Source organism: Bacillus sp. YH3-2-B2 (assembly GCF_053663335.1).
In genome coordinates, this window is the sequence record NZ_JBSJQE010000004.1 from 57,672 (window position 1) to 115,342 (window position 57,671).

57 protein-coding genes and 1 other annotated feature (2 of these 58 cut by a window edge) are annotated in these 57,671 nt (G+C 48.3%); of the genes, 43 read left to right on the top strand and 14 right to left on the bottom strand.

The genetic code is table 11. The features are described 5' to 3' along the window. The 7 genes from ACWJJX_RS15000 to trhO all read left to right on the top strand — a co-directional run. Positions 1–381, top strand: partial view of an iron-containing alcohol dehydrogenase family protein gene (locus ACWJJX_RS15000; RefSeq protein WP_454023089.1) — the final stretch only. It extends 690 nt beyond the left edge of the window; 381 of the gene's 1,071 nt are visible here — the last part of the coding sequence; the start codon falls outside the window, past its left edge; its stop codon occupies positions 379–381. 81 nt (positions 382–462) lie between these two features. After that, on the top strand, positions 463–1,617 hold the full coding sequence (gene purT, locus ACWJJX_RS15005) for a phosphoribosylglycinamide formyltransferase 2 (protein ID WP_017419324.1): 1,155 nt from the start codon (positions 463–465) through the stop codon (positions 1,615–1,617). Between the two features lie 476 nt (positions 1,618–2,093). After that, positions 2,094–2,627, top strand: coding sequence for a CDP-diacylglycerol--serine O-phosphatidyltransferase (pssA, locus tag ACWJJX_RS15010; RefSeq protein WP_003156712.1), 534 nt, complete (start codon positions 2,094–2,096; stop codon positions 2,625–2,627). Then, complete coding sequence (locus ACWJJX_RS15015) at positions 2,618–3,106, top strand: DedA family protein (RefSeq protein WP_003156711.1); 489 nt, start codon at positions 2,618–2,620, stop codon at positions 3,104–3,106. The genes pssA and ACWJJX_RS15015 overlap by 10 nt, the downstream gene beginning before the upstream one ends. Beyond that, the gene (locus ACWJJX_RS15020; protein WP_017419326.1) at positions 3,099–3,914 is read left to right on the top strand and encodes a phosphatidylserine decarboxylase; all 816 of its coding nucleotides are present in this window, start codon (positions 3,099–3,101) and stop codon (positions 3,912–3,914) included. The genes ACWJJX_RS15015 and ACWJJX_RS15020 overlap by 8 nt, the downstream gene beginning before the upstream one ends. Positions 3,915–3,956: 42 nt before the next feature. Continuing rightward, a complete protein-coding gene (locus ACWJJX_RS15025; RefSeq protein ID WP_003156709.1) occupies positions 3,957–4,232 on the top strand; it encodes a hypothetical protein in 276 nt (91 codons plus the stop codon). 106 nt (positions 4,233–4,338) lie between these two features. Further along, positions 4,339–5,307 (top strand): oxygen-dependent tRNA uridine(34) hydroxylase TrhO, encoded by a 969-nt coding sequence (gene trhO, locus ACWJJX_RS15030; RefSeq protein ID WP_003156708.1) that lies wholly within the window; start codon positions 4,339–4,341, stop codon positions 5,305–5,307. 36 nt (positions 5,308–5,343) lie between these two features. On the opposite strand, the gene gltP is transcribed toward trhO, so the two are convergent. Then, on the bottom strand, positions 5,344–6,594 hold the full coding sequence (gene gltP, locus ACWJJX_RS15035) for a glutamate-aspartate/proton symporter GltP (RefSeq protein ID WP_024084845.1): 1,251 nt from the start codon (positions 6,592–6,594) through the stop codon (positions 5,344–5,346). A gap of 370 nt (positions 6,595–6,964) precedes the next feature. Between gltP and ACWJJX_RS15040 the strand changes: the two genes are divergently transcribed. Beyond that, on the top strand, positions 6,965–8,032 hold the full coding sequence (locus ACWJJX_RS15040) for a branched-chain amino acid aminotransferase (protein ID WP_025853807.1): 1,068 nt from the start codon (positions 6,965–6,967) through the stop codon (positions 8,030–8,032). Positions 8,033–8,072: 40 nt separating this feature from the next. Here the strand turns inward: ACWJJX_RS15040 and ACWJJX_RS15045 are convergent, their stop codons facing one another. The 4 genes from ACWJJX_RS15045 to ACWJJX_RS15060 all read right to left on the bottom strand — a co-directional run bounded on the left by ACWJJX_RS15045 (position 8,073) and on the right by ACWJJX_RS15060 (position 13,097). Further along, on the bottom strand, positions 8,073–9,476 hold the full coding sequence (locus ACWJJX_RS15045; protein WP_161985653.1) for an amino acid permease: 1,404 nt from the start codon (positions 9,474–9,476) through the stop codon (positions 8,073–8,075). A 113-nt stretch (positions 9,477–9,589) separates the two neighbouring features. After that, entirely contained in the window at positions 9,590–10,537 is a 948-nt protein-coding gene (gene mmuM / locus ACWJJX_RS15050) for a homocysteine S-methyltransferase (protein WP_454023090.1), read from the bottom strand. A 115-nt stretch (positions 10,538–10,652) separates the two neighbouring features. Next, entirely contained in the window at positions 10,653–12,089 is a 1,437-nt protein-coding gene (locus ACWJJX_RS15055) for an alanine/glycine:cation symporter family protein (RefSeq protein ID WP_003156699.1), read from the bottom strand. 24 nt (positions 12,090–12,113) lie between these two features. Further along, on the bottom strand, positions 12,114–13,097 hold the full coding sequence (locus ACWJJX_RS15060; protein ID WP_003156697.1) for a glutaminase: 984 nt from the start codon (positions 13,095–13,097) through the stop codon (positions 12,114–12,116). A gap of 243 nt (positions 13,098–13,340) precedes the next feature. Here ACWJJX_RS15060 and ACWJJX_RS15065 point away from each other — a divergent pair, with 243 nt between their 5' ends. From ACWJJX_RS15065 to ACWJJX_RS15080, 4 genes are all read left to right on the top strand, one after another. Continuing rightward, complete coding sequence (locus ACWJJX_RS15065; RefSeq protein WP_077721743.1) at positions 13,341–14,633, top strand: sensor histidine kinase; 1,293 nt, start codon at positions 13,341–13,343, stop codon at positions 14,631–14,633. 1 nt (position 14,634) lies between these two features. Then, positions 14,635–15,582: a DNA-binding domain-containing protein gene (locus ACWJJX_RS15070; protein WP_043866801.1), complete on the top strand. Its 948-nt coding sequence runs from the start codon at positions 14,635–14,637 to the stop codon at positions 15,580–15,582. A 296-nt stretch (positions 15,583–15,878) separates the two neighbouring features. Continuing rightward, the gene (locus ACWJJX_RS15075) at positions 15,879–16,799 is read left to right on the top strand and encodes a macrolide 2'-phosphotransferase (RefSeq protein WP_070081315.1); all 921 of its coding nucleotides are present in this window, start codon (positions 15,879–15,881) and stop codon (positions 16,797–16,799) included. 48 nt (positions 16,800–16,847) lie between these two features. Next, positions 16,848–17,098: a binding site (T-box leader), on the top strand. 88 nt (positions 17,099–17,186) lie between these two features. Continuing rightward, entirely contained in the window at positions 17,187–17,351 is a 165-nt protein-coding gene (locus ACWJJX_RS15080) for a tryptophan RNA-binding attenuator protein inhibitory protein (protein WP_015388747.1), read from the top strand. Positions 17,352–17,430: 79 nt separating this feature from the next. On the opposite strand, the gene ACWJJX_RS15085 is transcribed toward ACWJJX_RS15080, so the two are convergent. After that, on the bottom strand, positions 17,431–18,324 hold the full coding sequence (locus ACWJJX_RS15085; protein WP_058906537.1) for a cation diffusion facilitator family transporter: 894 nt from the start codon (positions 18,322–18,324) through the stop codon (positions 17,431–17,433). Positions 18,325–18,721: 397 nt separating this feature from the next. Here ACWJJX_RS15085 and ACWJJX_RS15090 point away from each other — a divergent pair, with 397 nt between their 5' ends. From ACWJJX_RS15090 to ACWJJX_RS15105, 4 genes are all read left to right on the top strand, one after another. Then, positions 18,722–19,342 carry a nitroreductase family protein gene (locus ACWJJX_RS15090; protein WP_070081316.1) on the top strand — a complete coding sequence of 207 codons (621 nt, stop codon included), beginning with the start codon at positions 18,722–18,724 and terminating at the stop codon, positions 19,340–19,342. Between the two features lie 24 nt (positions 19,343–19,366). Further along, positions 19,367–20,305, top strand: coding sequence for a ring-cleaving dioxygenase (locus tag ACWJJX_RS15095; RefSeq protein ID WP_044053421.1), 939 nt, complete (start codon positions 19,367–19,369; stop codon positions 20,303–20,305). 135 nt (positions 20,306–20,440) lie between these two features. Then, positions 20,441–20,830 (top strand): DoxX family protein, encoded by a 390-nt coding sequence (locus ACWJJX_RS15100; RefSeq protein ID WP_003156689.1) that lies wholly within the window; start codon positions 20,441–20,443, stop codon positions 20,828–20,830. A 179-nt stretch (positions 20,831–21,009) separates the two neighbouring features. Next, on the top strand, positions 21,010–21,348 hold the full coding sequence (locus ACWJJX_RS15105; RefSeq protein WP_070081317.1) for a thioredoxin family protein: 339 nt from the start codon (positions 21,010–21,012) through the stop codon (positions 21,346–21,348). A gap of 339 nt (positions 21,349–21,687) precedes the next feature. Here ACWJJX_RS15105 and ACWJJX_RS15110 read toward each other — a convergent pair whose 3' ends face one another. Continuing rightward, positions 21,688–22,071 (bottom strand): DUF2512 family protein, encoded by a 384-nt coding sequence (locus ACWJJX_RS15110; RefSeq protein ID WP_003156684.1) that lies wholly within the window; start codon positions 22,069–22,071, stop codon positions 21,688–21,690. 153 nt (positions 22,072–22,224) lie between these two features. On the opposite strand from ACWJJX_RS15110, the gene ACWJJX_RS15115 reads away from it, so the two are divergent. The 4 genes from ACWJJX_RS15115 (at position 22,225) to tatC (ending at position 25,665) form a co-directional block, all read left to right on the top strand. Beyond that, a complete protein-coding gene (locus ACWJJX_RS15115; RefSeq protein ID WP_003156683.1) occupies positions 22,225–22,653 on the top strand; it encodes a cell wall hydrolase in 429 nt (142 codons plus the stop codon). Between the two features lie 263 nt (positions 22,654–22,916). Next, positions 22,917–24,668: an alkaline phosphatase D family protein gene (locus ACWJJX_RS15120; RefSeq protein ID WP_146283851.1), complete on the top strand. Its 1,752-nt coding sequence runs from the start codon at positions 22,917–22,919 to the stop codon at positions 24,666–24,668. A 12-nt stretch (positions 24,669–24,680) separates the two neighbouring features. Continuing rightward, positions 24,681–24,878 (top strand): twin-arginine translocase TatA/TatE family subunit, encoded by a 198-nt coding sequence (locus ACWJJX_RS15125; protein WP_003156681.1) that lies wholly within the window; start codon positions 24,681–24,683, stop codon positions 24,876–24,878. A 61-nt stretch (positions 24,879–24,939) separates the two neighbouring features. Next, on the top strand, positions 24,940–25,665 hold the full coding sequence (gene tatC / locus ACWJJX_RS15130; protein WP_454023091.1) for a twin-arginine translocase subunit TatC: 726 nt from the start codon (positions 24,940–24,942) through the stop codon (positions 25,663–25,665). On the opposite strand, the gene pcp is transcribed toward tatC, so the two are convergent. Then, a complete protein-coding gene (pcp, locus tag ACWJJX_RS15135; protein WP_101562663.1) occupies positions 25,662–26,309 on the bottom strand; it encodes a pyroglutamyl-peptidase I in 648 nt (215 codons plus the stop codon). The two genes, tatC and pcp, sit on opposite strands and share 4 nt — an antisense overlap. Positions 26,310–26,380: 71 nt before the next feature. On the opposite strand from pcp, the gene ACWJJX_RS15140 reads away from it, so the two are divergent. After that, on the top strand, positions 26,381–27,508 hold the full coding sequence (locus ACWJJX_RS15140) for an aminotransferase class V-fold PLP-dependent enzyme (protein ID WP_204530242.1): 1,128 nt from the start codon (positions 26,381–26,383) through the stop codon (positions 27,506–27,508). Positions 27,509–27,543: 35 nt separating this feature from the next. On the opposite strand, the gene lmr(B) is transcribed toward ACWJJX_RS15140, so the two are convergent. Beyond that, positions 27,544–28,983, bottom strand: a complete 1,440-nt coding sequence (gene lmr(B) / locus ACWJJX_RS15145; RefSeq protein ID WP_070081322.1) for a lincomycin efflux MFS transporter Lmr(B) — start codon at positions 28,981–28,983, stop codon at positions 27,544–27,546. Positions 28,984–29,019: 36 nt separating this feature from the next. After that, positions 29,020–29,586, bottom strand: coding sequence for a TetR/AcrR family transcriptional regulator (locus ACWJJX_RS15150; protein ID WP_070081323.1), 567 nt, complete (start codon positions 29,584–29,586; stop codon positions 29,020–29,022). 178 nt (positions 29,587–29,764) lie between these two features. Between ACWJJX_RS15150 and ACWJJX_RS15155 the strand changes: the two genes are divergently transcribed. The 4 genes from ACWJJX_RS15155 to ACWJJX_RS15170 all read left to right on the top strand — a co-directional run bounded on the left by ACWJJX_RS15155 (position 29,765) and on the right by ACWJJX_RS15170 (position 33,991). Next, positions 29,765–30,880, top strand: a complete 1,116-nt coding sequence (locus ACWJJX_RS15155; protein WP_454023092.1) for a type II asparaginase — start codon at positions 29,765–29,767, stop codon at positions 30,878–30,880. Positions 30,881–31,076: 196 nt separating this feature from the next. Continuing rightward, positions 31,077–31,721, top strand: coding sequence for an esterase/lipase family protein (locus tag ACWJJX_RS15160; protein WP_070081325.1), 645 nt, complete (start codon positions 31,077–31,079; stop codon positions 31,719–31,721). Positions 31,722–31,857: 136 nt separating this feature from the next. Continuing rightward, on the top strand, positions 31,858–32,928 hold the full coding sequence (locus ACWJJX_RS15165) for a helix-turn-helix domain-containing protein (RefSeq protein WP_003156670.1): 1,071 nt from the start codon (positions 31,858–31,860) through the stop codon (positions 32,926–32,928). A gap of 130 nt (positions 32,929–33,058) precedes the next feature. Beyond that, positions 33,059–33,991, top strand: coding sequence for an aldo/keto reductase (locus tag ACWJJX_RS15170; protein WP_154303211.1), 933 nt, complete (start codon positions 33,059–33,061; stop codon positions 33,989–33,991). A 43-nt stretch (positions 33,992–34,034) separates the two neighbouring features. On the opposite strand, the gene ACWJJX_RS15175 is transcribed toward ACWJJX_RS15170, so the two are convergent. Further along, the gene (locus tag ACWJJX_RS15175; RefSeq protein ID WP_014304282.1) at positions 34,035–35,030 is read right to left on the bottom strand and encodes a DUF5105 domain-containing protein; all 996 of its coding nucleotides are present in this window, start codon (positions 35,028–35,030) and stop codon (positions 34,035–34,037) included. Positions 35,031–35,158: 128 nt separating this feature from the next. On the opposite strand from ACWJJX_RS15175, the gene ACWJJX_RS15180 reads away from it, so the two are divergent. Together ACWJJX_RS15180 and ACWJJX_RS15185 are read left to right on the top strand one after the other, a co-directional pair. After that, entirely contained in the window at positions 35,159–36,559 is a 1,401-nt protein-coding gene (locus ACWJJX_RS15180; RefSeq protein WP_454023093.1) for a YcdB/YcdC domain-containing protein, read from the top strand. Between the two features lie 200 nt (positions 36,560–36,759). Next, positions 36,760–38,118 carry a YcdB/YcdC domain-containing protein gene (locus ACWJJX_RS15185; RefSeq protein WP_069013089.1) on the top strand — a complete coding sequence of 453 codons (1,359 nt, stop codon included), beginning with the start codon at positions 36,760–36,762 and terminating at the stop codon, positions 38,116–38,118. Here ACWJJX_RS15185 and ACWJJX_RS15190 read toward each other — a convergent pair. After that, positions 38,115–38,618: a M15 family metallopeptidase gene (locus tag ACWJJX_RS15190; protein ID WP_060563028.1), complete on the bottom strand. Its 504-nt coding sequence runs from the start codon at positions 38,616–38,618 to the stop codon at positions 38,115–38,117. The genes ACWJJX_RS15185 and ACWJJX_RS15190 overlap by 4 nt on opposite strands. Positions 38,619–38,727: 109 nt before the next feature. On the opposite strand from ACWJJX_RS15190, the gene ACWJJX_RS15195 reads away from it, so the two are divergent. From ACWJJX_RS15195 to ACWJJX_RS15220, 6 genes are all read left to right on the top strand, one after another. Next, positions 38,728–39,849, top strand: coding sequence for a response regulator aspartate phosphatase (locus ACWJJX_RS15195; RefSeq protein WP_003156660.1), 1,122 nt, complete (start codon positions 38,728–38,730; stop codon positions 39,847–39,849). Positions 39,850–39,964: 115 nt separating this feature from the next. Next, on the top strand, positions 39,965–40,744 hold the full coding sequence (locus ACWJJX_RS15200) for a glucose 1-dehydrogenase (RefSeq protein WP_454023094.1): 780 nt from the start codon (positions 39,965–39,967) through the stop codon (positions 40,742–40,744). Positions 40,745–40,826: 82 nt separating this feature from the next. Further along, positions 40,827–42,506 carry a glycoside hydrolase family 13 protein gene (locus ACWJJX_RS15205; protein WP_208558007.1) on the top strand — a complete coding sequence of 560 codons (1,680 nt, stop codon included), beginning with the start codon at positions 40,827–40,829 and terminating at the stop codon, positions 42,504–42,506. Positions 42,507–42,696: 190 nt separating this feature from the next. Then, complete coding sequence (locus ACWJJX_RS15210) at positions 42,697–43,656, top strand: metal ABC transporter substrate-binding protein (RefSeq protein WP_003156656.1); 960 nt, start codon at positions 42,697–42,699, stop codon at positions 43,654–43,656. A 54-nt stretch (positions 43,657–43,710) separates the two neighbouring features. Beyond that, positions 43,711–44,406 carry a metal ABC transporter ATP-binding protein gene (locus ACWJJX_RS15215; protein WP_003156655.1) on the top strand — a complete coding sequence of 232 codons (696 nt, stop codon included), beginning with the start codon at positions 43,711–43,713 and terminating at the stop codon, positions 44,404–44,406. Beyond that, positions 44,364–45,203, top strand: a complete 840-nt coding sequence (locus ACWJJX_RS15220) for a metal ABC transporter permease (RefSeq protein WP_003156653.1) — start codon at positions 44,364–44,366, stop codon at positions 45,201–45,203. The genes ACWJJX_RS15215 and ACWJJX_RS15220 overlap by 43 nt, the downstream gene beginning before the upstream one ends. Positions 45,204–45,247: 44 nt before the next feature. Here ACWJJX_RS15220 and ACWJJX_RS15225 read toward each other — a convergent pair whose 3' ends face one another. Further along, entirely contained in the window at positions 45,248–46,243 is a 996-nt protein-coding gene (locus ACWJJX_RS15225; protein WP_454023095.1) for an LLM class flavin-dependent oxidoreductase, read from the bottom strand. 275 nt (positions 46,244–46,518) lie between these two features. On the opposite strand from ACWJJX_RS15225, the gene ACWJJX_RS15230 reads away from it, so the two are divergent. The 10 genes from ACWJJX_RS15230 to ACWJJX_RS15275 all read left to right on the top strand — a co-directional run bounded on the left by ACWJJX_RS15230 (position 46,519) and on the right by ACWJJX_RS15275 (position 56,620). Continuing rightward, positions 46,519–47,115 carry a TerD family protein gene (locus ACWJJX_RS15230; protein ID WP_077721758.1) on the top strand — a complete coding sequence of 199 codons (597 nt, stop codon included), beginning with the start codon at positions 46,519–46,521 and terminating at the stop codon, positions 47,113–47,115. Between the two features lie 23 nt (positions 47,116–47,138). Next, positions 47,139–47,720: a TerD family protein gene (locus ACWJJX_RS15235; RefSeq protein ID WP_003156648.1), complete on the top strand. Its 582-nt coding sequence runs from the start codon at positions 47,139–47,141 to the stop codon at positions 47,718–47,720. 33 nt (positions 47,721–47,753) lie between these two features. Further along, positions 47,754–48,332 (top strand): TerD family protein, encoded by a 579-nt coding sequence (locus ACWJJX_RS15240; RefSeq protein WP_003156645.1) that lies wholly within the window; start codon positions 47,754–47,756, stop codon positions 48,330–48,332. A 38-nt stretch (positions 48,333–48,370) separates the two neighbouring features. Then, positions 48,371–49,144, top strand: a complete 774-nt coding sequence (locus tag ACWJJX_RS15245) for a TerC family protein (RefSeq protein ID WP_003156644.1) — start codon at positions 48,371–48,373, stop codon at positions 49,142–49,144. 72 nt (positions 49,145–49,216) lie between these two features. After that, complete coding sequence (locus ACWJJX_RS15250) at positions 49,217–50,839, top strand: YceG family protein (protein ID WP_454023096.1); 1,623 nt, start codon at positions 49,217–49,219, stop codon at positions 50,837–50,839. Positions 50,840–50,845: 6 nt separating this feature from the next. Then, the gene (locus ACWJJX_RS15255; protein ID WP_003156642.1) at positions 50,846–51,934 is read left to right on the top strand and encodes a toxic anion resistance protein; all 1,089 of its coding nucleotides are present in this window, start codon (positions 50,846–50,848) and stop codon (positions 51,932–51,934) included. 114 nt (positions 51,935–52,048) lie between these two features. Continuing rightward, a complete protein-coding gene (locus ACWJJX_RS15260) occupies positions 52,049–53,251 on the top strand; it encodes an MFS transporter (protein ID WP_172614424.1) in 1,203 nt (400 codons plus the stop codon). A 382-nt stretch (positions 53,252–53,633) separates the two neighbouring features. Next, positions 53,634–54,890 carry a glycine/proline betaine ABC transporter ATP-binding protein OpuAA gene (opuAA, locus tag ACWJJX_RS15265; protein WP_069448531.1) on the top strand — a complete coding sequence of 419 codons (1,257 nt, stop codon included), beginning with the start codon at positions 53,634–53,636 and terminating at the stop codon, positions 54,888–54,890. Continuing rightward, on the top strand, positions 54,891–55,739 hold the full coding sequence (gene opuAB / locus ACWJJX_RS15270) for a glycine/proline betaine ABC transporter permease subunit OpuAB (RefSeq protein ID WP_003156639.1): 849 nt from the start codon (positions 54,891–54,893) through the stop codon (positions 55,737–55,739). Then, positions 55,739–56,620, top strand: coding sequence for a glycine betaine ABC transporter substrate-binding protein (locus tag ACWJJX_RS15275; protein ID WP_007409051.1), 882 nt, complete (start codon positions 55,739–55,741; stop codon positions 56,618–56,620). The genes opuAB and ACWJJX_RS15275 overlap by 1 nt, the downstream gene beginning before the upstream one ends. Positions 56,621–56,655: 35 nt before the next feature. On the opposite strand, the gene ACWJJX_RS15280 is transcribed toward ACWJJX_RS15275, so the two are convergent. Further along, positions 56,656–57,671, bottom strand: partial view of a M20 peptidase aminoacylase family protein gene (locus ACWJJX_RS15280; RefSeq protein ID WP_146283839.1) — the 3' portion only. 106 nt of this gene lie beyond the right edge of the window; the window shows 1,016 of its 1,122 coding nt (coding positions 107–1,122); its start codon lies beyond the right edge, outside the window; its stop codon occupies positions 56,656–56,658.

Sequence of the window (57,671 nt, forward strand, 5' to 3'; positions counted from 1 at the left end):
ATGCTTGCGGGAACGGTCGGCGGGTATGGCGGCCGTTTGTGCAGGATGGCAGGGGCGCATGCGGTCCACAACGGCCTCAGTTTTCTTCAGGAGACACATCAGGTGCTGCACGGCCAGAAGGTTGCTTACGTCATATTGGTGCAGCTCGCGCTTGAGAATCGGAGACATGAGATTGAAGAGCTGCTTCCGTTTTACCGCCGGCTCGGTTTCCCCGTCAGTCTCTGTGATCTCGGCATTCTTGACAACCATGAGGAAGCAAAGCGCCGCATCGCTTCTCACGCCTGCCGGGCGGAAGAATCGCTATGCTTAATGGGGCAATATTGCGAGAAGGACGTGTCAGCGGCGATTGAATCGCTCGAATCAGCACAAAAGACAGGATAGAGCTTGTAATCTGTCTTGTCTTTATTTTTTGAATATTTCCGTTATAATGAGTGGGGTATAGAAAGGGAGGGGCCAAAGGACATGTATCAGGCGAAGAAGATGTTGTTATTAGGATCAGGCGAGCTGGGGAAAGAAGTCGTCATTGAAGCGCAGCGGCTCGGGGTTGTCACTATAGCCGTTGACAGCTATGAGCATGCTCCCGCCATGCAGGCCGCGCACAAAAGCTATGTGATTGATATGCTTGATAAAGCGCAGGTCAGAGAAGTCATTGAGAAAGAAAAACCGGACTTGATCGTGCCGGAAGTGGAAGCCATTGCGACGGATGAGCTGCTGAAGCTTGAGGAAGAAGGGTTTCACGTCATTCCGAATGCGCGTGCGGCAAAGCTGACGATGGACCGTGAAGGCATCAGACGGCTTGCGGCAGAGACGCTTCATCTTCCGACTGCCGGCTATGAATTCGCGAATACATATGAAGAATTTAAAGAAGCGGCAGAAACAATCGGCTTTCCGTGCGTGGTAAAGCCGCTGATGAGCTCTTCCGGAAAAGGGCAAAGCGTGTGCCGCTCGGCTTCCGGGCTGAAAAGCTGCTGGGACATGGCAATGGAAGGCGGCCGGGTGAAAAACGGCCGGGTCATCGTTGAGGAATTCATTCCATTTGAGTCAGAAATCACTCTTCTGACAGTGCGCGCGGCGAACGGTACGTCCTTTTGCGCGCCGATCGGACATGAACAAAAAGACGGTGACTATATTGAATCATGGCAGCCTCATCATATGACGGAACAGCAGATTGAAGAGGCGAAACACATTGCGAAAAGCATAACGGATGAGCTCGGCGGATACGGTTTGTTCGGGGTGGAGCTTTTCCTTACTGAAGATAAAGTATATTTCAGCGAGGTGTCTCCCCGTCCGCATGATACGGGGCTCGTTACGCTTGTGACGCAAAATTTGTCAGAGTTTGCGCTGCATGTCCGCGCGATATTGGGATTCCCGATTCCGGAAATCACTCAGCTGTCGCCGGGGGCAAGCCGTCCGCTGAAGGCGCCAAAAGAGCTTGCTGATTATGCGGTTGAAGGTTTGGAGAAAGCTTTGGCGGTAAAAAGCACTCAGGTCCGCGTATTCGGTAAACCCGTCACGAAAGTCGGACGCCGTATGGCGGTTGCGCTTTCTGCAGCCGAGACCGTTGAAGAGGCCAGAGAAAGAGCGGCCGAAGCACTCAGTCATTTATCAATTACATAAAATGATCTTAAAAGGCGTTTTACCGTAATGGTAAGGCGCCTTTTTTGTTTGGACAGACTATATACTGGAAAACGGGGTTGTGAGATAATGTATGAGGCCGTTTTGTGCCGGCTTTTTAATTCTTGAAACTTTTTATGTCCGCAATCGTTATATGTAATGTTCTCATTTCCCGGAGAAGGAAATAACAATACATCATACGGCTTTTCATTCATCAAGAACGGACAATCCGGATCGCAGCATGAAATATTTAAGCAGGGTAATCCGGAATAGAGGAAACCATGATTGCTTACCTTAATATGAACGGCGAAAAAACAAAAATCACCAGATTAGATTGTTCAAATAACACCAAATGCTGTATAATAAAAGAATTTGAATGATAGCATTGAAAGAATTTCATTTTATGTTTCCTTAAAATGTATTCTTTATGCATACGCAGTCCGATTTGATATGGTTTTAATTGGAGGTTTGTGTAAACTGTGAATTATATACCTAGTATGATTACAATTGGAAATTTCATTTGCGGGCTCTTATCGATTCATTCCCTTTTGTATCATAATATACACTCTGCGGTGATCTTTATATTCACCGGGATGTTTCTTGATTTTTTTGACGGTTTGGCCGCCCGTAAGCTGAACGCGGTATCGGAGATGGGAAGAGAGCTTGACTCTTTTGCTGATCTCGTGACGTTCGGCGTAGCGCCGTCCATGCTCGCTTACAGTGTTTCACTATATACGCTTCCGTTCATCGGAATTTTAATCGCGCTTTCCTACAGCATCTGCGGGATGATCCGTCTTTCCAGATTTAATATTGAACAAAGCAAGCTGCCGACGTTTATCGGGATGCCGATTCCGTTTGCGGGTATGTGTCTTGTCATTTTGAGCTTTATCAATAACGCTTTTCTTCTGGGGGCGGGAACGATCGCGCTCGGTTATTTAATGGTCAGCAACATTAAATTTCCGCACTTTAAAAAACAGGCGCCTGAAAACCTGGAGAGCAGAAGATGGAATTAGTTCAGCAATTAATATCCGATTACGGATATATCGCGATTTTTCTTATGCTGACACTCGGTATTATCGGATTGCCTATTCCGGATGAAGTCATGATGACGCTTGTGGGCTACTTCGCTCATTTAAACGTGCTGAATTACGGGCTCTCCATTCTGATCAGCTTTATCGGAGCGCTCCTTGGGATGATTATCAGCTACTTCATCGGCAGAAAAGCCGGCCGCCCGTTTATTAATAAGTTCGGGAAATGGGTCGGCCTGAAGGAAAAGAGGATGGAGAAAGTAGACAGGTGGATGAAGAAGTACGGGCCGTACACCATTATTTTAGGCTATTTCATCCCCGGCATCAGACACGTGACCTGCTACTTTTCCGGAATCGGCAGAATGGAATTCAAAACCTACTTATGCTTCGCCGCCATCGGAGCGTTTTTATGGTGTTTTATTTTTATTACTATAGGAAAATTCATAGGAGTAATCAATGTTTAATACTGCCGCTAAAGTTCTTTACCGTTCATTGATTGAACTGACTAATAATCGATTGACGTCTTATCTCATTAAAAACTTCTGTGAATCGAAACTGAGCAAGCCGATGATTCCGCTGTTTTCCAAACACTATCGCATTAACTGGAATGAAACGGAACGCACGGCTTCTGACTTTGATTCACTGGCGTCATTTTTCATTCGTGATATTAATTTGAATCTCCGCCCCGTGGCAAAAGAGAAGAACGCCATCGTCAGCCCGGTGGACGGCGTCGTTCAGACGGTGGGCATGATTAATCCCAATCAAACTTTCATGGTAAAAGGGAAGGATTATTCGTTCGCTGAACTGACGGGGTTTAAAAGCGCCGATCACAAGTATAACGGCGGGTGTTTTGCCGTTCTTTACCTGAGCCCGAGACATTACCACCGCTTCCATTCTCCCGTCAGCTGCACGTATCAAAAGCTGGCCGAGCTGGGGAAACGCTCCTATCCCGTTAATACGATGGGGTTAAAGTACGGGAAAGATGTGCTCTCAAAAAATTACCGTTATGTGTACGAGCTGACCCGTGCTGATCAGCAGATGCTCATGATTCCGGTAGGTGCGATGAATATTAACTCGATCGTTCAGACAAACACCGGAAACCGGCTTGAGACGGGGGAAGAGCTGGGCTATTTTTCATTTGGATCGACCGTTATTTTAGTATTCGAGAAAGGTATGTTTACCCCTTCGGATAACCTGACTGAAGGCCGTGAATTACAGGTCGGTCAGATCATCGGTTATGCGGAGTCACAGGAGGAGGCGTCCGCTTTATAAAAGCTGCTCCTCTTTTTTATATGGTGTAAGGAAGTGAACATTATGGAAGAAAAGGATTTGGGAAAGCTGATCGAACAGTACCGGCATACAGGCGATCAGCAAATTCTTGAAGCGGTGCGGGATGCATGCCGGCCTGTCGTTGAGGCGCTCATCTCAGAACTGGCTGAAGACAGCGCCGATCTTCTGCGGGCAAAAGGCCGTGACCGTTTTCCGTTTATTATCGGCAAGTATCAGACCGCGGCCGGCCTTTCGCTTGAGACCTTTTTGCGCAATACGTATCGGTTTTATTTTCAGCAGGTTTTAAAAGGCGAAGCGTGACTGGAAGAAAGAGTACGGACGGAAATGTTCATCTTTCGCCCGTTTTCCTGTATGATATAGTATAGTGTGCGTGATCATTAATATAATTGAACAGGGTGTATAAATCATGGAAAAACAATATAGAGTTTTACTTTATTATAAATATGTAAAGATTGATGAGCCTGAAGAGTTCACGGCTCAGCATTTGAAGTTTTGTAAGGAGCTCGGTCTGTTAGGCCGTATTTTGATTTCTGAGGAAGGCATTAACGGCACGGTGTCCGGAACGGTTGAACAGACGGAACAATACATGAATGCGCTGAAAGCTGATCCGCGTTTTGCCGACATGCCGATCAAAATTGACGAGGCTGACGGCCATGCATTCCGCAAAATGTTTGTGCGCCATAAAAAAGAGCTGGTGACGCTTCGTCTCGAAGATGATGTTGATCCGAATGTCACGACGGGCAAGCATTTGAAACCGAAAGACTTTTATGAGCAAATGCAGGATCCTGACACGATCGTGATCGACGCCAGAAACGACTATGAGTATGATCTCGGTCATTTCCGCGGAGCGGTCAGACCTGATATTGAGGCGTTCCGTGAGCTGCCGGACTGGATTGAAGAACACAAAGACATGCTTGAAGGCAAAAAAATCCTCACGTACTGCACAGGCGGCGTACGCTGTGAGAAATTTTCCGGCTGGCTGCTGAAGCAGGGCTTTGAAGACGTGTCCCAGCTTGACGGCGGTATCGTCACTTACGGTAAAGATCCTGAAGTGCAAGGGCAGCTGTGGGACGGACAGTGCTATGTGTTTGACGAAAGAATCAGCGTACCGGTCAACCGCGTAGAGCACGTTATCATCGGAAAAGATTATTTCACGGGCGAGCCGTGCGAGCGTTATGTGAACTGCGCAAATCCGGCATGTAATAAAAAAATGATCTGCACACCTGAGAATGAATACAAATACATGCGCAGCTGCAGTCACGAATGCCGTACGAACGAACGCAACATGTATGTGAAAGAGCACGAAATGACTCAGGAAGAAATCAATGAACGCCTTGCTTTGATTGAAAAAGAGGATCATGCGGCGATTGATTAATAGAAAAGACCACCAATGAGGTGGTCTTTTTTGTGTTTACATACTTTCTGTCCGTGCGGTCTGGTCTGCCGTGACAGGTCCTTTATATTTGAAAGCTTTTTCCCATTTGGATACGACGATGCAGGCGACCGCATGGCCGGGCACGTTGACACCGGTTCGCGCCATGTCCATGACGCGGTCGACACCGGCAATGATGGCGACGCCTTCCGCGGGGAGACCGACCGCATTCGCTGTCGCCAGAAGCACGACGAGTGAGCCTGACGGGACGGCGGCAATGCCTTTGCTTGTCATGACGAGCACAAGCATCATCAGAAGCTGCTGAGAAAGCGGCATCTCCACATGAAACGCCTGCGCCAGGAAAATACAGGACACCGATAAATAGAGGCTGGAGCCGTCACAGTTCAGCGATAAACCTGACGGAACCACAAAGGAGACGACCCGCTTCGGGCAGCCATATTTCTCCATCCGATCCATCAGCTGAGGCAGAATGGTTTCTGTGCTTGTCGTGGAAAAAGCAATCAAAAACAGATCCCAAATCATTTTCAGCACTTCAAAGTACTTGATTTTAAAGATAAGCCCCACGATCGGAAACAGAACAAAAAGTATCAGGAACAGCCCGAGAAACACAGTGCCGATCAGCTTCAGCATCGGGAGCAAAAGCGCGATTCCGAATTGCCCGACGGAGGCGGCCATCAGGGCGAGAACGCCGATCGGAGCGGTGACCATCACCATCTGCGTCAGCTTGAACATAATATTTGCCGTGGATTCAAAGAAATTCATGACAGGTGCGGAGGCTTTGCCGATGCCGGCTGCGGCAACACCGAATAGGATCGCGAAAAAAATGACGGCGAGTAGATCATTTTTCGCCATAACGTCAATGATGTTAACGGGGATAATATCAAGAAGCATTTGTTTCAGGTCGACTACTTTTTCCGTATAGCCGGAAAGCTCGTGAATGTCTTTTTTAGCAAGATGAGAGAGGTTAAGTCCGACTCCCGGCTTCAGCACGTTTGCCAATAACAGACCGAGCGCCAGAACGAGCGTCGTAATCACTTCAAACCAAATAATCGTTTTGATGCCGAGACTGCCCATTTTTTTCATACTGCCGCTGCCGGCGGCTCCGATAACAATGGTCGAAAACACGATCGGCACGACAATCATTTTAATCAGGCGGATAAATCCGTCTCCGACGGGCCGCAGCGCCATCCCGAAATCCGGGAAGAAATGGCCGATCAATGCTCCGATGGCTAAAGCGATCAAAATCTGGAATGCGATAAATTTTTTCAAGCGAATCCCCCTTTTACTTGCGCATTTCTTACGTAATTCGTGAAGCAGGCGGCAACCACCTTCCTCTCCGCCATAAATTTGTCACATTATTGACTGTGCGAAAGGAAGGATTGCTTTACATTATGTAAGCGCAATCATTGAATATGACAGAAAGTCCGCATTGGAAAAAAAGAAGGAGCATAAAAATAAAGAAAGATTTCTGCTGAAAATATTAAAAATTTTGATAATTATCCTCTTATAAGTGGTATATTTGATATGATATGGTCAACTGCATTCTCATATATCTGTGCATACAAGATTCGGGACAGAAAAAACATGCAGCCCAGAAAAGACTGAAAATTTAAACAATTAGAAGAAAGGTGTGCTTTTGTTGAATCAACTGATTGAAAGACGTAAGGTCACAGCTAGAAAAGAAAAACCGGATTCCGCTTCATTGGGATTTGGCAAGTACTTCACAGATTACATGTTTGTCATGGATTACGAAGAGGAGAGAGGGTGGCATGATCCGAGAATCACACCTTATGAACCGGTCCATCTGGATCCTTCCGCATCGGTTTTCCATTACGGGCAGGCCGTATTTGAAGGGCTGAAGGCTTACAGGTCAGAAGACGGACGGGTGTTGATGTTCCGTCCTGACCAAAATATAAAACGGCTGAATAAATCGTTACGGCGGATGAGCATGCCGCCTCTTGACGAGAAGCTGGCGCTGGAAGCATTGATACAATTGGTTGAGCTGGAGCAGGAATGGATACCGATAGAAAAAGGAACCTCTTTATATATCCGTCCGTTTGTGATTGCGACTGAGCCTTCTTTAGGTGTCCGGCCTTCAAAGCGTTACAAGTTCATGGTTGTTCTGACGCCGGTCGGTTCGTATTACGGCGATCAGCTGAAACCGATCCGCATTTATGTGGAGGATGAGTATGTGCGTGCCGTCACCGGCGGAGTGGGCGACGTCAAAACGTCCGGAAATTATGCGGCCAGCTTACAGGCTCAGCGGAAAGCCGAAGAACTGGGGTACGATCAGGTGCTTTGGCTCGACGGGGTGGAAAAGAAATATGCCGAAGAGGTAGGGAGTATGAATATCTTTTTCATCATAAACGGAGAGGCCGTAACGCCGGCGTTAAACGGAAGCATTCTCGGGGGCATCACACGCGCATCTGTGATAGAGCTGTTAAAAAGCTGGGGCATCCGTGTCAGGGAAGAACAGGTCGCCATTGATGACATCTATGAGGCTGCAATGAGAGGCGAGGTGTCAGAAGTATTCGGTACGGGAACCGCGGCCGTCATCTCGCCGGTCGGCGCGCTGCACATTCACGGAGAAACGATTGAGCTGAATAACGGTTTGATCGGTGAAGTGTCAGAAAAGCTCTATGAAACGATTGCCGGCATCCAAGTCGGGAAGGTGCGGGATTCGTTCAGATGGGTTGTTGAAGTATAAATGAAAAAAGAACCCCTGCGCTGCAGGGTTCTTTTTTGGATTATTGGGATTTTACGGCTTGCACGCGGGCTCTGCTTTTCCGGTTTTTCAAGTAATAAGCGGTGTAGCAAACGGCCATAAAGGCAATTCCGCAATAAAGGGCGATGGCCTGGTTCGGATCAAAAGCGATGCCGATACAGGAGGCGAGGCATAGGAGAAAGGCCGCTATCGGTACGGCCGGATATCCCGGCGTCCTGTATTTCAAGTCTGAAAGCTGGTGCCCTTCTTTAAGAAACCGTCTTCTGAACAAAAATTGCGAGGCGGCGATGCTCATCCACACAGCCACTACCGCAAATCCTGAGACAGAGACGAGAACAAGATAGACTGTATCCGCTGCAAATACGCTTGACAACAATGACAGAATGCCGCCGATCATACTGAAGATCAGAGCGTTAAAAGGAATGCCTTTAGAGGTCAGCCTGGCAAAGGCGGGATGAAGCTCCCCTTCTTTAGACAGGGACCACAGCATACGTGATGACGCGTACAGCCCTGAATTGGCCGCGGACAGAAGCGCCGTTAAAATGACGAAATTCATCAGATCGGCCGCATAAGGCACGCCGACTCTGTCAAATACCGTGACAAACGGGCTTTCAATCACACCGGCTTCCTTGATGGAGATCATCCCTGACAGCACAAAAATCGTTCCGATAAAGAAAAGCGCCAGCCGCCAGACTGTGGTCTTAATGGCGCGCGGAACGGTTTTTTCCGGATCGGCGCTTTCCCCGGCGGCGATTCCGATCAATTCCGTCCCTGAAAAGGCGAAGTTTACTGAAAGCATCGTCATCAGTATCGGGAAAAAGCCATTTGGAAAAAGGCTGCCGCCATCCGTAAAGTTCGACAGCATAGGTGCGGCCTCACCGCTTTTCATCGGGACGAGGCCGAACATCGCCGCTCCGCCCAATAAAATAAACAGTAAGATGGCTAAGACTTTAATGCTTGAGAACCAAAACTCCGATTCAGCAAAAAATTTCACGGAGAAGGCGTTTAATAAAAAGATGAAAAGAGCGAATACCGCACTCCACATCCAAACTGAAGTATGCGGGAACCAGCGCTGCATGAAGAGCCCGGCCGCCGTGAATTCAGAGCCCAGCGCCACCGCCCACGTCAGCCAGTACAGCCATGCGACCGTAAAGCCCGTCGCGGGCCCGATATAGGTCTTCGCATAGGTGTGGAATGCGCCCGTCACCGGCATGGCCACTGACAGTTCACCGAGGCAAAGCATGACAAGATAGACGATGCCCGCGCCCAAAAGGTAAGCGAAAATGGTGCCCGCCGGACCCGCCTGATGAATGGTATACCCAGAGCTTAAAAACAGCCCCGTTCCGATCACACCTCCGAGTGATAGCATAAAGAGGTGTCTGCTTTTCATACTTCTCTGAAAATTCGTCTCGTTCTTGTTGTTCATTGTTTTCCAACTTTCTGCGAGGGCCGTTCTAATAAAAAATCTCATGCCGGCGAACGGCACGAGATTCCGGCGAACCGGCTTTTTGAATAGAATATACAAACTATTCCGATTAGTCAAGTTGTTTTTAAGGTCTTGGCCCAATCGGCAATGGCTTGGATGTCCTCAGGTTTCGTCCGGCAGCAGCCTCCGATCAGGCTCACGCCGTTTTCGTACCAGCTTTGCGCGCTTTTTCCGAAATGGTTTTCGCACGCTGCGCCTTTCCAGGTTTTTGTCACCGGGTCATATTGTTCACCGGAGTTCGGATAGGCGATAATCGGTTTGGATGCTGCCCGTTTGATTTCTTCTATCAGCGGCGGAATATGTTCGATCGGTGTGCAGTTGATGCCGATCGCTGCGATTTGGCTGCAGGAGTCAAGCAGGGCCGCGCATTCGGAAATAGGCGTGCCTTCGCTGATATGCCGTCCGTCTTTAGCGCTGAAGCTGATCCATGCATAAGTGCCGGGGAATTCCTCCAGCAGCCTTGTGATCGCTTTTGCTTCTGACAGGCACGGAATGGTCTCACAGGCCAAAAGATCGGCGCCGGATTCTATGAGGGCTTTCATCCGGGGGCGGTGAAAGCTGATCAGCTCATCTTCCGTCAGTCCGTAATGCCCGCGATATTCAGAGCCGTCAGCGAGGCTCGCGCCGTAAGGTCCGATAGAAGCGGCGACCAAAGGTTTAGGCCGGTGTAAACGGTTTTCTTCATGCGCCCAAAATTCATCGCGTGCTTGTGCGGCAAGTTCAACAGATGTCTGAATGAGACGTATCGCCTCGGTTTCCGGGATGCCGTGCGCTGCAAATCCTTCAATTGTCGATTGATAACTGGCGGTGATCGCGCAATCAGCGCCGGCGGCAAAATATTCTGCATGCACCTGTTTGATCAGTTCGGGTCTCTCCAAAAGAATTTTGGCCGACCACAGATCGTCATGTAAATCACAGCCCATCCGCTCAAGCTCGGTTGCCATCGCGCCGTCTATGATCATAACCGGGTATTCATTTAATATTTGTGTAATGGGATTCATAGGCCTTCCTTTCTGACTTTACTGAAAATATATAAAAAGGGTAATGGACGCTATTCTCTTTGTCAATGAACCGGCGGAAAAAAGGTGTTCAGGACGCTGCCTGAACACCTTTTGTTTAGGAAATGTGTTTGCCTTTCGCGCTTTTCGCGATATCTGAATACTCCCAGCATTCGATCCCGTCGTCATCAGGGAGCACATCTCTGTAAAAGACGGGGTCCTTTCCGGCTTTCTTTTGCCGGGCATAATCGCTCAAAGCGGCAAATGCTTTTTTCGACAGAAGGAAAATCGCGATTAAGTTCACGACCACCATTAAGCCCATGAACAAGTCAGCCATATCCCACACAAGCTGGACTTTGGAAATACAGCCGAACAGTACCATTCCGAGCACGCAGATGCGGTAAATGAACAGCCACTTTTTGTTCTGGCTTAAAAATCCGATATTGGTTTCTCCGTAATAATAGTTGCCCATCAGAGCGCTGAAGCCGAACAAAAGCATTAAGACGGCAAGGAAACCTGACGCCCACGCGCCGACATGGTCGCTCAAGGCGGCCTGAGAAAGCGCGATGCCGCTCAGTCCCGGCTGGTGATAAGCGTCTGAAAATAAAATGATAAGCGCCGTGCTTGTACAAATGACGAGCGTATCCGTCAGGACGCCGAATGCCTGAATGAGCCCCTGTTTCACCGGGTGGCTCGTCGTAGCTGTCGCCGCCGCGTTCGGAGCGCTTCCCATACCCGCTTCATTTGAGAAAATCCCGCGTCTTACACCTTGCATCAAGGCCGCACCTAAAGCGCCGCCCGCTGCCTGATCAATGCCGAACGCATTTTTTACGATTAGCGACAGAACGCCGGGCAACTGGGTGATATTCGTCAGAATGACAAAGAAGGCGACACCGATATATAAAACGGCCAAGACGACTACGATGTATTCCGCCATTTTCGCAATTCGTTTGACGCCGCCGAAGATTACGCCGCCGAAAACCAAGATTAAAATAATGCCCAATGTAAGCCGGCTGGTGCCGAACGCGTTTTGAAAGGCGACGCTGATCGTATTGGATTGAACGGAATTAAAAACAACCCCGAATGACAGTGTGATTAATACGGCGAACAGCGCGCCCATCCAGCGTTTCTTCAGGCCTTTTTCCATGTAATAGGCCGGGCCGCCGCGGAATCCGTTTTGATCTTTTACTTTATAAATTTGGGCCAGCGTGCTTTCAACAAAGCTTGAAGCCGAACCGATGACTGCGATAATCCACATCCAGAAAATAGCGCCCGGACCGCCGAGTGCGATCGCAATGGCGATTCCGGTAATATTCCCTGTTCCGACACGCGCCGCCATACTGATGCAAAATGCCTGAAACGGGGAAATGCTGTTTTTTGTCCGGGCGGCCGCGCCTTCCTTCAAAACCCGGATCATTTCCTTCAGCATGCGGACTTGCAGACCCTTTGATCTGAACGTAAAAAACAGTCCCAGAGAAAGAAGCAGTACGATTAACAGTTTTGACCATAAAAAATCATTTGCCGAGCCGATTACATTTTCAAGGAATTCCTGCATCCAATCACCTCTTGGTTCGTTTGATTAAAAAATACTGAGCTCCCACTCCTGTGCGATATGTTTCAGCAGCATGCCGCCGGTCAGGCTGTTGCCGTATTCATCAATGGCCGGACCGTAAATGCCGATGCCGCATCCGTTATGAAAAGGCTGCTCTCTTCTGGCGCTTGGGGGAACCAATGCCATGATGCCGCCGGATACCCCGCTTTTGGCCGGGACGCCGACGAAAGCCGCATATTTGCCTGACGCATTGTACATCCCGCACGTCAGCATCAGGGCTTTGGCGAGTTTCGCGACATCTTTCGGAATGACCTGTTCCCGTCGGATCGGATGGTAGCCGTCATGGGCAAGTATCAATCCGATTAAAGCGATGTCCTCGGTTGTACCCTCCATGGCGCACTGCTTTAAATACACTTCAAGCGTTTCTTCCACATCCGCCTCGAGAAAGTTCGTTTCTTTTAAATAGTAGGCGAGCGCTCTGTTCCGATGCGCGGTCTGCCATTCAGAACGGAAGACCTCCTCGTGAATGTGAGGCCGTTTTCCTATTAATTTTTCAAAAACGGAAAAGAGATATTCTAATTTATTATGCGCCGTTTCACCCGGAAGCAGCGAGGCGACGGTAATGGCGCCGGCATTGATCATCGGATTGAAGGGCTTCCCGGGTTTATGGATTTCAAGCCGGATGATAGAATTAAACGCATCACCCGTCGGCTCCACGTCCACACGATCGAGCACATAAGGAATGCCTCTGGACATGCATGCGGCAATAAAGCTGATGACTTTTGAGATGCTCTGCAATGTGAACGGCACATTCCATTCACCGGCATGAATCATTGAGCCATCCGGCTCTAATATGCAAATGCCCAGCTGAGAGTCGTTGATTTCTCCGAGGGCGGGTATATAATTTGCGCTTTTTCCATTGACGGAAAACGGTCGGTAATGCTCGACCCAATCTTGTAAAAGTGAAGCCAGTTCCTCTTTTTCAAGGCGCTCTCTGACCATATCTTTCATAACATTCCTCCTCTATTGCAAGCCTGTCCGAAGCGGAAACCGGTCTTGGAAAACGTTTTCAAAAATAGCGTGTTCCATGTTAATGTATAATGACATCTACAGAATCATACAAAATACGACAAAATCATTCTTAAAATAAGCCGATAGATTTATAAATCAGCCGGAGTGTCCCGCCATTCGGGTCTAAAGAAATTTGCGGACTGTATCGGTCTTGTTCAAAATAGACAGAAGAAGGAAGTGATTATGATCAGGCTCGACTATTTACTGAAAAAAGACGGCTATCTTTTCGCTCTTATGCTGATCACCGTGCCGCTGGCGGGGGAACTGAAATTTTACCCCCTGAATGAGGTATATCGGATCAGCTTCGGCGCCCCGGCTTTTTTCTTTTTTCTTCTGCTGCTTCGGCATGTGCCGGCGGTATTGTCAGGGCTGTTGACAGGTGCAGCCGTTGTGGCATTCCGGATCGGCCTGGCGTGCTGGGGGGGAGAGCATGCCGGATTTACGGCGGCTTTTTTCAGCCAATATCCCAGTTTCTTTTTTTACTTTACATATGCCTGTTTGTTTTATGTGCTGAAGGTCAGGCTTTTTTGGGATCGGCCGCTCATGATCGGGTTTCTCGGTTTTCTCATTGAAATGGCGTCCGATGCCGTTGAAATGACGGTTCAGTTTTCCGGCGGCAAGCAGATTATGATGCCGGACAAGCTGGCGGATATCGCGGTTATCGCTGTTTCTCACACATTTATTGTGCTGAGTTTTTTCAACGTGATGAAGCTGCACGAATCTCAGGTCAGGGAAAAACAAACGAGAAAGCAGCATGAGCACATGCTGATGATTGTGTCTAACTTATATGAAGAAACGATTCATCTGAAAAAAACGCTGAAAACGACGGAGCATGTGACGAAAGAATCCTATCAGCTGTATCGGGAAATGAGCGGGAACGACCGGGAGCTCGGGAGCCGAATGCTGCGCCTTGCGGGAGAAATTCATGAAGTGAAAAAAGACAATCAGCGAATATTCGCCGGCCTGTCGAAGCTGATTTCAAATGAGAGATTCCGGGATTACATGAAGGCCGCCGATCTGGTCGGCCTCGTTATCCGCATCAATGAAAAATACGCCGAATCTTTAGGCAAAGACATTCAATTCAAAAGCGTGATTGAAGGAGAACACCCCGATTATCACGTCTTTACCGTCCTGTCGATCTTAAATAACCTGACCGCCAATGCCGTCGAAGCCATGGGTGACAGGGGTGAGATCCGCCTCGCGCTGCGCAGGGCTGAGGGAGAGATGGCTGAATTTGAGGCGGAAGATGACGGTCCCGGCATCCCGGAAAAAATCGGAGAGGTAATCTATGATCCCGGATTTACGTCCAAATACGATGAATTCGGCACACCTTCAACGGGCATCGGGCTTTCATACGTGAAGGAAATCGTAACCGAACTTGACGGAGACATTTCCTTTCATAACAAGCCAAAAGGCGTCATATTTACGATTAAGCTGCCGGTGAAGCATTTGATTGCAGAAAGGATGAACTCATAATATGCGTTTTTTTATAGCTGATGATGACCGGGCGATCCGTTCCATTTTAAAACAGATGATTGAGGACGAGGACTTAGGCGAAGTCGTTGGTGAGGCAGAGGACGGAAGCCAGATTGAAGGGCATTATCTCCATTTCAAACAAGTCGATATTTTATTAATTGATCTGCTGATGCCGGGCCGGGACGGGATTGAGACGATACGGCATCTTCAGGGGTCGTACAACGGAAAAGCAGTGATGATATCGCAGGTGGAGGCAAAGGAAATGGTGGGAGAAGCTTATTCTCTCGGCATCGAATACTTTATCCATAAACCGATCAACAAAATCGAGATCGTCACCGTTTTGCGAAAAGTAAAAGAGCGGATTGAACTGGAAACCTCGATCGGCGACATCCAACATTCGTTAAGCCGTCTTATTCAGCGGAATGAACCGAAAAAAAGCGGGCCGGGGGGGATGCACGAGAAATCAATCAAAGAAACAGGAAAATTTCTTTTGTCGGAATTAGGCATCGTGGGAGAAAGCGGGGCGCATGACCTCATGGCCGTCCTTCACTATTTATTTGAGGATGAACAGGCGGAAAGAAACATCCCGTCTTTAAAGCAGATGTTTACAAACGCCGCCATTCGGAAGCTGGGGCCTGCGGCGGCACAAGCCGAGGTTAACAGAGAAATCAAAGCCTCGGAACAGCGGATCAGAAGGGCCGTCATTCATTCGTTAAACCATTTCGCTTCATTGGGCACAACTGATTTTTCAAACCCCAAATTTGAATATTACGCCTCGAAATTCTTTGATTTCCCCGCTGTCAGCAAGAGAATGAAAGAAATGCAGGCTAAGGAAACCGTGCCGCTTTCTCCGGTTAAAGTGAATATGAAAAAATTCATTCACGTCTTTTTTTTGGAGGCGAAAGATTTACGTGAAGGATCAAAATTTGTCAGCGGAGGCAGCCGGTAAGCTGATAAATAGGGTTTACGTATATAAGGTTTTTGTGTAAAATAATGTTAACTAAGAAGGAACGGAGGGATCCTGATGGCTGATCAAATTCCGGTTTTCGCACTAATGAAATAGTGTCAAAGTCTCTGCCTTGAGCGCGGAGGAAACCGGGATTGTCTGCCTGAATAAGGAACCTGACAGTAATAGTGAGGGGGCGGCGATTATGCCGCCCTCTTTTTGGCGTCTTCACACATCTCTTTCTCCTCCGCCTAAAGGCGAAGCTCTGTGTCAGTAAATAAGGGAAATGGGGAAACGAAATGACAAAACAAAGGGAAATAGAATCCGTTCTGAACATCGCAAAGGAAAATGGCTTACGGTTAAAATATGAAGGGGCGGATATAAATGAAACGGGTATGGACTTCCAAGTCATATTTGCTGAAGATGACAGCGGCATGACATGGGTGCTCCGAAAGCCGCGCCGTCCCGATGTTATCGAAAGAGCGGCTGCAGAAAGCGATGTTCTCGCGTTTCTCCGCAGCCATGCCGCGGTATCAGTCCCCGATTGGCGGATTCATACACCGGAACTGATCGCTTATCCGAAACTGGACGGAATACCCGCTGCCGCAATTGATCTGGATAAGAAACAGTATGTCTGGAATATGGAGCACGAGCCGCCTTCAGACGGTTTTGTCGGCTCGCTTGCCGCGGCATTAGCCGGGCTGCACGGGGCAGACCCGGATGCGGCCTCCAGATCCGGAATTGAAATTATAAAACCGGATGACGTCAGGCAAAGGGCGGCGGAATCAATGGATCATATAAAAAAAGAAATCGGGGTCTCAGAGCCGCTTTGGAAAAGATGGCAAACGTGGATAAATGACAGCTCGTACTGGCCTGATTTTTCCGCGCTGATCCATGGCGACTTGCATCCTCCGCATATTTTGATCGGCGAAAATCAGCGTGTGACGGGTCTCCTCGATTGGACGGAGGCAAAGGTTGCCGATCCGGCCAAGGATTTTGTCCTTTATCAAGTGATATTAGGAGAAAGAGAAACAAAACGGCTGATGAAGAGCTACGAAGCTGAAGGCGGGCGCGTCTGGCCGAAAATGCAGGAGCATGTGACAGAATGGCAGGCCGCTTACCCTGTGGAAACGGCGAAGTTCGCGCTTCAGACGGGGCAAGAGGAGCATATGCAAATGGCGCGGGACATGCTCGGCCTGTCCGATCCGAAAGGTTATTGACTTCCGCCGGATGACAGCGTATGATACATTTTAAAATCATAGAACGGATGAACAATGCTGAGGAAGAGTAAGTACGCATCAGCGCGCGGGGTTCAGAGAGTCGGTGGCCGCTGTGAACCGATCCCCGTCCGGTGCCGAATGGGCTTCTGAATTGCTGCGCTGAAATGACAGTAGGCGGTGCCGGGATTCTTTCCCCGTTATCAAGAAAGGAGTATTGAAACCCTGAGTTTCTGTACTTTTTGAGAGAATGGCTTTTCAGCCGTTAATAAAGGTGGCACCGCGAAAACCTCGTCCTTTGATGGACGGGGTTTTTTTGTGTTGTTAAGGAGGTGATGGCCATGGAAAGTGACTGGAGACGGGCAGACAATCAAAAAAGGAGGGATATTCATGGTGATCGCAACCGACGATCTTGAGCTCACGTGCCCGCATTGTGAAGGAACCGGCGAGGAGAAAGAAGGGACGCCCTGTCCGAAGTGCGGCGCGAAGGGTGTCATATTGACCGCTCAAGGAAACACGCTGCTGCATTTTATCAGAAAGCATATGGATCAGTGAAATCAAACGAATATGTAAAGAAACAGCACAAAATAAAAAAGCTTGTAGAAAAACATCGTTTTCTCTACAAGCTGCTTTTTCATTCTTCAAAATAAGGATTCACATGGATGAGCACTTCTTCAACATCTGAAAAGTGTCTTTTGATTTCATTTCGGATTTCGCGGGCTATATCGTGTCCCTGCTTAATCGTCAAATCATGATCCAAAGATAACCGGACATCAAGCAATTTATAGTGGCCGTGTTCTCTCGCTCGGATTTTATCGAGCCGTTTGACTTGAGGACAATGCAAAATAACCGCTTTATATTCCTCTATCAGTTCGGGATCGACACTTTTTTCCATGAGAACATCAACAGACGGCCTGATTAATTCCATTGAAATCTTAAAAATGAGGTACGCCACGATGACACTGGCAATCGCATCGGCGTACAACAGATAGGACCATCCGCGTGTGTTCCCGATAATCGCCAATAGGACGCCGATAAAAGCGGCAAGAGAGGCAACGATATCGCCTTTATGATCGTATGCAATCGCTATAATCGCTTTACTGTTCCATTTTTCCCCTTGTTTGATCGAATAACGATATAAGATCTGCTTAGCCACGTAGGATATCAGAGCCGCAAACAATGCGCTGTATTGCGGGATGCTTGGACCTTCAACAAAGGACGAAATCGCTTCTATCAGAATATACACGGAAACGAGCACTAATATGATTCCTACAATCGCTTCGCTGATGACCTCAGCTTTGCCATGCCCGAAAGGATGGTCTTGATCGGGCGGCTTATTAGAAATACCGATGACGGCCAGGACAGCAATTGAAGCCACGACATCCGCTGCAGAATGTATACCGTCGGCAAAAACTGCTTCACTATCGCCTATCAGTCCAAAAAAGATCTTTCCTGCCATTAAGATCAGATTGGCTATCAATGCAATCAAAGCAACTTTTTTGCTTATTTGTTCTCTTTCACTTGTCATTTTTTCCTCCTATAAAACTGCACAAAAAAATAGGAGCGCTTTTGATTCGTTCTCCGTATCCTTTCTTGTGTAATCACTTTGCTTATCATATCAATTCAGTTTCGAGTGGGTCTATAGCAAGGTTGTTTCCTGTTTACTAATAAATAAGGTGACAGAAAAAAAGTTGGAGCAGGGCTAAATAGTACATAAACAAAATTGCGCTGAATTTAAAAATGAACTGTTGACATTTGAATATTTATAATTTATTATTACCTTGAATTCAAGATATTTTAATTCAAGGTAATTTAATTAGAGTGCAGGATAAGAACCTGCCGATCGTTTCGTTTTTTGATCATATGCTATTTGATTTTTTATACCATAATATCTCGAATTCGAGATAAAGGGGAGTGCGAGAGAAATGGCTGAATTTGTACAGCTGGTGAATGAAAGAAGATCTGCAAGCAACTTTCTTCCAGAACATCCAATCACAAGAGATGAGCTCAACGAAATGTTTGAATTGGTTGCGTTGGCTCCATCAGCTTTTAATTTGCAGCATACAAAATATGTGACGGTTCTTGACCCGGAGGTAAAAGAAAAGCTGAAGCAGGCCGCAAACGGACAATATAAAGTGTTCAGCTCATCAGCGGTTCTTTTGGTTTTAGGGGATAAGCAGGCATATCAGCAAGCGGCTGGCATCTATGAAGGGTTGAAGATGCTGGGGGTATTAAATAAACAAGAGTATGATCACATGGTTCAAGACACCGTTTCGTTTTATGAAAACAGGGGAGAACTGTTTAAGAGAGATGAGGCGATAAGAAATGCTTCACTTTCTGCGATGATCTTTATGCTGACTGCTAAGGAAAAAGGCTGGGACACCTGTCCGATGATAGGGTTTGATCCTGAAGCCGTGAAACAGATTTTGAATATAGATGATCAATTTGAGGTCGTCATGATGATTACAATCGGGAAAGAAAAAATAGAAAGCAGAAGGCCGCGCGGCTACCGAAAGCCTGTGAATGAGTTTGTGGAGTATATTTAAATATTTGTAAAGGAGCGGATAAAAATGGCTAAAAAAACGATGGGAATCCATCATATTACAGCAATTGTCGGTCACCCTCAAGAGAATGCTGATTTCTACGCTGGAGTGCTGGGGCTGCGATTGGTCAAGCAAACGGTCAATTTTGATGATCCGGGTACGTATCACCTTTATTTTGGGGATGAAGGCGGGAAGCCGGGAACAATCATCACATTCTTTCCGTGGGCGGACGCCCGTCAAGGCATCATTGGAGACGGGCAGGTTGGCGTGACATCTTACGTCGTGCCGAGAGGTGCCATGGCATTTTGGGAAAAGAGACTTGAAAAGTTCAACGTGCCATACACAAAAATCGAGCGTTTTGGAGAACAATATATAGAATTTGATGATCCGCATGGCCTGCATTTAGAAATCGTGGAAAGAGAAGCAGGGGAGGCCAATACGTGGACTTTCGGAGATGTAACCCCGGATGTTGCCATTAAAGGCTTTGGCGGTGCAACCCTGTTATCAGCACAGCCTGAAAAAACAGGTGAATTGCTGGAAAACATCATGGGGCTTGAGCGAGTCGGCAAAGAAGGAGACTTCGTTCGTTATCGTTCTGCCGGTGATATCGGGAATGTGATTGATCTTAAATTAACGCCGATCGGCCGCGGACAAATGGGTGTCGGCACAGTGCATCACATCGCTTGGCGGGCTCAGGATGACGAAGATCAATTAGATTGGCAAAGATTCATTGCTGCGCACGGATATGGTGTGACTCCTGTTCAGGATAGAAACTATTTTAATGCGGTTTACTTCAGAGAACATGGGGAAATCTTATTTGAAATCGCAACTGATCCGCCGGGCTTTGCACATGATGAATCACAAGAAACAATGGGCGGAAAATTGATGCTCCCTGAGCAGTATGAACCGCACCGGGCACAAATTGAACAAGGGCTGCTGCCGTTTGAAGTAAGGGAACTAGATTAGTCTTAATGACTGCTGACGCATGAAGAAAAAGAAAGAGACATATATTCAACAGATGTTTGCTGGAAGCGACTGTTGGTAAACAAGCTGCCTGCCTTGCAGCACATCATATAATATGAAAAATAAGGAGAGATAAAAATGGAAGATGCAGGACTATTACTTATTCGAATCATGATTGGTGTGGTGTTTCTGTTTTATGGATCACAAAAATTATTCGGCTGGTTTGGCGGATACGGGATTAAAGGAACCGGACAATGGTTCGAGTCAATTGGAGTTAAACCAGGCAATGCCGCGGCCGCTTTATCAGGTCTCGGGGAACTCGCAAGCGGAATTTTATTTATTTTAGGTGTATTCCTCCCGCTTGGAGCTGCTATCATAACAATCATTATGTTAGGTGCCATTGTAAAAGTTCATGGAGCGAAAGGGTTTGCGAACGGTGCCGGCGGTTTTGAATATAACGTGGTGCTGATTGCCGTCTCCATCGGAGTTGCACTCATCGGTTCAGGAGCTTACGCTTTGCATTTTTAATATAAGTATCTAAGAACAGTTACTGAAAAGCGGTAACTGTTCTTTTATTTTTCAAGCACGACGTTAAGGTGCTCTGAATCGCAAAAAAGCGGATATGATCCATATAAATGTGTATAGTGAATGTACGAGTATTGATGAGCTTGGTCATGAAAGACGAGCCGATTTGAAGGAGGGTTTTGATGAAAGAGCTGACAGACTTACATTCATTAGATTCTATCGAGAATTTTATTAAGCAGCATCAATTCAGTTTTATCTACATTTCAAGACCTGCCTGTACAGTATGTCACGCTGTTCTGCCGCAGCTCAGAAACGTATTGGATCAGTTTCCGAATATCAAATTGGGGCATACCAACGCTGACGAGGTAGAAGAGGTTGCCGGCAGATTTTCAGTCTTCACTGTCCCCGTGCTTCTTTTGTTCATTGATGGGGATGAGTTTCTGAGAGAAGCCCGCTTTGTTCATTTTGAACAGCTCGAAGAAAGGCTGAAAAGGGTTTATCAGTTATATCAAGATGTATAAAGTGTTTATACTTTACAAATAAAAAGCCCCCCTTTAAGGGGCTCAGGCTGTCGAGGAAATCTCGACAGCCTTTATTTTCCCCTTAAAATATCCATTTCCCTGTCATAAAATAAAAGACCCGCACAAGAGACGCTTCTCAAAACACAGCCGAATTTCGTTCTGTTTGACCAACTCGTCGAAGAGGATCACCTGCTTCGAAAAATTGATAAATACATAGATGTCCTTTTTCTGCACCTGAAATCAAATGAATATGTAAAGAAACAGCACAAAACAAAAAAGCTTGCAGAAAAAACATCGTTTTCTCTACAAGCTGAAGGCCGTTATCCGGCCTTTTTTACATTATTCGGACCGGGGTTCTAAAAAACGGGACCCTCCCAAGTCTTTTCTCATCAGATAGATATGGAAAAAATATTCTCCGACGGCGATGATGACGGCGGAAATAAGAGCGGCAAACGCCAGTCTTCCTCCGGAAATGCCCATGGACAGCGGCATTCCCATCAGCCAGACAACAAGAAACGCGATTCCGAAATCAGCGGACGCCGCCGTGATATTATTCCATCTCGGAAGCACATACAGGTCGCCCGTAAAGTAGGAAACGGCCCCCAGCACAATGGTCATCAGCAGCACGTCACCGAATGTAAAGCGAAAACCTAAGCCGAGTATCAGATACAGAATAATGATGGTCATAATGCCTTTAATGGCAAGCGCTTTAATGTGTTCCATGCGAATTCCTCCTTATGGAAATCATGTTAGTATGTTTCCTCATAACGTGAAATATAAACCCTTTTTTCGTGAACATTTGTTTTCTGGCTTTTGGCTGTCATCACTGGGCCGCGGCTGAATATGATGAAAGGAGAAAATACGGGAGGTGTCATGATGGCAGTCGTAAAAGCGTCGAGCGCCGATGTCGATCTAATGGCAAGGCTGCTCAGGGCGGAAGCGGAAGGCGAAGGGAAGCAGGGAATGCTTTTGGTCGGCAATGTGGGAATCAATCGGGTGCGGGCGAATTGTTCTGATTTTAAAGGCCTGCGCACCATCAGGCAGATGGTGTTTCAGCCGCACGCGTTTGAAGCGGTGACTCACGGATACTTTTACCAGAGACCGCGTGAATCCGAGCGGAGGCTTGCCCGCAGGAACATTAACGGAGAACGGTTTTGGCCGGCTAAGTTCAGTCTGTGGTACTTTAAGCCGCCGGGCAACTGCCCGCAGACTTGGTATGGCCAGCCGTTTGTCGCCAGATTCAGATCCCACTGCTTCTATCAGCCGACAGGTGAGACGTGCGAAAACGTATACAATACATTTTGATCCCGGGCGCACCGTTCTTAAAATGAACGGTGTTTTTTTAATGTTTTGTGAAGAAAAATAGGAAAAAAGTGCGCTTGACGGATGACAAGCCAAAAAGAAACAGAGGGGGTTTTCTTCCGGCGGGGCAAGGTTTGTCGAAACAATGTGAAAAATGTCTCCCGCCGTTCATTTTTCAGCCTTACAAACCCTTCACACTTCTTCATAGCGGTTTAACATTTCTTTTTTATAATAAGGGCGATCAATAAGACGAAAGGGGAACTGACATGACACATGACGGCCGTTTAGATGAATGGATCAAGGAATTGGAGAACAAAAGCTTTCAGAACAATACGTTTGACCGCCGCGCATTTATACAGGGCGCCGGGAAAATCGCCGGTCTTTCCCTTGGGTTAGCGATCGCGCAATCCATCGGCGCGTTTGAAGTGAATGCCGCTCCAAAATTTTCAAACTATCCGTTCACCCTCGGCGTAGCTTCCGGCGACCCGCTGTCTGACAGCGTCATTCTCTGGACGCGTCTTGCCCCTGACCCGCTGAATGGGGGCGGCATGCCGAAGCAGGCCGTGCCGGTAAAATGGGAAATCGCCGCAGATGAACATTTCCGTCACATCGTCAAACGCGGAACGGAAATGGCCAAGCCGAATCTCGGACACTCCGTCCATGTCGAGGCGGACGGGCTCAAGCCCAATAAAGTGTACTATTACCGGTTTAAAAGCGGGCATGAGCTCAGTCCCGTCGGCCGGACGAAAACGCTGCCCGCTCCAGGCGCTGACGTATCCGCCATGACGTTTGCATTTGCCTCCTGCCAGCAGTATGAACACGGCTATTATACGGCGTATAAACATATGGCGAAGGAAAAGCTTGATCTCGTATTCCATCTCGGAGATTACATTTATGAATACGGACCGAACGAATATGTGTCAAAAACGGGAAATGTCAGGACGCACAGCAGCGCCGAAGTGTACACACTGTCAGATTACCGCAACCGTCACGCCCAATACCGCTCTGATGCCAATCTGAAAGCCGCCCACGCCGCATTTCCGTGGGTCGTGACGTGGGACGATCATGAGGTGGAAAACAATTATGCCAATGTTATCCCTGAAAAAGGCCAATCCGTTGAAGCGTTTGTGCTCAGGAGGGCCGCAGCTTATCAGGCTTATTATGAACACATGCCGCTCAGGCGCATGTCATTGCCGAACGGTCCTGATATGCGGCTGTACAGGCAATTTTCTTATGGCAATTTAGCATCGTTCAATGTGCTTGATACAAGACAGTACAGAGATGATCAGGCCAACGGCGACGGGAATAAGCCGCCTTCTGATGAGTGGAGAGACCCGAAGCGCACATTGATGGGGACAGAGCAGGAGCAATGGCTCTTCGAAAATTTAGCCGCCTCAAAAGCGAAGTGGAATGTGCTGGCGCAGCAAATCTTTTTCGCGCAATGGAATTTCGGAACAACCGCCAATCCGATATACAGCATGGATTCATGGGACGGCTACCCGGCTCAGCGGGAGCGGGTCATCGATTTTATAAAAAACAAAAACCTGAACAATGTCATCGTGCTGACGGGTGATGTTCATGCAAGCTGGGCGTCAAACCTGCATACCGATTTTAATCAAACGAATTCAAAAATTTTCGGAGCCGAATTCGTCGGGACTTCCATTACATCTGGAGGAAACGGGGCGGATAAACGGGCCGATACGGATCAGATCTTAAAACAAAACCCGCATATTAAGTTTTTCAACGATTACCGCGGCTATGTCCGCTGTACGGTGACGCCTGCCCAATGGAGAGCGGATTACAGAGTGGTGCCGTACGTGACGGAGCCGGGGGCTGAGGTTTCCACGCGGGCTTCATTCATTTATCAAAAAGACCAGACGGGGATTCGGAAGGTCTCACAAGCGGCGGTTGCAGGCGGCTTAAAGCAGTCAAATGAGGTGGAAGAGGATCGTTTCTTCGCCCATAACAATGCGCATGAAAAGCAAATGAGAAAGAAACGGGCCAAAATCTCACAATAAGGAGGCACACTCATGTTTTCAAATATCGGCATTCCCGGGTTGATCCTGATTTTCGTCATCGCTCTCATCATTTTCGGGCCTTCAAAGCTTCCGGAAATCGGCCGTGCCGCCGGCCGCACGCTGCTTGAATTTAAAAGCGCCGCAAAAACATTGGTCTCAAATGAAGAGCCGGACAAGCAGACGGCTGAGAAAGACAAAACGGCAGGCTGAATCCTGACATGGGGGCAGACGAATCCGCTTCTGCCTCTTTCTCTATAAGGAGGATGTACGATTGGATAAAAAAGAAACCCACTTGATCGGGCATTTAGAGGAAGTCCGGCAGCGTCTCATTAAAACCGTTATCGCCTTTCTCGTGTTTTTTATCGGCGCCTGCTGGTTTGTGCAGGATATTTATGACTGGCTGATCAAGGATTTGGATGGCAGGCTGGCCGTTTTAGGGCCGAGCGAGATTTCATGGGTGTATATGATGATTGCGGGAATATGCGCCCTTACGGCAGCGATTCCGGTTGCGGCCTTTCAGCTCTGGCGGTTTACGGCGCCGGCTTTGACCCCGTTTGAACGCCGCGCCGCTTTGCTTTACATTCCGGGGCTTTCGCTTTTGTTTATTATCGGAATTTCCTTCGGGTATTTTGTGCTGTTTCCGATTGTGCTCGGATTTTTAACACAATTATCCGCCGGCCATTTTGACATGGTATTTACGGCGGACAAGTATTTTACCTTTATGCTGAATCTTACATTGCCGTTCGGATTTTTGTTTGAAATGCCTCTGGCCGTCATGTTTCTGACACGGCTCGGAATCGTGAATCCAACCCGGCTGGCAAAGGCGCGGAAGCTTTCGTATTTTTTGCTGATCGTCGTCTCGGTGCTGATTACGCCGCCGGATTTTATGTCTGACTTTCTCGTCATGATTCCGCTGCTCGTCCTCTATGAAATCAGTGTGACGCTGTCCCGCATCGTTTACCGGAAGAAATGGGCCGAGGCGCCGTCTGCAGCTTAGTGAAGTTCGCCTCCGCCGGTCTCAATATCGTCCTCATGCGCCGCGGCGGTCACCGCGGCGATTTTGAGCGCTTTTGTCACGAGATCCAGGCTGAGGCTCGGCGCAGACTTCTGCAAGGTTTGCTCCGGAATGTACGGGATGTGTATAAACCCGCCGCGGATGTGCGGATGATGGCAGGTGATTTCATCCATCAGCCCGTAAAAGAGATGATTGCATACAAACGTCCCCGCCGTGTAGGATACAGCCGCGGGAATGCCTTCCTTTTTGATTTCCTCAACGATCCGTTTAATCGGAAGGCCGGTCCAATAGGCTGCGGGACCGCCTTGAGAAATGTTTTCCCCGACAGGCTGGTTTCCTTCGTTATCCGGTATGCGCGCCTCATTCAGATTGATTGCGACCCGTTCCGGCGTGATCTGCATTCTGCCGCCTGCCTGTCCGACACAAATGATAATGTCAGGCTGATGCTTTTTGACCGCTTCGCGCAGCACGGCAAGAGACTTATAAAAAACGGTCGGCACTTGTTCAGATACAATAGAGGCGGGGCCCTCAGCGGCACCGTCCAGCCGTTTGACCGCTTCCCATGAAGGATTGACCGTTTCCCCGCCGAAGGGGTCAAAGCCTGTCAGCAATACTTTTTTCTCCATATAAAACCCTCCTTTTCTTTTTACCATACTCTATAATGGACATATATTCCTGCCGAAGGGGGAAACATGTCTTGAATTCGCCTCTGGTGCAATACCGATCTTTATTTCCGGCGCTCCGCACACATACGATGCTCGCCAGCTGCTCTCAAAGCGCTCTTGCCCTGCCGGTTTCAAAAGCGGTCAATGACTATCAGGAAAGCCTGCTTCAGCATGGCGGAAACTGGGAAGAAGCCATTGGACGTACGGAGCAGGCAAGGTGTGAATTTGCGAAATTGATCGGCGCCCATCCTGAAGAAATCGCCGTTTTACCTTCAGTAACGGCTGCTGTCTCTGCCGTCGTTTCTGCTTTACCGGATTGCCGAAAGAAACAGGCGGTGTATACGGAATTGGATTTTCCGGCGATCGCCCACATTTTGAAGGCACAGACTGAGATGGAGCTTTCAGTCGTGCCGTCTGAAGATGGAATGATCCCGCTAGAGCGGTATGAGACGTACATATCGGAGCAGACGCTTTTCACCTGTGTGCCCCATGTGTCATATACGTCGGGGTTTGTCCAGGATATGAAGCGCATTGCCGAGATATCCGCAAAGAAGGGATCGCTTCTTTTTGTCGATGCTTATCAATCGGCGGGGCACATCCCGATTGATGTAAAAGAATGGGGAGTTGATATGCTGGCCGCGGGCGCGAGAAAGTATATGCTCGGCATACCGGGAACGGCGTTTCTTTATGTCAGAAAGGAACTTGCCGAACGGCTGAAGCCGAAAGTCACCGGGTGGTTCGGGCAGCAGCGGGCGTCGATGCTGGATTTAACCCGTTTTTCTTATGCGGACGGAGCCAAACGCTTTGAGACCGGAACCCCGGCATTTATCAGCATATATGCGGCACAGGCGGCTTTATCTCTATTAAACGATGCCGGCACAGACCGCATTCACCAAGAAGTAAAAAAACTCAGCGCATTTGCGTATGAATACGCTTCTGAAAAAGGACTGAACCTCACAGGGCCGCCGTCTGCCGATGACAGACCCGGCATGATTTCCATACGGGATGAAAAAGCGGCGGAAACGGCTGCGCTGTTGAGGCGGAAAAACATCGTATGCGCACCCAGCGGACAAATCATCCGGCTGGCGCCTCATTTCTATAACACGGCTGACGATCTGATCTATGCGATTGATGAACTGGCTGAAGCGCGCGGTATATAAAAAAACAGCAGACTCACGGGGAGCCTGCTGTTTTCTTATGAATGATTCACTTTGACCCGTTTCATAAAGAAAGCGCTGATCAAGCCGACAACGGCGACAATCATCGCGAAGATAAAGGCGTGCTGGACGCCCGCAATCAGCGCGTGAGAGTATGCGGAAGGATCATTCGGGTTTTTCGCGGTGCTCATATAATTCTTCTGGCCGGCAGCCATGATGCTGACCGCCACCGCAGTGCCGATTGCGCCGGCCATCTGCTGGAGCGTATTCATAATGGCTGTTCCGTCCGGATAAAATTCCGGCGGCAGCTGATTTAAGCCGTTCGTTTGCGCCGGCATCATGATCATGGAAATGCCGATCATCAGGCATGTATGAAGCGCGACAATCAGAAGCGCCGTAGAAGCGCCGTTAATGTTTGAGAAAAACGAAAGCACAGTTGCCGTGATGACAAACCCGGGAATGACAAGCCACTTCGGCCCGTATTTATCAAACAGACGCCCCGTCACCGGAGACATAAAGCCGTTTAAAATACCGCCCGGCAGCAGGATGAGCCCGGACGTAAACGCCGTCAGCATCAGTCCGCTTTGTAAATACATAGGCAATAGGAGCATTGTCGATAAGATAACCATCATACAGATAAACACAATCACGACACCGAGAACAAACATCGGATAGCGGAAAGCGCGCAGATTCATCATCGGCTGCTTCATTGTCAGCTGCCTGATGGAAAATAAGATGAGCGCGATCGCGCCGACAGTGAGCGAACCGATAACCGTCGGGCTTGACCAGCCGTCTGATCCTTCGCCTGCATTGCTGAATCCGAATACGATGCCGCCGAACCCGATCGTAGACAGAATAATGGAAAGCACGTCAATTTTCGGTTTTGTAATGTCAGACACGTTCTGCATGTAGGCGATGCCGAATAAAAGAGCCAACACAAGAAACGGCAGGGAAATCCAGAAAATCCAATGCCAGTTCAAATGCTCTAACACAAGCCCTGAAAATGTCGGACCGATCGCAGGAGCGAACATAATGACAAGCCCGATCGTCCCCATCGCCGCTCCGCGCTTATGCGGCGGGAAGATGACGAGGATTGTATTAAACATCAGCGGCAGCAGCAGCCCGGTTCCTAAAGCCTGCACGATTCTTGCCGCCAAAAGAAACGGAAAGCTCGGCGCAAGCGCTGCAATCAGCGTGCCGATAATGGAAAAAGCGAGTGAAACGATGAACAGCTGTCTCGTCGTAAACCATTGCAAAAGCAGACCTGATACCGGCACAAGAATACCGAGAACGAGCAGATAGCCCGTCGTCAGCCACTGGACGGTCGCAGGAGTGATATGTAGCTCCTTCATCAGATCAGTCAGGGCGATATTCAGCGCCGTTTCACTGAACATGCCGATAAACCCTGCCGTCAGCAAAGAAATCATGATCGGCATGACTTTATATTGTTTGGAAGGCTGAGCGTTTTCCAAAATCATTCTCCTCTCTTTCTATACGTACATGTCTCTCGTATTTTATGTCTTCAGCAGGTTGGGGATTTGTTTAGAAATATGGAGGATCGGCATTTTGTCTTTTTTGGCTAAGGACACAATGATGCCGCCTTCTATCATGGCATTTAAAACAGTGCTGATTTCCGCCGCTTTCTCATCAGAAAAACCAGCTGATCTTAATTTGCCCGCGAACAGATTCTCCCATTCCTGATAAGCGCTTTGACAGGCCTGCCGGAGCTTTTCGCTCTTTAAAGCAGTCTCGGCAGCCAGTAAACCGACAGGAAACCCTTCAAAATTCTCCGGACATGTGAATTGGCTTGATAAGTCCTGTAAAAACGCTTGAATGCTTTCCGCAGGATCAGGATAGGCATCAAGGCTTTCTTTTATTTTCATACGGATATAATGGCTCATTTCATTGACAGCCTCAATGGCGAGCTGCTCTTTGCCGTCCGGAAAATGATAGTAAAGAGAACCTTTCGGCGCACCGCTTTCTTTAATAATCTGATTCAGTCCCGTGCCGTAATACCCCTGAAGCTGAAACAGCCTGGTTGCCGCGGCGAGGATTTTTTCACGAGAATCTCCATAGCTCATAATGTTCCCACCTTACTGATTTGTGACAAATTTAAAATATAGTGACTGGTCTATTATCTGGATTTCGCATGACGGTGTCAAGGATTTTTAAACGGTTTTTTTCTCCGGAAGATTGCCTGACAAGCGCGTTGACCGGTGAGAGGAAAATCTTCATAAATAAAGAAAAGGAGAGAAAAGAATGAAAAAACAATTCATGCCCTTCATTACATTTATCACGGCTCTGCTCTTCATCGCGGCCGGCTGCTCCCAATCTCCTCAAACGAAAGAAACACCGCCCCAGATGGCAGCCGCAGTCTCTGCGAAAAAAGACGGACTTCCGAATATTAAAATTCTTGCCACCGGCGGCACAATTGCAGGCGCTGCTCCTTCGAAGACGTCCGCTACGGAGTACAGGGCGGGGGCAATCGGAGTTGATGCCCTGATTCAGGCCGTTCCGGAGATAAAAGAGGTCGCGCATGTGAGCGGAGAACAGGTTGTGAATATCGGCAGCCAGAATATGAATAACGAGACACTGCTGAAACTTGCAAAACGGGTAAACAAGCTGCTCAAGTCTGATGATACAGACGGCATTGTCATTACACATGGAACAGACACACTTGAGGAAACCGCCTACTTTCTCAATCTGACGGTCAAGAGTGACAAACCCGTTGTTGTCGCCGGGTCAATGCGGCCGTCCACAGCGATCGGAGCGGACGGGCCGTCCAATTTATATAACGCGGTAAAAACAGCGGCTGCGCCTGAGGCGAAAGGCAAGGGGACGCTTGTCGTATTAAATGACAGAATCGCTTCGGCGCGTTATGTGACAAAAACCAATACAACCGCGACCGACACTTTCAAATCGGAAGAAATGGGTTATATCGGAACAATTGCCGATGACGTCTATTTTAATAACATCATCACCCGAAAGCATACGAAGGATACAGATTTCAAGATAGATAAACTTGATAAACTGCCGCAGGTCGATATTATATACGGCTATCAAAATGACGGAAGCTATCTCTTTGAAGCCGCCGCAAAATCAGGGGCGCAAGGCATTATTTTTGCAGGCCCGGGAAACGGCTCAATGTCTGATGCGGCGCTAAAAGGCGCTGTAAAGTCGGTCAAAAGCGGGCTGGCGGTCGTCCGTTCCACAAGGACGGGAAACGGAACGGTAACACCTAATCGAGAGTATGAAAAAGACCATTTGACAGCTTCAAACTCTCTCAACCCTCAAAAAGCGCGGATTCTGCTCATGCTCGCGCTGACAAAAACGCATGATCCTAAGCGGATTCAAACCTATTTCAATGAGTACTAGGAGAAGAGAACCGGGTGTTCTCTCCTTTTTCGGTATGACGTATTAAAGCATAAGCGTGCTTTCGGGAAAGGGGCGTCTTTCTCATTTTTTCGCCTCTTTTTCAATTGTTGAAAACAGTAAAAAATACACTATTTTTTCCTTTCCTTCTCTAATAGAATGAAAATTGCAAAAATATTACATAGCAGGAGGAAAGTTCATGAAACAAATCAAAAGCAAAATCCTAGCGATTCTTACAGTTTGCATGCTGTCCGTCATTTCCGTATTTGCCTTCCAGCCGACCGTATCGAAAGCCTCCTCAGGGCATAACCCTGTTGTCATGGTCCACGGAATCGGCGGGGCGTCCTTTAACTTCGCGGGAATCAAAACATATTTGGCATCCCAAGGCTGGTCAAGAAAAGAGATGTACGCCATTGATTTCTTAGACAAAACCGGAAACAACAGACACAATGCGCCGAGACTGTCCAATTACGTGAAAAAAGTGCTCAGCGAAACAGGTGCGAAAAAAGTCGATATCGTCGCGCACAGCATGGGCGGCGCCAACACGCTCTATTACATTAAAAATCTTGACGGCGGAGACAAAATCGCCAACGTCGTCACACTCGGCGGAGCGAACGGCCTTGTGACCAACCGGGCGCTTCCGGGGACTGATCCGAACCAAAAGATTTTATATACATCGATTTACAGCTCAGCGGACTTGATCGTTCTGAACCCGCTGTCACGACTGATCGGCGGGAAAAACGTGCAGATTCACGGTGTCGGACACATCGGACTTTTGATGAACAGCCAAGTAAACGGGCTGATTAAAGAAGGTCTGAACGGCGGCGGACAAAATACAAATTAACAGTTTCAAAGCCCCGGAGAATGAGAATATCCCGGGGTCTTTTTTTCTTCCATATTCTTTTTTCGCCGTAAACCAAGCCCTCTGAAGTTATTTTTGTTAAAATAATAAAGTTATATCAGAATTCGGAGGGTTTATTGTGGGAAAAGTGAAAAGAAATGCCCCTTGCCCATGCGGCAGCGGGAAGAAATATAAAAAATGCTGCGGAAGCAAAGAAGCTGCCATTCCGGCAGACATCGCGGCAAAAGAAGCGAAACAGATTCAGGAAAGCTTAATGGAGTACGCCTTTACAGCACATAGAGACGGCATATCATCATTTATTAACCAGCATGAGTTCATTACGGAGCTGGACAGACAGACTAAAGACATCGGAGTCTTCAACCTCGGCATCTGGGGAATTTTCTTCCGTCCGCTGGCAGGCGGCAAGACGATTTTTGAAGAATATCTTCAGAAAAAAGCCGGCGGCATCAACCGTCCGAAAACACGGGAAATCGTTGAATCATGGAAAAGCATGACACCAGCGGTTATGGTGCTTGAAGATGTGAAAGAAGGAATGATTCACTTTGAAGATGTGATGACAAAGAAACAATTCAAAGTGGAAATGGACGTCAGCCAGCAGGATCTTCCGCCGGCGGGAAGCCTGATTCTCGGCTATCCGATCCACGAAGCGGAAAAAGCGGAGTTCTTCATGCAGTTTACGATCTTCCCTGTGAAGCGGACCGAAGCTCTAATCAGCAAAGTGAAAAAGGCGGCTGCCCCGGCCCTTGCGGAAGGAAAATCGCCTGAGCGCTTTATGCAGGAGGACTTCGACACTGTGCTGGCCGCTCTTTTAGGAACGGCGGAAGAGCCTGAGCAGGCTGCTGAAGAAAAACAGACGGAGTGGGCGAACGACATGGAGAAGGAAACGGCGGACGCCATTGAAAAAGGCCTGAGCGGGGATGAATACCCGGCTGAGCTGGTTCCGGCCGTTATTGACCTGTGGAAAACGTTCTGTGTCAAAAAAACACCGACGATCAGAAAGCCGGAAGCTTTCGCGGCGGCGGTCGAATATTACGTAAACAGTATTTCTCTGAACGGCGCGTCCGTTTCTCAGGCTAAGCTGGCGAAGAAGTACGGCGTCAGCGCCTCAACGATTTCCAGCCGCTATAAGGAAATCGAAGGTGCTCTCACAGATGAAGCCGAACGCTTCGCCGCAGCTCTGACATCTTAAGACACAGCCAAAAAACCTTGAAGGGCACATGCTTTTCAAGGTTTTTTCTGCAGAAATGCTCTCGGGGCAGGATAATTCTTACCGGTTATCTAATACTAAACAGAGCGATAAAAGGAAGGGAGCCTGAGCCATGGATGAGACACGTACGCTGGGCAGGACGGATTTACGGGTAAAGCGTATCGGCTTTGGCGCTAATGCGGTCGGAGGACATAATCTGTTTCCGAATCTTAATGATGAAACGGGAAAAGAACTCATCCGCACAGCGTTGGACGGCGGCGTCAATTTTATTGATACGGCGTTTATATACGGTTTGGGGCGTTCCGAAGAGTTAATCGGTGAAGTTGTCGCAGAACGCGGCGTGCGGGACAGCCTCGTGATTGCGTCAAAAGGCGCGCACAAAGAGGTCAACGGACAAATCGAGCTGGACAACAGCCGTGAATTTCTCCGTAGTGAGGCGGAAAACAGCCTGAAGCGGCTGAAAACAGACGTGATTGATTTGTATTACGTCCACTTCCCTGACGGCAAAACACCGCTCTCCGAAGTGGCGGGCACGCTAAAAGAACTGAAGGACGAAGGGAAAATCAGAGCAATCGGCGCGTCCAATCTCAGCTTCGGGCAATTGCAGGAGTTTAACGCCGACGGTTATTTAGAGGTTTTTCAATCAGAATATTCACTGATTCAGCGTGAGGCGGAGCATGATCTGCTGCCTTATTGTGAAAAGAACGGTATTTCTTTTATTCCTTATTTTCCGCTTGCTTCCGGCTTGCTGACGGGAAAGTTTACAAAAAACACAGTCTTTGAGGACAGCCGAAAAAACAGGCCGCCGTTTCAGGGAGAAGCTTTTCACCAAAACCTGGAGCGAGTGGATAAGCTTCGGGCCGTTGCGGAAGAAAAAGGGGCGCAGACAGCGCATATCGCACTCGCGTGGCTTCTGTCGCAGCCGGCGGTGGATGCGATCATTCCCGGAGCCAAACGCCCCGGCCAGCTGAAACACAATCTGGGCGCGCTTGATGTGCAATTGACCGAGGATGAGGTTCAATATATCAGTGACATCTTCAAGTGAAAATAAAAAAAGGAAATAGCCTGCGCTATTTCCTTTCTTGCTGTCAGGACGTTTTTAAAAACGCTTCTGTCAATCCTTCCAGATCGGCGTCTGTATCCAGATACCACTGGCCGCGGGCGTTTTTCTTCATCTCGATTTCTCTTGTTACGGAAGAAGAAGCCGGTTTCAGGCGCATAAACTCTTCCGGATAGACAGAAAGCAGGTGGCTGACAATTTCGTTTTCATCAGCATCGGGGTGCTTTCCGGCATAGTCTTGCACGCGGTCTTGCAGCTGGCCCGCGAGCGGAGACATATCAAGCGGCGTCACTTTTGCTTCAAGGACGGCTTTTTTGCCTGACATGGATTTGGTATGCACCTTGAGCTCTGTGTTATCCCGAAGCGCTGATGACATGGCGTCAATAATAGCGGAAATGGCTTTTGAATCCGCCTGTTCTTGTGAAATGCCTGCAGAAGCGATAAAGCTGGCTTTCGCCGATTCCTGATATGCGGCGGCCGTCATTTTTTCATTTACACCGGTCAGGCGGGTGAAATCTTTATTGTGCTTGCCGTACAGCATCACATCAATGTATGCGGATAATGCGTCCGCCGGGTCAGGTTTTGCGTTTGAGGCTGTGCCTTTGACTTTCAGTTTATAAGATAAAGGCTTCGCGTCTTTTGCCTGCGGCTGATATACCAATTCATATGATTTGCCTTCGTCAGCCGTGAAGTACAGATTGCCCGTCACTGTCTTGCCCGCATGAAGCGTGCCGCTCTGCATCTGGTCATCCTTATCGGCCGCCGCTGTTTTCGCGTCATCCTGATAAAGCGAGAAGTCGCTGCTTTTGACGGTAAGCGGGTCTTTGCCCGTATTTTTGACGGTGACCGTTACTTTCAGCGCGGCCGGATGTTCAGTATCGTCTGAAGCGGCCCATGCCGTCTCTTTTATTTTCACTTTCGCCGTGCTGCTTTCCTGGCCGCCGCTCGTTTCGCTGCTGCATGCGGCGGTAAATGCCGTGAGAAGCAGTATGAAAAACACGGCGCTCATTTTTTTGATGGACATCTGGTTTACCCCCTGTTGTTATAATGATTAATTCAATAGTCATGAAGACAGACAGGTTAATTATACTAGTTTTGTATAAAAGAGTCTTGGTAATCATCAATCTTTTTGGAAGAAAAGGAAGTGTTATGATGAAAAAAGAAGAATTGAAACAGCTGGCTCTCCGGATCGGTAACGTACCTGCCCGCTACGAGAGTAATGTGGAAGAATACCAGGAAGATGAGGTTTTGTTTTGGTGGGAAGATAAGAATGATCCGGAAGCCGGCATCATGGTCGAATTGGACCGGGACGGAAAACTGAAATCCTTATCCCGTCCGGCTTTCCGGACTGATCTGCCGGCTCTTTCGGAATCGGACATAGAAGAACGGATGCGGGCGTTTGTAGAAACCCATCGTCCGGGGGCATTGGCTGAGTTCGAATTGGAGAAAAAAAGCTCCGCAAATGATGGTGATGTGAGATATTCCTATGTTCAGATGGCTGACGGTCTGCCGCTTCCGCTGACCGGGTTTTACGCCGACCTGTCTTTGACAGGGGAAGTAACCGGCTTTTCTTACCATGGGAAGGCTGATAATCTCTTAAGACCCGGAACAATTGCGGACAAGCGGGAAGCATTGGCTCACTTTATCAAACATATTGAAGCGGAGCTGTTGTTCACCGTACTGCATCAGTCCGTCTATGTGCAGGGGGATGACAAGCCTCATCTCGTCTATGAAATCGTGTCTCCGACGCGGCCGATATCGGCTGACCTGAAGGAAGAGAATGCAGAAATAGACGAATATGAAGGGCTGGAAGACGGCATGCTGCCGTATGTCCCGATTTCACGCCCTGCACCTGAAGCGGAAAAGATGAGCATCAATGACATGATCGGGCTGCACGACGGTTTTTATAAAGAGAGGGAAAGCGATCTTGGGGACGGACGCATCGGCATTGCCTGGCGTCCTGAAAAAACAAAATCCGTACGGAAAGATAAAAGCTTAGAAAGTCTGTTTAAAGAACGGAATGAACATGTATTGAAAACAATGCATGATAAAGAATCGGGCCGGCTCGCCGGAGTGATGTCATTTATACATAGTGAAGGCGAACCGGAGTTTTCCGAGGAAGAATGCCATCACATGGCCATCCGCTTTTTGTTCGCCATGTTTCCGGAAGCGGATCAGTATTTCCGGGTTCAATATGATGAGCCGGATGATGAAGGAGAAAACGTGGGACTTACATATAAGGCTTGTTCGGGCGGCGTTGATTTGCGATTCGGAGAGGGGAGAATCTGTGTCAGCAAAAAGACGGGTCTTGTCACTGTATATATGCCGCCGGAAATTGATCCGAAAGAGCTCGAGGAAATCGATCCCGTTCCTTCATTGACAATGGAAGAGGCGAAGGACGCGATCCGCCGGGCCATCAAAGCCGAGCTCGCTTGGGATCGTTGTTACGAAGACGGCAGCTGCGGAAAAGTGTACAGGCTCGTATATAAGCCGGTTTTCCCGCGGTTTATTGAGGCTCATACGGGAGAAGTGATCACGAGTTTAATAGGCTGAAGGTCATGGGCGTTCATCCCGGGTCTTTCATGGGAAATGTGACTTTTGTATGGGAAACGGCCGCTCTGAATACGGCTCTTTTCCCTCTTTGCTAAAAATAGACACATAAAAGGCACTTTCTTCCCTTTAAAAGGATAAGGACGTTTTTATATAATTAAAAACAGTTCTTTTTTATACACTCTTCTGAAAGGATGACCCCATTGCTGAAAGAACATCTGAGAAAAAAAGCGCTGGAGATCGGGAACATACCGCCGCACTATGAGCTTGAAATAGAAGATTATGATGAAAAACAAAAAACGAGAGCCTATTATATATGGAAAGATCGTAACCATCCGGATAAAACGGTAACGATTGAGCTGGGCGACGACGGATCTTTGCTTACCTATTCACGCAACGACTGTCCGGGTTCAGACATGCAGCTGTCAGACGCCGAATTAAAGCTGACGGCTCTTCGGTTTGCGGCGAGACACCGCCCGCTTACTTTTATGAATTTCATCTTTCAGGCGAGGGAAGAACGCAATGGGTGCATCCGATTTATCTATACAAAAAAAGTGCTCGGCCGGCCGCTTCCCGATTCAGGTTTTTTCGTTGATGTAACCAGGAGCGGCTTCGTCGTGCAGTTTATCTATTACGGGGATAAGGGTGAAGCGCCCGTCCCGGAAACATTCGTCGATCGGGAAAAAGTCGTCTCGCATTATATGAGTGTGCTGACATTCAGTCTCGTCTATGATGTGGTCAATTTTGAGAAAATACCGCGTCTCGTCTATGAACCGATTCTGCCGGCTTACAGCTATCCGGCCGGTGAAGATGATATCGTGCCGGATCAGCAGCTTTGCGAAGACAGGAATGAGCCGGCAAAACCGCTTCCCGCGTTTGAACATAAACGGGAAATCAGCCTGGATGAATTAATGGGGTTTACCTCGGATATGGTTCAGACGCGCCGGCGCGATCTCGGGGATGAGATCGGAACGACATGGCGGAAAGGGTCGGTTCCGGAACGGAAAGATTTGAGTATCGAAAGCTATTTTGAAACCAGCAACAAAAATACAATGAAGATGAAAACGGACAAAAAGACAGGGAAAATGACAGCCTTTAAATCTTTTATTGAGCATCAGGGCCCGGCCTTTTATTCTGCGGAAGAGTGTGAGACCATCGCGCTTCAATTTTTATACAAGCTTTATCCGAGAGCGGACGAGTTTTTTAAAATGAACCCGCTGAAAACGGACGGAAGGGGCAGGTTCCGCTTCCATTTTTCCGTATGGCATCAGGATATTCCGCTGAGGTTCGGCGCTGCGAGAATACTTGTCAGTCCCGTAACGGGGCTTGTGGAAGCTTACATGGCGCCTGACATTGACCCGGAGCAGCTGGAGAAGATCAATCCGGTGCCGGCCGTTACTCCCGAAGAAGCAAAGGCCGCTTTTTTATCCGATTTCCATTTGCGGCTGGAGTGGCAGCGCGATTTTACGCCGTCCGGCAATGAAGGATATAAGCTTGTGTACAGGCCTGTCTATCCTCCGTACATTGATGCGCAAAAGCGAAAAAAGAAAAGGTTTTATTAGCCAGGGATCATTTGTAAATGAGGATAATCTTTAAAGCCTCTCCAATCGCCTCCCCAATCAAAACCGAGCGTTTTGGCAATCGATACGACCTCAAGCCAATCGGGCGTGCCGTTTCGGTTTCCGTCGTACGTCATATCCCAAATCAGGCTTCCATCCTTTTTTTGCAGGGCGAAGTCGATCGCAAGGCCGTAATTGTGGTAAGATTCCCCGCCTTTTGCGTAGGTGACGATATTTCCTTTTTTTGAACGTCCTTGACGGTACAATTCGTTTTGTTCCTCAATTGATCTGAAACCCTCTGTAATAACGACGGTGATGCCTTTTTTCAGAGCGGCCGTCTGCAATAGCTCCGCATTCTGTTTCACGAGCGGATGAAGAGCGCTTGGAATGGCTCTATCTTGTAATGCCGTCTGCGGCCTCAGTTCTTTCTGCACATAGGAAAAACATAGGTCTGCGGAAAAGAAGAGGATCAAAAGCAGCGCAATTCTGACTGGTAGTTTCATGGTGAATTCTCTCTTTCTTTAATTGATTAAAATCTTTGTTTGCTCACTGCCATAAATTTGCTATGATAAAATATAACATAATTAGTAGCCGGAGGAAGGAGGCAAATCTATGAAATCCAAGATTCCATCTGAAGAAGTGGCCGTTAAGATGAATGAATGGTATAAGCTGATCCGCGCGTTTGAAGCCGATAAAGCTGAAGCGCTGAAGCGGGAGATTCAATATGAACTCGAAGATATGGAAGAAAATCAGGATTTATTGTTGTATTTTTCATTGATGGAATTTAGGCACCGCATCATGCTGGATAAATTAAAACCCATGAAAGACGGCGACTGCCAGCCTCCGTTCTCTGAAATGCTCACTGAGATTGAGATGAACCAGCAAAAGCTGACCGGCTTACTGGAATATTATTTTTACTATTTCAGAGGAATGTATGAATTTAAGCAGAAAAACTTCATCTCAGCGATTTCTCATTATAAGCGGGCTGAGGAAAAGCTTGAATATGTGGAAGATGACATAGAGAAAGCCGAGTTTCTGTATAAAATTTCTGAGGTGTACTATCATATCAAGCAGACTTTCTTTTCGATGAATTACGCGGGGCAGGCGCTTGATATTTACAAGAAATATGAATTATACGGAATGAGAAGGGTGCAGTGCAAATTTATCATTGCCGGAAATCTGATGGACGCCCAGCAGCATAAAAAAGCGCTGGAATACCTCGAATGCGCCTTGGAGCACGCGGAGCGGCTTGATGATCAATATATGATTGCTGCGGCCTATTATAATATCGGGCACTGTATGTACAGTCTGGGTGACTTTTGCAAGGCGGCGGAGGATTTTGAACGGGCGGCTGCCGGATTTGAAGCACACAGCTTCCGGCAGGTCATCCAGGCTGTTTTTTCACTCACGCATATCTACTTTAAAACGGAAAAATACAGTGAAGCCGCCGCCAGCTGCGCGCGGGGCATGAGAAGCGCGGCGGAGTGGGAAGATGAGATCTATATGACAAAATTCCGTCTGATTAAAGAGCTTTATCAGGGGGAAGGCGGACAGGATTCGCTCAAAGAGTATTTTGACATCCTGGAATCAAAAGAGCTGTTGGCTGACACAGAGGAACTGCTTCAGGACGCGGCTCATTTCTTTCATAAACGGGAGAACTACAAAGCGGCATCTTATTTTTTCAGCAGGCTTGTCGGCGTGCAAAAAAGGCTGCAAATGAACAACTACGCATAATGAAAAAAAGAACGAGGGAGCTTCGGTTTCATCGTTCTTTTTATGATTCCTTTTGTTTTCAGCCGATTAAAACCGGGTACATGCTCTGTATTAACATCAGGGAGGAAATGAGACAATGTATCAGGATTTACAGGGAAAAACAACGATTGTAACAGGTTCTTCGAAAGGAATCGGAAAAGCCATTGCCGAACGCTTCGGCAAGGAGCGGATGAATGTGGTTGTGAACTACCTCGGTGATTCCGCCGGAGCGGAAGAAGCGGCGGACATCATTGAGAAAGCGGGAGGCAGAGCCGTCACCGTAAAAGCCGATGTATCCTCAGAAGAAGGGATTCAGGCGCTGTTTAATGCCGCGCAGGAGCATTTCGGGGGCGTGGACGTGATGGTCAACAATTCCGGCTTTAACGGAGCCGAAGCGATGCCCCATGAAATGAGCCTGGAGGATTGGCAAAGGGTCATCGACGTCAACGTGACCGGCACCTTTTTGGGGGCGAAAGCGGCACTGAAACATATGCTCGAGCACGGCAAAAAAGGAACGGTCTTAAACATATCGAGCGTTCATCAGCAAATACCGCGTCCTGAAAACGTGCAGTACTCGGCATCCAAAGGCGGGATCAAAATGATGACGGAAACGATGGCGCTCAATTACGCAGACAAAGGCATCCGGGTGAATGCCATCGCTCCCGGCACGATCGCCACGGAGTCCAATAAGGATCTGGAAGATGAAACACATAAACAGGCCCAGCTGAAAAAAATTCCGATGAACGCCTTCGGAAAACCGGAAGAAGTCGCCGCGGCCGCCGCATGGATGGTGTCGGAAGAAGCGAGTTACGTAACCGGAACGACACTTTTCGTAGACGGAGGCATGACGCTTTATCCGTCCCAGCTGGAAAGATAAAAGAGGAGGGGAAACCTTCTCTTTTTTGTTTAGAGAAGGGTCATAAAGGAAATGGTTCTCTAAAAAACAGGAGGGCCGCAAGATGGCGAATGACTGGTGGAAAGACGCCGTTGTCTATCAAATCTATCCGCGAAGCTTCCAAGATACGAACGGCGACGGCATAGGCGACCTGCGGGGGATTATCGCGCGTCTCGATTATATAAAAGAGCTTGGCGCCGATGTGATATGGATCTGCCCGATTTACCCGTCGCCAAACGTCGATAACGGCTACGATGTGACGGATCATCAAGCGATTATGGAATCATACGGAACGATGGAGGACTTTCACGATCTGCTTACAGAATGCCGCAGCCGCGGATTAAAGCTTGTGATGGACTTCGTTTTAAATCATACATCCACGGAGCATCCTTGGTTCAAAGAGGCGGAAATGAATCCGGACAGCAAATACCGCGATTATTATATTTGGCGGCCGGGCACCGCGGAGGGCCCGCCGACCGATTGGGTGTCGGATTACGGACAATCCGTCTGGCAGTACGAAGAACATACGGGCGAATATTACCTGCATATGAACGCCGTTAAACAAGCCGATCTGAATTGGGAAAATCCCGAGGTTCGGCAATCAGTATACGAGATGATGAGATTTTGGCTCGATAAAGGCGTGGACGGATTGCGAATAGACCAGCTTCATCTTCTGTCAAAAAAAGAATACTTGCCGCCATATGAAGATTACATCGCCCGCCGGGCAGATCCGAAGCCTTTCCGGCCAAACGGAGCACGGATACATGATTACTTAAAAGAAATGACGAAAGAGGTATTTTCCAAATATGACGTGATGTCGGTCGGCGAGGCCGGATCAGTGACGCCTGAGGAGGGGCTGGTTTACACGGGAACCGATGAGCATGAACTGAATATGATTTTTCATTTTCAGCATATGGAGCTTGATCAAAAGCCGGGCCAAGAGCATTGGGATGTAAAACCGCTTGAGCTGTCCGATTTGAAGAAAGTGCTCACAGACTGGCAGGAAAAACTGGAACATCAGGGCTGGAATACGCTGTATTGGTGCAATCATGACCAGCCCCGGATCGTATCCCGCTTCGGAGACGAAGGCAAATACCGAAAGGCATCTGCCAAAATGCTTGCCGCCCTGCTTTATTTCATGAAAGGCACGCCGTACATTTATCAGGGAGAAGAACTCGGCATGACAAACGCCCCGTTTGACAGAATAGAGGATTATCAAGATATTCAGACCGTCAATATGTATCATAAAAGGGTATTTGAAATGGGCCGCAACAGGGAAGAAGTCATGGCGTCCATTATGGCGAAAAGCCGGGACCATGCCCGTACACCGATGCAGTGGGACGGCAGCAAGAATGCCGGATTTACGGAGGGCGAACCGTGGCTGAAGGTCAATCCCAATTACAAAACCGTCAATGCGGCCGAGGCTCAGGATGATCCCGATTCTATATTGAACTTTTACAAAAAACTGATCCGCCTGCGAAAACAGTATGCTGATATCATAAAAGGCAGCTACACGCTGCTGTTTCCCGATGACCCGCAGCTGTTTGTGTATGAAAGACAGGCAAACGGACAAAAAATCATATCCATCAGCAACGTATCGAAAGAAGAAGCCGCCTTTTATTGGCCGGACGGCTCCGAATCTGAAAGGGCCGAGCTGCTTCTCAGCAACTATGAAAATAACGGCGGCGCGGAATCCTGCATCACGTTCCGCCCTTACGAAACAAGAGTTTATCTGCTTGCCTGATATGTGTGTGATACGACGCCCCCCGTCCATACATGGCGGGGGCTTTTTAGGTAAATCGGTTATCAATTTAGAAAAAAATTACTTGCAAAACGTAATTACTTCGTTTTATTATGGTATAGGTAACAAATGAACGAGAAAGTACGCTTTGGAAATCGTCATCATTCTGATTTACAGAACAGGGGGAAACGGCTTGTTTAAAAAATGGAGCGGAATCATTGTCATTGCGGCATGCTTTTTAATCGCGGCGGGCTGCGGCAATTCATCTTCAAAAGGTTCGTCAGGTTCTTCGAAAAGCGGCAAACTGCACGTCGTGACGACCTTTTATCCTATGTACGAATTCACGAAACAAATTGTCAAAGACAAAGGCGATGTAGACATTCTCATCCCGTCTTCGGTCGAACCCCATGATTGGGAGCCGACGCCGAAGGATATCGCCGGCATTCAAAACGCCGATCTTTTCGTATACAACAGCGAATATATGGAGACATGGGTTCCTTCAGCGGAAAAAAGCATGAGCTCTGATCATGCGAAGTTTGTAAAGGCGTCGAAAGGAATTGACTTGCTCGAAGGTTCGGATGAAGAGGAAGAGGAACATGGACACGGCGGTCATGACCACAGCCGCAGCATGGACCCTCACGTGTGGCTCAGCCCGGTTCTTGCGCAAAAAGAGGTCAAAACCATTACGGCGCAGATCGTAAAACAGGACCCGAAGAATAAAGCATACTATGAGAAAAATAGTAAAGAATATATTGCAAAACTGCAGGATCTTGATAAACTATACCGTACAACATTAAATAAAGCGTCGAAAAAAGAATTGATCACACAGCACGCGGCATTCAGCTATCTCGCCAAAGAATACGGCTTAAAACAAGTCGCGATTGCAGGCCTTTCTCCTGAAGAAGAGCCGAGTGCGGCCAAACTGGCGGATCTCAAAACGTTTGCCAAAAAGCATGATGTGAAGATCATCTATTTTGAAGAAGTTGCATCGCCTAAAGTTGCAGATACACTTGCCGGTGAAATCGGCGCGAAAACGGAAGTGCTCAATACACTGGAAGGTTTAAGCCAAAAAGAACGGGATAAAGGCATCGGTTATATCGACATTATGGAGAAAAACCTTGATGCACTGAAAGATTCGCTATTGGTTAAATAACATAGTGTGCGCCGCGGGGTGCACACTATTTCTATGCGGGAAAGGAAGGTCAGCATGAATCTCGTTACATTACAGGATATCGTTTTTGGTTATTCGCATACACCCGTGCTTGACGGCGTGTCGCTGGAAATCAAAAGCGGCGAATTCGTCGGCATTACAGGACCGAACGGCGCGTCAAAATCGACGCTGATGAAAGTCATGCTCGGCATGCTCAGACCTTGGGAAGGAACGGCCGAGATCAGTAAAAAAAACGCTGCCGGAAAACGCCTGACAATCGGCTATGTTCCGCAGCAGATTTCTTCATTTAACGCAGGATTCCCAAGCACAGTTCTGGAGCTTGTGCAATCAGGCCGTTATACGAAAGGAAAATGGTTTAAACGATTGAACGAAACGGATCACCACGAGGTGGAAAACGCGCTGAAGATGGTGGAAATGTGGGATTTCCGCCACCGGAAAATCGGCGATTTATCCGGCGGACAGAAGCAGAAAATCTGCATTGCGAGAATGCTTGCAAGCAATCCGGATCTGCTGATGCTTGATGAACCGACAACCGCGGTTGACTATGAAAGCAGACAGGGTTTCTACGAATTTATGCACCATCAGGTGAAAAATCACAACCGCACTGTCGTCATGGTGACACACGAACAAAACGAAGTACAGCAGTATCTGGATAAAGTCATACGGCTTGAGAGGGGGGAAAAAGGCGGATGGAAATGTTTGACTTGGAATTCATGCGACGAGCTTTTCTAGCGGGAAGCATGATCGGAATTATGGCGCCGATATTAGGCGTATATCTCGTGCTGAGAAGACAGGCGCTGATGGCGGATACGCTGTCTCATATTTCATTGTCGGGCGTGGCCATCGGTTTTTTTCTCAGTACCAATATTACGGCGGCGAGCATCGTTGTCGTCACGATCGGAGCGATCGGCATCGAATATATGCGGCGGGCATACCGTACATATTCAGAGGTATCCATCGCAATCTTAATGGCGGCCGGGCTGTCGTTTGCGATGTTTCTGATCAGCCTGTCAAAAGGCGGCGCGTCGATGAGCATCGATCAATATTTATTTGGATCGCTTGTCACGGTCAGCCAGCAGCAGGTCTATATTATCGGAGGCATTACCCTGCTGATTCTGCTTTATTTCATTATATTAAACAGACCGCTCTATCTGCTTACCTTTGACGAGGCGACGGCGAAGACATCAGGCATTAACACAAATCTCCTGTCAATGTCATTCAGCATCGTGACGGGGCTGGCGATTTCGGTCATTATTCCGATTATCGGCGTGCTGCTTGTTTCCGCGCTCCTCGTACTGCCCGCGGCTTTTGCAATCCGTATCGCCAAAGGGTTTAAATGGGTGTTTGCGGCGGCCATTATTATTTCTCTTTTCAGTGTGTTCATGGGGCTGACGTCTTCGTACCAGCTCGGAACGCCTCCGGGGCCGTCAATCACTTTACTGCTAATCATTCTGCTTCTGCTTGGCTTTATGCTGCAGGGGATTTGGAATGCGTTTAAAAAAGGAAAAGAACGAAAAAACCGCCGTTAAGCGGTGCAGCAGTCTCATCTGCTGCTCCGTTTGACGGCTTTTTTTTACAGAAATATATCAGCAAGTCGCTCATATGACTCTTTTTTCGCTTCGAAATCAAAGACGTTGCACAGCACCATCATCTCTTTTGTCTGATAACGTTCGGAAAGTTCAAGCAGACGGCGTTTCACTGCGGCAGGTGAGCCGATCACCATCCGCTTCCTGTTTTCTTCTATCTGTTTACGGTCCTCCGGCGAATACGGATAAGCCTTCGCTTCTTCCACACTCGGCACGCGGCTGTCGGCGCCTTTTCCGACACGAAGAAGCCATAAATCCTGGCTTAAGGCGAGTTCTTCCGCTTTCTCATCCGTAGCTGCGCATATGACGAAAATGGCACAGAGCGAGGCGGGAGCGGAAAAATGGGCGGAAGCCCGGAAATGGTCCCGATAGATCTGAAAGGCTTTTTCCCCGCGTTCCGGATTAATGAAATGGCCGAAGACATAGCCCGCACCTTGAAGAGCGGCGCGTCTGGCGCTGTTTTCCCCGAGGCCGAGCACCCAAAGCTGCGGGGCTGTTTCAATCAAGGGCGCTGTTTTTATTCCGGCATAAGCATAGTCCGAGGGAACCGAATCTGTCAGAAAGGATGATAAATCCTGAAGCTGCCTGTTAAACTCGGTCATGCTTTTCTTTACCCCGTCTGTGAGGGCGAGCCGGATTTTCGTCGTGCCTCCCGGTGAGCGTCCGACCCCAAGGTCAATCCGGTTCGGATGCAGCGCCTCAAGCTGACGGAAAGTTTCCGCGACTTTATAGGGGCTGTACTGCGGCAGCAGCACGCCGCCTGATCCGACACGGATGGATGTTGTGGCTGCGGCGGTATGAGCGATCATAATTTCCGGCGAAACGCTTGCGAGCCCTCTTGTGCCGTGATGCTCGGCAAACCAGTACCGCTTATAGCCCCAACCTTCGCTGAGGCGGGCGAGCTCCGCTGAACGGCGGAGCGTCTCGTGCGGCCCGTTTCCTTTGGATACGGGCGCCTGATCAAGTATGCTTAAATCAATCACTCGTCTGCCCCTTTCCTGACATGTATTGATACAAGGATAGGAAAAATGTTCAGTCCCCGTCAATTTCTTTGTTTTCTCTATTCTCTCCGGAACGAAGGAGAATATAGGAAGTAATTTTTCGCCGTTTTTCGCCAAAAATTCTTATGTTTTATGAAACTTTGATATAATAAAAGACGTATATCTTAATAAACACCGGGATTCTTGTCCCGGAATTTAGTAAAAATGCGCACTTGCGGCGTGCTTAGCGGCACCCTTACAGAATAGGAGTGAATCATATGGCGATCTCTTTACAAAAAGGACAGCGGATTGATTTAACAAAAGGAAAAGCCGGCCTGTCAAAACTGCTGGTCGGACTCGGTTGGGACCCTGTATCATCCGGCGGCTTTTTCGGAAAGCTGTTCGGCGGAGGCGGTGCCAATATCGACTGTGACGCTTCCGTACTGATGCTTGAAAATGATAAAATGACAGACAGCAAAAACGTCATCTATTTCGGCAATCTGAAAAGCCGGTGCAGCGGTGTCGTACATACGGGTGACAACCTGACGGGTGAAGGCGACGGCGATGATGAACAAATTCTCATCGATTTGGCGAAAGTGCCCGCTCAGATTAATAAACTTGTGTTTGTCGTCAATATTTACGACTGCGTCAGACGAAAACAGGACTTCGGCATGATTCAAAACGCGTTCATCCGCGTCGTTGATCAGGCTAATCGCGAAGAACTGGTGACGTACAATTTAAGAGATAACTATTCAGGCAGAACGAGCCTGATCGCGGCTGAAATCTACCGCGAGGACGGCGAGTGGAAATTCGCCGCGGTAGGAGAAGGCACAAACGATACAAAAATCGGCGATATCGTTAACCGATACGCCTAAACGATAAAAAGGAGAGTGCACACATGGCAATTTCATTGGCAAAAGGACAAAAAGTAGATTTGACTAAAACAAATCCGGGTCTTTCTAAAGTCGTTGTCGGCCTTGGCTGGGATACAAACAAATACGACGGCGGACATGATTTTGATTTAGATTCCAGCGTCTTTCTATTAAATGAAGCAGGAAGATGCGCGTCGCCCGATGATTTTATTTTCTATAATCAGCTTGAAGGCGGAAACGGCTCTGTCGCACATTCAGGCGACAACCTGACAGGCCAGGGCGAGGGTGATGACGAAAGCGTAAGGGTCAACCTGAGCGCGGTGCCTGCCGCTATTGACAAAATTTCATTCGTCATCACGATTCATGAAGCGGAAGCGCGCGGCCAAAACTTCGGACAAGTTTCCAACGCGTTCGTGCGCATTGTCAATGAAGAGACAAATGAAGAGCTGATCCGCTACGATCTGGCTGAAGATTTCTCAATTGAAACAGCCATTATCGCAGGAGAGCTTTACAGACATAACGGCGAATGGAAATTTTCCGCGATCGGCTCAGGCTATCAAGGCGGACTGGCCCGTATTGCGACAGATTACGGCCTGCAAATCGGCTAAAACCATATCAAGCACAGAAGGGAGAGACGGCACATGGCTATTCAATTGGCGAAAGGACAGCGTGTTGATCTGACAAAAACGAACCCCGGTCTTACAAAAGCGGTGATCGGCTTAGGCTGGGATACGAACAAGTACTCCGGAGGGCATGACTTTGACCTTGACGCGTCGGCTTTTCTTGTCGATGCCCATGACAACTGTGTTAATGATCTTGATTTTGTTTTCTACAATAACCTGGAACACCCGAGCGGGGGCGTCATCCATACGGGAGACAACCGGACGGGCGAGGGAGAGGGCGACGATGAACAAATTATCGTCGACTTCTCAAAAATACCCGCAAATATTGAAAAGATCGGCATCACCGTCACGATTCATGATGCGGAAGCGCGCGGCCAAAATTTCGGACAAGTTTCGAACGCGTTCGTGCGCGTCGTCGATGAAAACAGCCAGAATGAACTGCTTCGTTTCGATTTAGGGGAAGACTTCTCGATTGAAACGGCGGTTGTCGTTTGTGAGCTTTACCGCCATGGGGCTGAGTGGAAGTTTAATGCCATCGGCAGCGGGTTTTCCGGCGGTCTGGCATCACTTTGCCGGAATTACGGCTTGCAGGTGTAAGCAGGAAATTACCGTTTTACTAAATAGGAGGAAAAAACTTGGATTTTCTACATCATATTATGTCGACCTACGCTTCCTTTTTTGATTGGAAAATGTGGGGTGAGGTGCTGACTGACCCTGTATCATGGGGGCTGATCGGTTCCTTGGTTCTGCTGGAAGGGCTGCTGTCGGCCGACAATGCGTTAGTGCTTGCGGTTATGGTAAGGCATCTGCCTGAAAAACAACGGAAGAAAGCATTAACATACGGATTGTTCGGGGCATATATTTTCCGTTTTATCTTTATCGGAATCGGGATGCTGCTCATTAAGTTCTGGTGGATCAAAGTGCTTGGCGCGCTGTACCTGGCTTGGCTCGTCATTAAGCATTTCTGGATCGGAGAAGGTGATGACGATACGGAAGGCATGAAGAAAAATTCATGGATGGTCCGTACGTTCGGAATTTTCTGGGCCACTGTCGTTTCAGTTGAGTTAATGGATCTGGCCTTCTCTGTTGACAGCATTTTAGCCGCGTTTGCGGTATCGGAAAAAGTGTGGGTGCTCTTGATCGGCGGTATGCTAGGCATTCTCATGATGCGTACAGTCGCAAAAGTATTCCTTGTGTTAATTGATAAAATCCCTGAACTTGAAAACACGGCTTTTGTGCTGATCGGGATTATCGCCGTGAAAATGGCGGCGAGCGCCTTTGATTATGAAATGCCGCACGTGGTGTTCTTCGGAATCATCATCGCTGCGTTTGTGGTGACGTTTATTATCCACTATTTCAACAAACAAAAGCAGGTTCAGGAGCAGACGGCTGCATCTAAAGAAGAATAAAACAAAAAAGGAGGGAGAGTTCATTTCCTTCCTTTTTTGTACCGATTATCATGAAGAGAAAGGAGGAAAATGATGAAGCAGGAGGAATTGGTGATCCGAAAGGCCGAGCCGGAAAATGATGACTGGGAAACGTTTCTGATGCGGCCGCTGCCGGAACGTCCCGGTTACGAGCGGGAAAACGGGCTGGCGTTTACCCGGCTTGCCGTCCGGATTTTGGGCACTCCTTATGATGAGACGGAGTATTACAGTAAGCTTTTCGAGCTGTCTTCTCATGAAAACATCCATGTGTTGAGCGAGACGCTGGATAAGACCATCGCGCCGGAAACGTTTCAGGCGCTGCAGCACATCCATTCGGTCAATCAAAAAGAGAAAGGGCTTTCGGTTTCCAGGTTTGTCGCGTTTCTCGATGGGGGCAGGCTGCTTGCCAAACACGCCGATCCGCTTATGCACCGCCGGCTGAGGACCGCGTTTATGACGCTTTTGGAAACCTTTGCGGACCGGCATGAAAACGGGCTGAATCATCCCGATTTCCGGCGTGTGCTCTTGGATGTGTCAAAGTTTTCGCTGAACCACCTGAATCCATGGCTCGAACAAGCCGATATAGAGCGTGAGATGCCGAAGGTGGTGTGGTATGGAGACGCGACCAAAAGCCAGCTCTATTTTCTCTATTATCTCATGCTGATCGGCTGTGATGTCCTATTGTTTCATCCGGCTGCGGAAGATCCGTTCAGCTTGATTGATCCGGATGAGGAGCTCAGCTTTGTGATAAAGCTCCCCGCAACAGGCGGTCTTGAGCCTTTTCCGAAAGAAAAGCCGGACAGAACGTCCACGACGGCCTACCGGTCAACGAAAGAAATTGAGCATGTGCTGAACCATGAGGAATCCATGATGTATAAGCCTTGGCAGTTCAGGGAGCACACCCCGCAGTCCGTGACCTTAAAAACGACATATGATGAGTTATTTCTCATTGCGAAGGAGCGGGCGTTTATCCGGCCGCAATTTAAAGCGGACAGGGAGCGGGTGGCCGTTCCGAACCTTTTTGCGAAAGTGATGGGGGTTTCCAAAGATACGAAAGAATATTGGAACAGACTTCATACCGCCGCGGACTATCAGGAGACACACATGATCCGCAGTTTTCCGTTTACGGAAGAGCTGAAAGCCAACTACCAGTATCACTACAGTCAGGTTTTAAATGAAAAAGGAGAGATTGACGCGGACAGGCTGAAAAGAAGCAACATCTGGCAGTACAAGCATCTGCCTTCAGGTGTGCAGAGCGCCATCGCCAATGTGATTTCTGACATGTGCAGAAACCCAGGGCTGAAGGCTTTGCCCGGGGAGCAGTCAAGGGATGCCGCAATCTATTTGTTCCGCCACGCGACGAATCTGCCCGCTTCGCTGCTGCAATTGATTCAGACGTTTGATTACGCCCAAACCGTTCCGAAACTCGTTTTATATCATACGGAACAAAATGGCGAACTCACACGTTCTGATGCCGCCGCTCTTTTGTTTTTAAATAAATTCGGCGTCGATATCATCTTGTATAATCCGCCGGGCCATCAGGACATTGAGCATTATATTGAAGAAAGCCAATTTGATGTCCATTGGCTGGAGGACATGGTGTTCCGGCAGGAATATAAGGAGCCGTCACTCGTAAGAAAGCTGTTTAGAACCATTACGCAAAAGCAGGGAGAGTAAATAAACATGACAGAAAATCAAAATCCGCTTGTTCTTGATAAAAATGAAGAGATTTCTGAACAAAAAGCAGATGACATCAGGATGCAGCTGCGCCAAGACCCTGAAGTGCAGCGCATTTCGCAGCAGATTGACGTGAAAAACCAAATGGAGCTGCTTGAGTACGGAAAAGAACCGGCAGTTGAAATCTCGAAGTTCTCCGACCGCATCTTAAATATGATGAAAACAACAAGTGTCACGGATTCAGGCACAATGCTGACGCAACTCGGAAAAATCATGGACCGTTTCGACAAAAATGATTTCGATGAACCAAAAGGATTTCTCGCTAAAATGTTCAAACGCGGCAACAGCATGATTGAAAAGATTTTTCAAAAGTACCGCACCCTGGGCGGAGAAATTGAAAAAATCCACGTCGAAATTTCGAAATACAAAGATGAAATGGCAAAGACGAACCATACGCTTGAAGAGATGTATGAAAACAACATTAACTACTACATGGAGCTTGAAAAATATGTCGTTGCCGGGCAGATGAAGCTTGAGGAAATGCAGGCGCTCATTCCTTCTTATGAAGAAAAAGCGGCCGGCGGGAACCAGCTTGCGCAAATGCAGCTTGACACGCTGCGTGACGGGCTTCAGGCGCTTGAGGAACGTGTCTATGATTTAGATATGGCGCGGATGGTGGCGCTGCAGACAGCGCCGCAGATCCGCCTCCTTCAGCGCGGAAATACGAAGCTCATCGGGAAAATCAATTCCGCATTCGTCATTACAATTCCGATTTTCAAAAACGGCATTATTCAGGCTGTCACAGTCAAACGGCAAAAGCTTGTGGCTGATTCAATGAGCGAGCTGGACCGCCGCACGAATGAAATGCTGAAGCGCAACGCTGAAAATATTTCAAACCAAAGCGTGGAGATCGCCCGTATGGCAGGCCGTCCGAGCATTGACATTGAGACGATTGAAACGTCTTGGAATACGATTGTCAGCGGTATGCAGGAAACGAAACAGATCGAGGAAGAGAACAGACGTATCAGAGAAGACGGAGCGAAACGGATTCAACAGCTTCAGGATAATATTAAAAACGCAGTCTTAAAGAATTAACGCACACCCCGCTTGCTTACGGCAAGCGGGATTTTTTTGTGAAAAAGGTAATGACAATGTGTAAAGACATGTGTAAACTTATACGGTAATCATTTTCGATTTGAGGTGCTGCTTATGAACAAACAACCTGCCGTCACTCCGCGAAAACTTCTGGCGATTGCCGGAATGGGCTGGCTGTTTGATGCGATGGATGTCGGAATTTTATCGTTTATTATCGCCGCGCTACACACTGATTGGAATTTAACACCCGATCAAATGAAATGGATCGGAAGCGTCAATTCCATAGGTATGGCAGCGGGTGCGTTTGTATTCGGAATGCTGGCCGACAGGATCGGCCGGAAAAAAGTGTTTATGATCACGCTGTTATTCTTTTCTGTCGGAAGCGGCATATCCGCTTTCGCAACGGGATTGACGGTTTTTCTCATATTGCGTTTTCTGATCGGAATGGGGCTTGGCGGGGAACTGCCTGTTGCCTCGACGCTCGTGTCAGAAGCGTCCGCTCCCGAAAAGCGGGGACGGATCATCGTGCTGCTTGAGAGCTTTTGGGCCGCGGGCTGGCTTCTTGCGGCGGTGATTTCCTACTTTGTCATACCGGCATTCGGTTGGCAGGCCGCGCTGCTCTTAACGGCGCTGGCCGCGTTTTATGCGCTGTACTTGCGGAAAAGCCTTCCGGAATCACCGGCGCATCAGGCATTGCCGCAGAAAAAAAGCATACGCGGGCAGGCGGGAAGTGTCTGGACGAAACCGTATATCCGGGCGACGGTGCTGCTGTCTGTCGTTTGGTTCTGCGTCGTCTTTTCTTATTACGGCATGTTTTTATGGCTGCCGAGCGTGATGCTGATGAAAGGCTACAGCATGATTGAGAGCTTCGAATACGTCCTTCTGATGACACTTGCCCAGCTTCCCGGATATTTCTCAGCGGCGTGGCTGATCGAAAAAGCGGGGCGGAAGACCATCTTAGTCATCTATTTGCTCGGAACGGCGGGCAGCGCTTATTTCTTCGGTGCCGCGGATTCATTGGGCATGCTGCTCACAGCCGGCATGCTGCTGTCCTTCTTCAATCTCGGCGCATGGGGCGTGCTTTACGCCTATACACCGGAGCAGTATCCTGCGGCGATCCGTGCGACCGGTTCCGGAACAACGGCGGCCGTCGGCAGAATCGGCGGCATTTTCGGTCCGCTTCTCGTCGGATCGCTTGCAGGACGGAACGTTTCGTTTACAGTGATTTTCGCCGTCTTTTGTGCGGCCATCCTGATTGCCGTCATCACTATTCTTATTCTCGGAAAAGAAACGAAACAGACAGAGCTTGCGCAATGAGCACCCTTTTGGGGTGCTTTTTTTAGTGGGGCTGTCTGTTGGCAGACCTATATTTTTCCTTAAAATTCCTTATTTTTAGGAAGCGAAAACTTCTTTTTCCGGGACAATGTCGCAAAAAAGTTCTTGTATTTGTAAAAAAAGGATAGGAAATCAGTTTGCAGCACATTCGATGGAAACGTTCTCAAGCCTGATAAAAGCCCGGTTTCCGTTATAATTTATCCTCAATAAGGAGGATTAGAGAGTATTTAGAAGCATACCAGAGGAAAATAAGACACAGGGATGTTTTTAAAGTAATGATACAAAATAAAAGGGATTATGATGTTTGTTTGACTTATTACAAACGTGTTACGGTATTAAAGATTGCTTATTATGGAGGGAAAATATGAATTTGGATGAGAAACCAATTAAGATAAAAGTCGAAAATGTATCTAAGGTTTTCGGAAAACAGACAAAAAAAGCCATTCAGATGCTGTCCAGCGGAAAAAACAAAAAAGAGATCCTGAAAGCGACCGGATCAACCGTTGGTGTCAATCAAGCAAACTTTGATGTATATGATGGGGAGATATTTGTCATCATGGGTCTATCGGGGAGCGGTAAATCAACTTTAGTTCGGCTGTTAAACCGGCTTATTGAACCGACTGCCGGGAATATTTATATTGATGGTGACATGATAACAAATATGTCAAAAGACCAGCTCCGGGAAGTGCGCCGGAAAAAAATCAGCATGGTCTTTCAAAAATTTGCGCTGTTTCCGCACAGAACGATTCTTGAAAATACGGAATACGGTTTGGAGCTCCAAGGCGTCGACAAAAAAGAGCGTGAGCAAAAAGCGCTTGATTCGCTTAAACTTGTCGGTCTTGAAGGCTTTGAACACCAATTCCCTGATCAGCTCAGCGGAGGAATGCAGCAGCGTGTCGGACTTGCCCGCGCATTGACGAATGATCCTGACATTCTTCTGATGGATGAAGCTTTCAGTGCGCTTGATCCGCTGATCCGCAAAGACATGCAGGATGAGCTTTTAGACCTTCATGACTCTGTCGGCAAGACGATCATCTTCATCACGCATGATCTTGATGAAGCATTGCGCATCGGTGACAGAATCGTGCTGATGAAAGACGGTAACATCGTTCAGATCGGGACGCCTGAAGAAATTCTGATGAGCCCGTCCAATGAATACGTTGAGAAATTCGTTGAGGACGTTGACTTATCCAAAGTTCTGACAGCGGGCCACATCATGAAGCGCGCTGAAACCGTGCGGATTGACAAAGGGCCTCGTGTAGCGCTGCAGCTCATGAAGAATCTCGGTATTTCTTCTATTTACGCCGTTGATAAACAGAAACAGCTTCTCGGTGTCATTCACGCGGCGGATGCGAAAAAAGCGGTGGAATCCGACTTATCGCTTCAGGATATTTTAAATACTGAATTTACGACTGTGCATGAAAGCACATACTTGACGGAAATTTTCGATGTCGTGTCTGATGCGAATATTCCGATCGCCGTCACGGACGATAAGGACCGCATGAGAGGCATTGTCGTAAAAGGCGCATTAATCGGCGCGCTTTCAGGAAATAACGATTATATAAATGTTGAAGATTCTGCTGAACAAGCTCAGGATTCTTCTGTTCAGGGGGTGAAGTAAATGGACAGATTGCCTAGAATTCCGTTAGCAGATATCGTTGACCGGTTTGTTGACTGGCTTACCATGACGTTCGGAGGTTTCTTTGACGGAATCTCAAACGGTTTGGCCGCTTTCGTAAACGCGATTGTGAGCGGTTTGGGTTTCATCCCGTCTATTTTATTGACTGTTATTTTTGCAGCTCTCGCTTGGTGGATCAGTACGAGAGGAATTGCACTCTTTACGTTAATCGGATTCCTTGTTATTGATTATTTGGGTTATTGGTCGCCGATGCTGCAAACGTTGGCGCTTGTCGTCACATCTGTTTTGATTTCCATTATTATCGGGGTTCCGATCGGCATATGGGCGTCTCAGAAAGAAACGGTCCGCCGCATTGTCACACCGATTCTGGATTTAATGCAGACCATGCCGGCTTTCGTATACCTGCTGCCTGCAATTTTCTTCTTTAATATCGGGGTTGTGCCAGGCGTTGTGGCATCTGTTATTTTCGCGATGCCTCCGACGATCCGCATGACGGTTCTCGGTATTAAACAGGTTCCGGCTGATCTGATTGAAGCGACGGAAGCATTCGGTTCAACGACGTCTCAGCGTCTGTTCAAGGTGCAGCTTCCGCTTGCCACAAAAACAATTCTTGCCGGTATTAACCAAAGCATCATGCTTGCTTTGTCAATGGTCGTTATCGCGGCCATGGTTGGTGCGCCGGGCCTCGGTTCTGAAGTATACAGCGCCGTGACACAGTTGAAAACCGGTGTCGGAGTAGAAGCGGGTATTGCGATCGTTATCGTAGCGATTACACTCGACCGTATCACGCAAAACATTAAAGTGAAGAAGAAGAGCAGGGGGAATGCCTGATGCTTAAGAAAATCATCGGTGTCGGCGTTACCGCTGCGCTGGCTCTTTCTTTGGCTGCCTGCGGTTCGCAGACTGATGGTAAGGCAACGGCTGCGGACCAGGTGAACAAAACCATTATCGGTATTGATCCGGGATCGGGGATCATGGCTCTGACGGATGAGGCCGTGAAGGATTACGGATTGAAAGACTGGAATGTCGTTACGGCGTCAAGTGCCGCCATGACGGCGACATTGAAGAAATCATATGACCGGAAAAAGCCGATCATCGTAACGGGCTGGACGCCGCACTGGATGTTCTCCAGATACAAGCTGAAGTTCCTTGATGATCCGAAAAAAACGTACGGAACTGCCGAGCAGATTCATACGATTACAAGAACCGGCTTCAGTAAGGAACAGCCTAACGCGGCCAAAGTTCTCAGCCAGTTCAAATGGACGCAGGACGATATGGGAGAAGTCATGATTGCCGTTGAGGAAGGCGAAAAGCCGGCCAAAGCCGCAGCTGAATATGTGAAAAAACATAAAGACCAAGTGGCTCAATGGACAAAAGGCGCCCATAAAGTCAAAGGGGATAAAATCAACCTGGCTTATGTGGCATGGGACAGTGAAATCGCAAGTACGAATGTAATCGGAAAAGTATTTCAAGACCTCGGCTATGACGTGAAGCTGACGCAAGTGGAGGCAGGACCGATGTGGACTGCGATTGCGACAGGCAGCGCGGATGCGTCATTGTCTGCTTGGCTTCCGAATACCCATAAGGCATATGCGTCTAAATATAAAGGCAAATATGAAGATGTAGGAACGAGTCTGACAGGCGTCAAGATGGGTCTGGTCGTTCCTCAGTATATGAAAAACGTCAATTCAATTGAAGATCTGAAGAAGTAATGAGGAAAAGCAGCCCTGTAACGGGCTGCTTTTTTTTATGCTTCAAACGATTTGAGGACGGCGGCCGTTAATATCTCAACGCCAGTAAAGATGGCGCTTCGGTCAAATGTCATTTGGGGATGGTGAAGTCCCGGCTCCAGCCCGCATCCTAGGCCGAGCATCGTCGTTTTCAAGTTCGGCACCTTTAACCCGTAAAAGTGAAAATCCTCTCCTCCGGTTGTCACAAGAGGTTCATCCACATGTTCTTCTCCGAGAATGCTGCTGATCGCAGATGCCATGATGGCTTCCGCCTCCTTGTTTCGCTCGGCTGCCGGGAGGCTGTGTTCTTTTTGCAGTTCGATTTTTGCGCCGAATGCGGCAGCCGCCGCCTCACAGGCTCTTTCGGTTTCGGCGGTTAAATTCTCCATGGCGGCATTGGTTTGTGCGCGGAGATCAAGGCTGAACGATGCTTTTCCCGGAATGATATTGGAACTTTCTCCGCCTGCCTGAAGCTTTGTCATCTTCACGGAATGCGGGATGCCGGGATCAAGATGAATGAAGCTGAGTTTTTGGACGAGAAGAGCGGCGATTTCGATACTGTTAAGCCCGAGATGCGGTCTCGCGCCGTGGGCTTCTTCTCCGATAATCAGGCCTTCTATATGCCGGCTTGAGCCATGCAGGATGGACGGTGCGCATCGGCCGTTTGCCGTTTCCTGTACGGGGCGCACGTGCACGCCGTATAAGAAGTCAACATCATCCAGTACGCCTTTTTCAATCATTTTCAGCGCTCCGCCGCCTTTTTCTTCAGCCGGCTGAAAAATAAAGCGGATGGTGCCCTTCGGAAGCTTCGGCTGACTCTTTAAAAGCATCATCGTGCCGAGCGCCATCGTCATATGTGAATCATGTCCGCATGAATGGTTCGCCTGGAAGACACCGTCCACTTCCTGCCACAGCGCGTCAATATCCGCCCGGACAGCCACAACGGGCGAGCCTTCTCCGATTTCGCCGACAACACCGGTGCAATCATCAAACGTACGGATTCGGCAGCCGGCCTCTTTCAGTTTTTCAGTCA

Coding starts and splice junctions, on each gene's coding strand:
- ACWJJX_RS15110 (WP_003156684.1), bottom strand. CDS start 22,071: ATGGAACACATTAAAGCGCTTGCCATTAAAGGCATTATGACCATCATT.
- ACWJJX_RS15125 (WP_003156681.1), top strand. CDS start 24,681: ATGTTTTCAAATATCGGCATTCCCGGGTTGATCCTGATTTTCGTCATC.
- ACWJJX_RS15175 (WP_014304282.1), bottom strand. CDS start 35,030: ATGTCCATCAAAAAAATGAGCGCCGTGTTTTTCATACTGCTTCTCACG.
- ACWJJX_RS15255 (WP_003156642.1), top strand. CDS start 50,846: ATGACAGAAAATCAAAATCCGCTTGTTCTTGATAAAAATGAAGAGATT.
- ACWJJX_RS15090 (WP_070081316.1), top strand. CDS start 18,722: ATGGCTGAATTTGTACAGCTGGTGAATGAAAGAAGATCTGCAAGCAAC.
- ACWJJX_RS15195 (WP_003156660.1), top strand. CDS start 38,728: ATGAAATCCAAGATTCCATCTGAAGAAGTGGCCGTTAAGATGAATGAA.
- ACWJJX_RS15095 (WP_044053421.1), top strand. CDS start 19,367: ATGGCTAAAAAAACGATGGGAATCCATCATATTACAGCAATTGTCGGT.
- ACWJJX_RS15075 (WP_070081315.1), top strand. CDS start 15,879: ATGACAAAACAAAGGGAAATAGAATCCGTTCTGAACATCGCAAAGGAA.
- ACWJJX_RS15025 (WP_003156709.1), top strand. CDS start 3,957: ATGGAAGAAAAGGATTTGGGAAAGCTGATCGAACAGTACCGGCATACA.
- ACWJJX_RS15230 (WP_077721758.1), top strand. CDS start 46,519: ATGGCGATCTCTTTACAAAAAGGACAGCGGATTGATTTAACAAAAGGA.
- ACWJJX_RS15170 (WP_154303211.1), top strand. CDS start 33,059: ATGGATGAGACACGTACGCTGGGCAGGACGGATTTACGGGTAAAGCGT.
- ACWJJX_RS15085 (WP_058906537.1), bottom strand. CDS start 18,324: ATGACAAGTGAAAGAGAACAAATAAGCAAAAAAGTTGCTTTGATTGCA.
- ACWJJX_RS15080 (WP_015388747.1), top strand. CDS start 17,187: ATGGTGATCGCAACCGACGATCTTGAGCTCACGTGCCCGCATTGTGAA.
- mmuM (WP_454023090.1), bottom strand. CDS start 10,537: ATGAATCCCATTACACAAATATTAAATGAATACCCGGTTATGATCATA.
- ACWJJX_RS15060 (WP_003156697.1), bottom strand. CDS start 13,097: ATGAAAGATATGGTCAGAGAGCGCCTTGAAAAAGAGGAACTGGCTTCA.
- ACWJJX_RS15200 (WP_454023094.1), top strand. CDS start 39,965: ATGTATCAGGATTTACAGGGAAAAACAACGATTGTAACAGGTTCTTCG.
- ACWJJX_RS15115 (WP_003156683.1), top strand. CDS start 22,225: ATGGCAGTCGTAAAAGCGTCGAGCGCCGATGTCGATCTAATGGCAAGG.
- ACWJJX_RS15240 (WP_003156645.1), top strand. CDS start 47,754: ATGGCTATTCAATTGGCGAAAGGACAGCGTGTTGATCTGACAAAAACG.
- ACWJJX_RS15260 (WP_172614424.1), top strand. CDS start 52,049: ATGAACAAACAACCTGCCGTCACTCCGCGAAAACTTCTGGCGATTGCC.
- ACWJJX_RS15070 (WP_043866801.1), top strand. CDS start 14,635: ATGCGTTTTTTTATAGCTGATGATGACCGGGCGATCCGTTCCATTTTA.
- ACWJJX_RS15220 (WP_003156653.1), top strand. CDS start 44,364: ATGGAAATGTTTGACTTGGAATTCATGCGACGAGCTTTTCTAGCGGGA.
- ACWJJX_RS15020 (WP_017419326.1), top strand. CDS start 3,099: ATGTTTAATACTGCCGCTAAAGTTCTTTACCGTTCATTGATTGAACTG.
- pcp (WP_101562663.1), bottom strand. CDS start 26,309: ATGGAGAAAAAAGTATTGCTGACAGGCTTTGACCCCTTCGGCGGGGAA.
- ACWJJX_RS15275 (WP_007409051.1), top strand. CDS start 55,739: ATGCTTAAGAAAATCATCGGTGTCGGCGTTACCGCTGCGCTGGCTCTT.
- ACWJJX_RS15100 (WP_003156689.1), top strand. CDS start 20,441: ATGGAAGATGCAGGACTATTACTTATTCGAATCATGATTGGTGTGGTG.
- trhO (WP_003156708.1), top strand. CDS start 4,339: ATGGAAAAACAATATAGAGTTTTACTTTATTATAAATATGTAAAGATT.
- ACWJJX_RS15120 (WP_146283851.1), top strand. CDS start 22,917: ATGACACATGACGGCCGTTTAGATGAATGGATCAAGGAATTGGAGAAC.
- ACWJJX_RS15065 (WP_077721743.1), top strand. CDS start 13,341: ATGATCAGGCTCGACTATTTACTGAAAAAAGACGGCTATCTTTTCGCT.
- ACWJJX_RS15215 (WP_003156655.1), top strand. CDS start 43,711: ATGAATCTCGTTACATTACAGGATATCGTTTTTGGTTATTCGCATACA.
- ACWJJX_RS15235 (WP_003156648.1), top strand. CDS start 47,139: ATGGCAATTTCATTGGCAAAAGGACAAAAAGTAGATTTGACTAAAACA.
- purT (WP_017419324.1), top strand. CDS start 463: ATGTATCAGGCGAAGAAGATGTTGTTATTAGGATCAGGCGAGCTGGGG.
- opuAA (WP_069448531.1), top strand. CDS start 53,634: ATGAATTTGGATGAGAAACCAATTAAGATAAAAGTCGAAAATGTATCT.
- ACWJJX_RS15015 (WP_003156711.1), top strand. CDS start 2,618: ATGGAATTAGTTCAGCAATTAATATCCGATTACGGATATATCGCGATT.
- ACWJJX_RS15150 (WP_070081323.1), bottom strand. CDS start 29,586: ATGAGCTATGGAGATTCTCGTGAAAAAATCCTCGCCGCGGCAACCAGG.
- ACWJJX_RS15105 (WP_070081317.1), top strand. CDS start 21,010: ATGAAAGAGCTGACAGACTTACATTCATTAGATTCTATCGAGAATTTT.
- ACWJJX_RS15055 (WP_003156699.1), bottom strand. CDS start 12,089: ATGCAGGAATTCCTTGAAAATGTAATCGGCTCGGCAAATGATTTTTTA.
- ACWJJX_RS15160 (WP_070081325.1), top strand. CDS start 31,077: ATGAAACAAATCAAAAGCAAAATCCTAGCGATTCTTACAGTTTGCATG.
- ACWJJX_RS15155 (WP_454023092.1), top strand. CDS start 29,765: ATGAAAAAACAATTCATGCCCTTCATTACATTTATCACGGCTCTGCTC.
- ACWJJX_RS15190 (WP_060563028.1), bottom strand. CDS start 38,618: ATGAAACTACCAGTCAGAATTGCGCTGCTTTTGATCCTCTTCTTTTCC.
- ACWJJX_RS15045 (WP_161985653.1), bottom strand. CDS start 9,476: ATGAACAACAAGAACGAGACGAATTTTCAGAGAAGTATGAAAAGCAGA.
- ACWJJX_RS15180 (WP_454023093.1), top strand. CDS start 35,159: ATGAAAAAAGAAGAATTGAAACAGCTGGCTCTCCGGATCGGTAACGTA.
- opuAB (WP_003156639.1), top strand. CDS start 54,891: ATGGACAGATTGCCTAGAATTCCGTTAGCAGATATCGTTGACCGGTTT.
- ACWJJX_RS15205 (WP_208558007.1), top strand. CDS start 40,827: ATGGCGAATGACTGGTGGAAAGACGCCGTTGTCTATCAAATCTATCCG.
- ACWJJX_RS15250 (WP_454023096.1), top strand. CDS start 49,217: ATGAAGCAGGAGGAATTGGTGATCCGAAAGGCCGAGCCGGAAAATGAT.